Annotated in this window: 42 protein-coding genes, 1 tRNA gene, 1 rRNA gene and 2 pseudogenes; 13 read left to right on the top strand and 33 right to left on the bottom strand. The window is 34.9% G+C overall.

The features are described from left to right. From AZF04_RS21745 to AZF04_RS06665, 10 genes are all read right to left on the bottom strand, one after another. A partial coding sequence (locus AZF04_RS21745; RefSeq protein WP_459543466.1) for a collagen-like domain-containing protein occupies window positions 1–987 on the bottom strand: 987 nt, incomplete at its 3' end. A gap of 198 nt (window positions 988–1185) precedes the next feature. Continuing rightward, the gene (locus tag AZF04_RS06705) at window positions 1186–3618 is read right to left on the bottom strand and encodes a glycosyl hydrolase (protein WP_061948077.1); all 2433 of its coding nucleotides are present in this window, start codon (window positions 3616–3618) and stop codon (window positions 1186–1188) included. 49 nt (window positions 3619–3667) lie between these two features. Further along, window positions 3668–5851, bottom strand: coding sequence for a glycoside hydrolase family 88/105 protein (locus AZF04_RS06700; RefSeq protein ID WP_061948076.1), 2184 nt, complete (start codon window positions 5849–5851; stop codon window positions 3668–3670). 199 nt (window positions 5852–6050) lie between these two features. Further along, window positions 6051–6920, bottom strand: coding sequence for a carbohydrate ABC transporter permease (locus AZF04_RS06695; protein WP_045488214.1), 870 nt, complete (start codon window positions 6918–6920; stop codon window positions 6051–6053). 27 nt (window positions 6921–6947) lie between these two features. Next, the gene (locus AZF04_RS06690) at window positions 6948–7904 is read right to left on the bottom strand and encodes an ABC transporter permease (RefSeq protein ID WP_045488211.1); all 957 of its coding nucleotides are present in this window, start codon (window positions 7902–7904) and stop codon (window positions 6948–6950) included. Between the two features lie 63 nt (window positions 7905–7967). Beyond that, complete coding sequence (locus tag AZF04_RS06685; RefSeq protein ID WP_052340214.1) at window positions 7968–9509, bottom strand: extracellular solute-binding protein; 1542 nt, start codon at window positions 9507–9509, stop codon at window positions 7968–7970. Between the two features lie 287 nt (window positions 9510–9796). Beyond that, window positions 9797–10465 carry a YesL family protein gene (locus AZF04_RS06680; RefSeq protein WP_045488208.1) on the bottom strand — a complete coding sequence of 223 codons (669 nt, stop codon included), beginning with the start codon at window positions 10463–10465 and terminating at the stop codon, window positions 9797–9799. Window positions 10466–10572: 107 nt separating this feature from the next. Further along, entirely contained in the window at window positions 10573–12921 is a 2349-nt protein-coding gene (locus tag AZF04_RS06675) for an AraC family transcriptional regulator (RefSeq protein WP_045488205.1), read from the bottom strand. A gap of 726 nt (window positions 12922–13647) precedes the next feature. Next, window positions 13648–16167 (bottom strand): ABC transporter permease, encoded by a 2520-nt coding sequence (locus AZF04_RS06670; RefSeq protein WP_061948075.1) that lies wholly within the window; start codon window positions 16165–16167, stop codon window positions 13648–13650. Further along, window positions 16148–17047, bottom strand: coding sequence for an ABC transporter ATP-binding protein (locus AZF04_RS06665; protein ID WP_064504078.1), 900 nt, complete (start codon window positions 17045–17047; stop codon window positions 16148–16150). The genes AZF04_RS06670 and AZF04_RS06665 overlap by 20 nt, the downstream gene beginning before the upstream one ends. A 1106-nt stretch (window positions 17048–18153) precedes the next feature. Between AZF04_RS06665 and ytvA the strand changes: the two genes are divergently transcribed. Continuing rightward, window positions 18154–18927, top strand: coding sequence for a YtvA family blue-light photoreceptor (gene ytvA / locus AZF04_RS06660; protein ID WP_061948074.1), 774 nt, complete (start codon window positions 18154–18156; stop codon window positions 18925–18927). Window positions 18928–19174: 247 nt separating this feature from the next. On the opposite strand, the gene AZF04_RS06655 is transcribed toward ytvA, so the two are convergent. The 4 genes and pseudogenes from AZF04_RS06655 to AZF04_RS06645 all read right to left on the bottom strand — a co-directional run bounded on the left by AZF04_RS06655 (window position 19175) and on the right by AZF04_RS06645 (window position 21899). Further along, the gene (locus AZF04_RS06655; RefSeq protein ID WP_052340213.1) at window positions 19175–19516 is read right to left on the bottom strand and encodes a hypothetical protein; all 342 of its coding nucleotides are present in this window, start codon (window positions 19514–19516) and stop codon (window positions 19175–19177) included. Between the two features lie 679 nt (window positions 19517–20195). After that, window positions 20196–20969, bottom strand: coding sequence for an SHOCT domain-containing protein (locus tag AZF04_RS06650; protein ID WP_061948073.1), 774 nt, complete (start codon window positions 20967–20969; stop codon window positions 20196–20198). A 478-nt stretch (window positions 20970–21447) separates the two neighbouring features. Further along, window positions 21448–21564: pseudogene (locus tag AZF04_RS22145) on the bottom strand (DUF7667 family protein); the annotation flags it as partial. 155 nt (window positions 21565–21719) lie between these two features. Further along, on the bottom strand, window positions 21720–21899 hold the full coding sequence (locus tag AZF04_RS06645) for a helix-turn-helix transcriptional regulator (protein WP_061948072.1): 180 nt from the start codon (window positions 21897–21899) through the stop codon (window positions 21720–21722). A 102-nt stretch (window positions 21900–22001) separates the two neighbouring features. On the opposite strand from AZF04_RS06645, the gene AZF04_RS21905 reads away from it, so the two are divergent. The 3 genes from AZF04_RS21905 (at window position 22002) to AZF04_RS06630 (ending at window position 23226) form a co-directional block, all read left to right on the top strand. Continuing rightward, on the top strand, window positions 22002–22187 hold the full coding sequence (locus tag AZF04_RS21905; protein WP_061948071.1) for a YolD-like family protein: 186 nt from the start codon (window positions 22002–22004) through the stop codon (window positions 22185–22187). Between the two features lie 8 nt (window positions 22188–22195). Beyond that, window positions 22196–22342 (top strand): YolD-like family protein, encoded by a 147-nt coding sequence (locus AZF04_RS21900; RefSeq protein WP_082795343.1) that lies wholly within the window; start codon window positions 22196–22198, stop codon window positions 22340–22342. A gap of 269 nt (window positions 22343–22611) precedes the next feature. Further along, window positions 22612–23226: a hypothetical protein gene (locus AZF04_RS06630; RefSeq protein WP_061948069.1), complete on the top strand. Its 615-nt coding sequence runs from the start codon at window positions 22612–22614 to the stop codon at window positions 23224–23226. Between the two features lie 47 nt (window positions 23227–23273). Here AZF04_RS06630 and AZF04_RS22020 read toward each other — a convergent pair. After that, window positions 23274–23336 (bottom strand): annotated as a pseudogene (locus AZF04_RS22020) (peptidoglycan-binding domain-containing protein); the annotation flags it as partial. 405 nt (window positions 23337–23741) lie between these two features. Here AZF04_RS22020 and AZF04_RS21520 point away from each other — a divergent pair. The 3 genes from AZF04_RS21520 to AZF04_RS21510 all read left to right on the top strand — a co-directional run bounded on the left by AZF04_RS21520 (window position 23742) and on the right by AZF04_RS21510 (window position 24770). Continuing rightward, window positions 23742–23918, top strand: coding sequence for a hypothetical protein (locus AZF04_RS21520; protein ID WP_235599937.1), 177 nt, complete (start codon window positions 23742–23744; stop codon window positions 23916–23918). Continuing rightward, entirely contained in the window at window positions 23919–24176 is a 258-nt protein-coding gene (locus AZF04_RS21515; RefSeq protein ID WP_061948068.1) for a hypothetical protein, read from the top strand. Between the two features lie 168 nt (window positions 24177–24344). Continuing rightward, window positions 24345–24770, top strand: coding sequence for a tyrosine-type recombinase/integrase (locus AZF04_RS21510; protein WP_061948067.1), 426 nt, complete (start codon window positions 24345–24347; stop codon window positions 24768–24770). Window positions 24771–24858: 88 nt separating this feature from the next. Here AZF04_RS21510 and groL read toward each other — a convergent pair whose 3' ends face one another. After that, on the bottom strand, window positions 24859–26487 hold the full coding sequence (gene groL / locus AZF04_RS06615; RefSeq protein WP_045488194.1) for a chaperonin GroEL: 1629 nt from the start codon (window positions 26485–26487) through the stop codon (window positions 24859–24861). Between the two features lie 50 nt (window positions 26488–26537). Next, entirely contained in the window at window positions 26538–26822 is a 285-nt protein-coding gene (groES, locus tag AZF04_RS06610) for a co-chaperone GroES (protein WP_045488192.1), read from the bottom strand. A gap of 355 nt (window positions 26823–27177) precedes the next feature. Here groES and AZF04_RS06605 point away from each other — a divergent pair, with 355 nt between their 5' ends. Both AZF04_RS06605 and AZF04_RS06600 read left to right on the top strand, forming a co-directional pair. Then, complete coding sequence (locus tag AZF04_RS06605; RefSeq protein WP_045488189.1) at window positions 27178–27903, top strand: CPBP family intramembrane glutamic endopeptidase; 726 nt, start codon at window positions 27178–27180, stop codon at window positions 27901–27903. Continuing rightward, the gene (locus tag AZF04_RS06600; RefSeq protein WP_045488187.1) at window positions 27900–28118 is read left to right on the top strand and encodes a YdiK family protein; all 219 of its coding nucleotides are present in this window, start codon (window positions 27900–27902) and stop codon (window positions 28116–28118) included. The genes AZF04_RS06605 and AZF04_RS06600 overlap by 4 nt, the downstream gene beginning before the upstream one ends. Window positions 28119–28181: 63 nt before the next feature. Here AZF04_RS06600 and AZF04_RS06595 read toward each other — a convergent pair whose 3' ends face one another. From AZF04_RS06595 to AZF04_RS06565, 7 genes are all read right to left on the bottom strand, one after another. Then, window positions 28182–28646 (bottom strand): hypothetical protein, encoded by a 465-nt coding sequence (locus tag AZF04_RS06595; RefSeq protein WP_061948066.1) that lies wholly within the window; start codon window positions 28644–28646, stop codon window positions 28182–28184. A 267-nt stretch (window positions 28647–28913) separates the two neighbouring features. Further along, window positions 28914–30329, bottom strand: coding sequence for an MDR family MFS transporter (locus AZF04_RS06590; protein ID WP_061948065.1), 1416 nt, complete (start codon window positions 30327–30329; stop codon window positions 28914–28916). A gap of 148 nt (window positions 30330–30477) precedes the next feature. After that, a complete protein-coding gene (locus tag AZF04_RS06585; protein WP_061948064.1) occupies window positions 30478–31761 on the bottom strand; it encodes a histidine--tRNA ligase in 1284 nt (427 codons plus the stop codon). Between the two features lie 370 nt (window positions 31762–32131). Continuing rightward, window positions 32132–32671: a DoxX family protein gene (locus tag AZF04_RS06580; RefSeq protein WP_061948063.1), complete on the bottom strand. Its 540-nt coding sequence runs from the start codon at window positions 32669–32671 to the stop codon at window positions 32132–32134. 297 nt (window positions 32672–32968) lie between these two features. Then, window positions 32969–33745 carry a twin-arginine translocase subunit TatC gene (gene tatC, locus AZF04_RS06575; RefSeq protein ID WP_045488170.1) on the bottom strand — a complete coding sequence of 259 codons (777 nt, stop codon included), beginning with the start codon at window positions 33743–33745 and terminating at the stop codon, window positions 32969–32971. Between the two features lie 19 nt (window positions 33746–33764). Next, complete coding sequence (locus tag AZF04_RS06570; protein WP_061948062.1) at window positions 33765–33959, bottom strand: twin-arginine translocase TatA/TatE family subunit; 195 nt, start codon at window positions 33957–33959, stop codon at window positions 33765–33767. A 52-nt stretch (window positions 33960–34011) separates the two neighbouring features. After that, on the bottom strand, window positions 34012–34647 hold the full coding sequence (locus AZF04_RS06565) for a redox-sensing transcriptional repressor Rex (protein WP_061948061.1): 636 nt from the start codon (window positions 34645–34647) through the stop codon (window positions 34012–34014). A gap of 222 nt (window positions 34648–34869) precedes the next feature. On the opposite strand from AZF04_RS06565, the gene AZF04_RS06560 reads away from it, so the two are divergent. Further along, the gene (locus AZF04_RS06560) at window positions 34870–36795 is read left to right on the top strand and encodes an ABC-F family ATP-binding cassette domain-containing protein (protein ID WP_061948060.1); all 1926 of its coding nucleotides are present in this window, start codon (window positions 34870–34872) and stop codon (window positions 36793–36795) included. 59 nt (window positions 36796–36854) lie between these two features. Here the strand turns inward: AZF04_RS06560 and AZF04_RS06555 are convergent, their stop codons facing one another. From AZF04_RS06555 to rrf, 8 genes are all read right to left on the bottom strand, one after another. Next, window positions 36855–39056 (bottom strand): hypothetical protein, encoded by a 2202-nt coding sequence (locus AZF04_RS06555; protein WP_061948059.1) that lies wholly within the window; start codon window positions 39054–39056, stop codon window positions 36855–36857. A gap of 685 nt (window positions 39057–39741) precedes the next feature. Next, window positions 39742–40785: a tRNA (adenosine(37)-N6)-threonylcarbamoyltransferase complex transferase subunit TsaD gene (gene tsaD, locus AZF04_RS06550; RefSeq protein WP_174522661.1), complete on the bottom strand. Its 1044-nt coding sequence runs from the start codon at window positions 40783–40785 to the stop codon at window positions 39742–39744. Beyond that, complete coding sequence (gene rimI, locus AZF04_RS06545; RefSeq protein WP_061948057.1) at window positions 40782–41237, bottom strand: ribosomal protein S18-alanine N-acetyltransferase; 456 nt, start codon at window positions 41235–41237, stop codon at window positions 40782–40784. Before rimI ends, tsaD begins: the two co-directional genes overlap by 4 nt. Beyond that, on the bottom strand, window positions 41230–41940 hold the full coding sequence (tsaB, locus tag AZF04_RS06540; RefSeq protein ID WP_061948056.1) for a tRNA (adenosine(37)-N6)-threonylcarbamoyltransferase complex dimerization subunit type 1 TsaB: 711 nt from the start codon (window positions 41938–41940) through the stop codon (window positions 41230–41232). The genes rimI and tsaB overlap by 8 nt, the downstream gene beginning before the upstream one ends. Next, window positions 41933–42391 carry a tRNA (adenosine(37)-N6)-threonylcarbamoyltransferase complex ATPase subunit type 1 TsaE gene (tsaE, locus tag AZF04_RS06535; RefSeq protein ID WP_153017227.1) on the bottom strand — a complete coding sequence of 153 codons (459 nt, stop codon included), beginning with the start codon at window positions 42389–42391 and terminating at the stop codon, window positions 41933–41935. The genes tsaB and tsaE overlap by 8 nt, the downstream gene beginning before the upstream one ends. Window positions 42392–42400: 9 nt before the next feature. Next, entirely contained in the window at window positions 42401–43387 is a 987-nt protein-coding gene (gene thiL / locus AZF04_RS06530) for a thiamine-phosphate kinase (protein WP_061948092.1), read from the bottom strand. A gap of 148 nt (window positions 43388–43535) precedes the next feature. Beyond that, window positions 43536–43609 (bottom strand) — tRNA-Met (locus tag AZF04_RS06525). Window positions 43610–43778: 169 nt separating this feature from the next. Then, window positions 43779–43894 (bottom strand): 5S ribosomal RNA (rrf, locus tag AZF04_RS06520). 185 nt (window positions 43895–44079) lie between these two features. On the opposite strand from rrf, the gene AZF04_RS06515 reads away from it, so the two are divergent. Continuing rightward, entirely contained in the window at window positions 44080–44826 is a 747-nt protein-coding gene (locus AZF04_RS06515) for an MgtC/SapB family protein (protein ID WP_061948055.1), read from the top strand. A 95-nt stretch (window positions 44827–44921) separates the two neighbouring features. Here AZF04_RS06515 and AZF04_RS21135 read toward each other — a convergent pair whose 3' ends face one another. Continuing rightward, window positions 44922–45095 carry a hypothetical protein gene (locus tag AZF04_RS21135; RefSeq protein ID WP_156479532.1) on the bottom strand — a complete coding sequence of 58 codons (174 nt, stop codon included), beginning with the start codon at window positions 45093–45095 and terminating at the stop codon, window positions 44922–44924. Window positions 45096–45249: 154 nt separating this feature from the next. Between AZF04_RS21135 and AZF04_RS06510 the strand changes: the two genes are divergently transcribed. Together AZF04_RS06510 and AZF04_RS06505 are read left to right on the top strand one after the other, a co-directional pair. Continuing rightward, entirely contained in the window at window positions 45250–45558 is a 309-nt protein-coding gene (locus AZF04_RS06510; protein WP_052340211.1) for a helix-turn-helix domain-containing protein, read from the top strand. Window positions 45559–45981: 423 nt separating this feature from the next. Continuing rightward, window positions 45982–46545, top strand: a complete 564-nt coding sequence (locus AZF04_RS06505) for a VanZ family protein (RefSeq protein ID WP_061948054.1) — start codon at window positions 45982–45984, stop codon at window positions 46543–46545. Window positions 46546–46840 lie beyond the last annotated feature (295 nt).

The following is a 46840-nucleotide window of genomic DNA, read 5'->3' as shown; positions in this document are numbered from 1 at the left end:
TGTCGCTCCAGCGGCTGCTAACAATGTGTAATCTGGCGACGTTCCCGGTGTTCCCGTTGGTGGTGCACTATTGACCACATAGGTGCTTCCTTCAAACGTGACGACTTGACCAACTGAATAGCCAGGCGCAGCTACTGGATCAAAGATGACCACTCCTCCTAATCCTACTCCGGTTGCTCCCGTTATCCCTTGGATTCCGGTCACTCCTGTTACCCCAGTGGCACCTGTCGGGCCGGTGACACCTACTCCTGTTACTCCTGCTGGGCCCGTAACTCCCATCGCTCCAGAAGCAGCTAACAATGTATAATCTCCTGAGGTTCCTGGCGTTCCCGTTGGTGGCGCACTATTCACCACATACGTGCTTCCTTCAAAGGTCACCACTTGACCGACTGGATAGCCTGGGGCCGCTACTGGATCAAACGCTATCACTCCATCTAATCCTACTCCGGTTGCTCCCGTTACACCTTGAATTCCGGTCGCTCCTGTAATCCCAGTGACTCCTGTTGGTCCTTGGATTCCGGTCACTCCTATTGCCCCAGTAGCACCTGTCGGGCCGGTGCCGCCTACTCCTGTCGCTCCTGTTACTCCCGCTGGGCCAGTAACTCCAGTCGCACCAGCGCGAGCTAACAATGTATAATCTCCTGAGGTTCCCGGTGTTCCTGTTGGCGGTGCACTATTCACCACATAGGTGCTTCCTTCAAACGTCACCACTTGACTGATTGCATAGCTTGATGCCGCTGTTGGATCAAATGCTACGATTCCTACTAGCCCTACCCCTGTTGCTCCGGTTGGACCGGGTATGCCTGTCGCTCCCGTTACTCCTGCTGGGCCGGTAACTCCAGTTGCTCCGGTTGGGCCTATAGGTCCTCTTGGACCAGTAACTCCTCTTCCCGATCCATTATCAAAAGGATTCTTCCTTCCATTATTTATTAAATTTGATTGATTATTATATCGCCTACAGTTTCTATCATTCGAAAACCTAGTCATTTACATACTCCTCTCAAGCTACTTCTATTAAAATATGTAAAAATCACTAGAAGAAACACGGCTCTTTTACTATAAAATTTCATTCTAATTCATTAAATAAAAGTACTAATCGACCTCATTTAACCAACATAATAATAAAAAAACGTCCCATAGAGTTTATAAACTCTAAAGGACGTTCTTCTTATTTAGAATTTTAAATTACCATTCTATCGTAACAGGTCCTAATAATCCTGACGGTAATGCTATTTGATCCATTTCGTTCGCTTTACTATTTGTAACTTCCACTAATAAGGTGTTTTCTCCTTTTTCAATATAGGAAGAAGGAACTTCGAATGTATAAGGTGCCCACATTTTGGTAGAAAGGTGCTTCCCATTAATAATAACGTTAGCAATTTCATATACTTCGCCTAAATGTAGAGTCACTGATTGACATTCCTCCATATGAAAGTTTGTCTCATAATGAACTGTCCCCGAGAAGTACTTCATATTTTCCCAACCCGTCCAAGATTGTAAGCTTTTTTGTTTAAAACCTTTGATGTCCCACGTCGTTAGAGCTCTCTGCTGCTTCTCATGTATTTCTTTCTCTTCAAGATTTCGTTGGGATGACTCTAAGCTATTATTTACAGAAAAAATGATTGACTCTCTTCTTTCTAAAAGAAACGGAACTTCGTTTGATGCCTCACCTTGATTAACGCCTACTTCTAAAATCTCACCCTTCCAAGCGTTCCATTGCTCGACCTTACCTGTTTCGTTTAAATACAAAGAACCTTCTATTCTTTCCTCCCCTTCATTTACTAATACAAAAAAAGAGGTTTCATGTTTACGTACATGACTTACACGAAGATCTTTGTGAGTCGGAAATACATGAAAAGGCTGATGCCTACCTTTTGTTAGTACAGTAAGTAAGTCGTCAATATTAGAAAGAGTACAATAATTAGCTCCTTGTATCTTCATGTCATGATCTATTAAGACAACTTTCCCACCCTCGTTTATAAAATCTTCTAGCTTTTTAATCAATCTATCTTGTAACGAATATTCTTTTTCTATTAATAAAATAGAATAAGTCTGTTTTTGAATATGAATTTTGCCATTACTCCATTTTACTTCATCCATTAGAAGTGCTTCTTCTAAGTAATTAAATTCTAACTGATTTTCATATAATGGCTTAGCTGACATCCAAGGAAGATGATCTTCTCTACATAAAATCGCGATATCTGCGCTGTTTACACTATCGGTCATCATCCAGCTCATTCTTTTTATATATTGAGCAAATTCCTTATAAAATGGCCACCAACTATTATTTCTCCCTACATCCGGCGGTCTTTCGTGACTTCTACTTCTCTCATTAACGGAATAGTAAAAAGCATGAGGGGAAATAAGATTAACGCCACGAATAAAAAGCCAGTCAAAATACCATTTCATATCTCCCGCACTTAAATTCCAACTATTGTCTTTTCCACAAACACCTAATACTTCATTTAAATTACGCCTTCTACCGTGGTGTCTAGCTGCATCAGCTGAACATTTCCCTGCAGTCGAGTGAGGACCTGTTATAGCTAACTCATCCTCTGGTGCTACCCACCTCCAGACAACATCCTGACCTGGAATTTGAAAATATTTCAAAAGACCAATATCATCACTGGCAGCTGGATGTCCAGTCAGGGCTATTCCATGGGTATGACACCATTCACTTATTGGCTTATAGTACGTTTCTGTTAATCGTTTATTAACGGTTTTTCTATAGCTTTCTCTTATTTCACTCGTTTGAGAACCTACTTCCAACCATAATGCTGGTAAGTATTCTTCTCGATTGCCTGACTCCAGATAGTAGGAAAGAAATTGTTCACTCCATGGTTTCAGGCCAGGTAGTGAATTTCTCCCAAGCATATCTGGCTCATCGGTAAACATTGCAATGATCGTATTACCAAAATGTGATTCCAAATTAGAATAATATACCTCATGAGTAAGTCGTATATAGGCTTCTACCGCTTCTGGTTTTAACAAATCTGCCGATGCAGGAGCGAACTTTTCACCGTCATCCTGTCCATAATGTATTCCTCTGATAGTTCCTTTTGAGAAAATTTGTTTAAATACTAAGACAGACCATTGAGAATCATTTGGTGGAGTAAAGTGAACTTTTTCTTGATTTGGGCTCAAAACCTTAGAATGTTCCATATTAATATTTCCTGTACTATCTTTTTCAACCGCTTGTACAGATACGATTTCTTCACCTTTATCTATGCTAAGGGAAATTTGATTTTCTCCGGCTTTACAAGCATATTCCTGCATTTGAAGACCCTTGCTTGCATATAGTGGATTTTCTTGTACAACCTGACCATTAGCAGAGCCAGATGGATACATGCCTTCATCGTATAAAATGACCGTCATATTTAAACGAGCTGCCTCATTTATTGCAGTAGATACTAATTCCATAAATCTCTCGGATAAATAACCAATTTCTTTCGGAATACCAATTCTAGGATGAAGAACAAATCCTGTAACGCCTTTTTCATAAAAATCTTGAAGTTGTGAAAGGATTTCATCACTTTCTAAATAATCGTTCCAAAACCAAAAAGGAATAGGAGTAAATTCTTCCGATGGGTTAATAAACGATTTCTTTAAATGCTCCAAAATGACACCCACTTTCAATCTTTTATAGTATTAATTCGTCAAAAATAAGTCAGAGCTCTGAAAGTATTCCTTCCCTTCTGTCTAATAGCCAACTTCGTAATTGAACCGTTTCAATACCCGCTAATAATACAATTCCCGTTCCGTGTGTATCATTGAGTATCCATGTTAAATCATGCTTATAATAGTCACCTGTAAAAGAATAGCCTGAACCTTGGCAGACTCCGTAAACATTACCTAGTTTATCAATTGAAATCTGCTCCATCGCTTTCCAGCTTTTAAAGACGGATTGTACATAAGGGGTCGGCTGTTCATACCATCCTTGTTGAATTCCTTTTGAAAAAGCATAAATGAACATAGAGGTGCACGAAGTTTCTTCATAAGATTCAAAATCGGTTAGTACCTGGTGCCACATACCACTCTCACCCTGCAAGGATAAAAACCCTTCCGAAAGTTCACGGAAAAAGCTTAAAAGCTCTGGACGTTTTTTATGATTTTCAGGTAAAACTAATAATAGCTCGGCCAACGAAAAAATAACCCAACCATTCCCTCTACCCCATGGTATATTAGTGGTTGTATTAAATTTATAATCATATACATGCGACATAATCTTCAAATCTGACATATACATATATTTTTTATAACTAATAAATTGATGAATGGCATCCTCTAGATAGACTGGGTCGTTTGTTTTCTTATAATATTGACTTAAAAAGAACGTTCCCATATAAAGGTCATCACACCAAAGTGTATCCTTCATAAAATCAACGCTTCCAAAACGGCGATAAAGTGTCCCGTCTTCTAATCGGTCTTGAATATGTGTAATATGATTGGCAACATCCTTTGCTATCAAGGAACTGTCAGTGATCTCTGCATCTTCACTAGAAATAAGCATAGTAGCACCAAAAGAACCACAATCATCTAAGCTATCGATCGCCGATAATTGATTATTAACTCCTGCTGCTCCATATTGAGTTTTATCCCATAAGGAGTAGCGGTATAAAGAAGTGGAAGTTTCAATGTGCTTAATCACATAATCGATAATATCCTGTCTTTTTATTACTCTTCCTGTTTGAAGTAGCCCATACAAAGTGACACCTAAAGGATAATCCCATTTTCCAAACAAAGAATTCTCTAAATAAGGTCGGACAACTAGTCGATTTTGATTAAGCTTATAATAGACTGGCCCATCAATTCCTTCCTTTAACGCTTCTTTAGTCTTTATACTATTTAAATCGAGTGCTTTTTCTCTTTTAAAAGGTCCTGTCAGCACCCAAGAATCTATTGCTCCTTTAATAGGAAACGGACTTATGATAGACAATTCTTCTGGAAGTTGCAGACTAAAATTCCAATCGTCTTCTAAAGCATAGCTTTGGACGAAAAGCTCATAATCCCCATAAGATAAAGATATTTGAAATTCAAAATGACCCACTTCTTTTATAGAACATACCTTCTCATGATTAATAAAAACAGAAAGGGCTCCTTTTGATTGACCCTTGATCGTGAATAGCTTTTCATCTACCTCTTGAACCGAAAGCTTTGTCCAAGCAATTGCATATCCATCATTGATTCCTGGATAACAATCTCCTAAATGTACCATTTGATCCTGGCCATGATGGTTTAACTTAGGTAACCATTTTTCTTTTGCCAGACTTACGGATTCTTCAGTAGGAAGTATTTCTAAAGGTTGATCAAGAGGTTCAGTAAAGACCCAGCCCTCTTGTCCTTCTCTTTCTTTCGTTGGGGATAAAAAGTGCATAGGATGACGTTTAAATGAACCGGTTCCAAAAATGCCACCAATTCCTGAAGTAGTCTTTCTAAAACGAAGAAGAAAAAAGTTCCAGCCTTTTATTAGTGTTAATCGAAGTCCTATTCTTTTTTTAGGATCAAGCTCTTCCACTATTGATGAACGATAAACCTGCTCTCCATTAAGATATAGAACAGCAGGTCCATAGCAATTTATTGCGAACATTAAGGGGGCGTCCGTGTCCTGCCATAATTTGGCCCAAGCATACACATATTGTCCATCTTCACATTCTGGGAATTTTTGTTGTAATGCGAAATCATATCGATAATCTTTTAATCGCTTAAACCCTTCCGTATGAAAAGCACGGTAAGTAATAGGATGTGCAGGGTTACTTCCCATATATCGGTTTGAAATGGTTGCTAAAGTCGCTTCCACATTATTTTCTAATTTAGAATAAATACTTTCATTAATAGGAAAATAAGGTTCCATCTACTCACTCCAAATGGTTTTTTAATCATTCCTAGATAAGAAAAAAGCATAAAATATATACTAAAGTTTTTTTACTATTCCGTAGGCATTAGAGAGCACCTCAAAATCATGGGCGCTCTTTCCTCAAATCCCACAGAAGTCGATTCTATTTTGCTATAAAATGATTTTTCACAGCACACTCTATCGGTTATAGCAAAGATTAACCTTTTACAGAACCTAACAACATTCCTTTGGCAAAATGCTTTTGCAAGAAAGGATACACACACATAATTGGAACAGTCGCTACAACAATAACGGCTAACTTTAATGATTCATCCGGCTGCTCAACAAGAGAATCTACCTCACCGAAGGTCATATCTGCCATTGTCATAATGTTTTGTAATAACAGCATGACTGGATATTTCGCATTATCTGATATATAGAGGAGGGCATTAAAATAATCTCCCCAATATTGAACGGCATAGAAAAGAGTAAACGTTGCAATAATCGGTTTGGAAAGTGGTAGGGCTATCTTCCAAAACACGCCAATATCTGTACACCCATCAATCCTTGCCGCTTCCTCTAGTTCATTTGGAAGAGTACGGAAAAAGGAAATAACAAGTATGAGCCACATTGGATTCATCGCAATAGGTAAAATAAGTGCCCATAAAGAGTTAAGTAGTCCTAAATCACGAACTAAAATATATGTCGGAATCATTCCACCTTGGAAAATGATCGTGAAAATAATTAAATAAATAAAAATAGAATGTCCCAAAATTCTTGCTTTTGACAGAGCATATCCCATAGTCAGAGTTAAACTTAAACTAACAATGGTTCCTGCTACCGTTACTAATATTGAAACACCAATACTTCGAACAAAAGTGGGAGTAGAGAAAATATACTCATACGCACTTAAAGTAAACGTTTCTGGAATTATATAAAAGGCTCTTCTTGCTAATTCAGCCTCTGTTGATAGTGAACCAGCAAATACATATAGAAAAGGAACAATCATGGTCAAGGCAATAATTGCTAAAATGATATGATTGAAAACATCAAAGACTCTACCAGCTGGTGTATTATGTGATTTCATACCCTTTTTACCTCCATTCTCAAATTCTTAAAACAGCGTATTTTGATCTAATTTCTTAGCAATGTATCGAGTTAACAAAATTAAAACGATCCCTACTACTCCTTTAAATAGACCAACTGCTGTACTATGACTGAACGCACCTTGTGTAATACCGGTAAAATAAATATAAACATCAAATACATCGGCAACTGATCGGTTTAAGGCGTTCGTCATTAAGTAAATTTGCTGAAATCCTTGATCAAGGAAATTCCCCATTCTTAAAATCAACATAATAACAACCACATGGCGAATGGCAGGTAGTGTTACATGCCACATTCTTCTAAAGCGTCCGGCTCCATCCACAATAGCTGCCTCATATTGTTCTTTACTCACACTCGTTAAGGCTGCTAAGAAAATAATGGTACCGAAACCTGCATCTTTCCAGATTTGCTGTCCAATAATCATCGTACGGAACCAATCTGGATCTCCTAGAATATTAACTGAAACCCCAAATATGCTTTGAATTAATGTAAAAACGACTCCACCACTTGTTGTAAAAAATACATAAGTTAAAGAAGCAACAATTACCCACGAAAGGAAGTTCGGGATATAGATAAGCGTCTGAATTGTTCTTTTATATGGATTAAATCGAATTTCATTTAATAATAATGCCAAGATAATTGGTGCTGGAAACACGAAAACAAGTTCATAAAGTCCTAACATCAATGTATTTCTTAGAACCCGATAAAAATCAGGATTTTCAAACAACCTTGTAAAATGATCAAAGCCAACCCATTCACTACCCCAGAATCCTAGAAAGGGTGAGTAGTTTTGAAAGGCAATAAGAGATCCCCACATTGGTACATATTTAAAAAGAATAAACCATACGAGACCAGGTAATAGAAGGAAATATAACCACCTATCTCTTTTGATCATTTGCCATTTTGATATTTTCTTGATTTTTATGACGTCCTGAGAGCTTGGATTTACTTCAGAATTTGCCATTTCATATCTCCTTTCTGTGATGAAAAGCAGGGGGGATTAGCCACCTGCTTCATCAGAATTACCTCAATTTTGAGCATCTTGAGCAACTTGATACGCTTCATTAATTTCTGCAATATATTGCTCTCCGCCGTCTCTAAACCATCTTTCTACTTCTTGATCAAATCCAGCTTCGTCAAGTTGACCAACGATAAATTTGATTCGAGCATCTGAAATGATGTTGTCTAATTGCGTTCCTCTTTCAGTGTAAGTAGGAGAGATTAATGGTTCTGCTGGGTTAGGAACAACAATATCCATGTTTTCTTCAATAACTTCTGTCGCACGGTCTTGAAGTGCTGTTTTAGTTGGCATTAAGAAGTTCTCTTCTGGAATCGCCATTTGGAATTGATTCAAGTCACGAACTTCTCTATCAAATAAATCGCCACCATCTTCTTGAGAAGTAATTACAAGCTCTCCATCAACAATCTCATGGTGAACTCCTTCTACTCCGTTATAAGCAAGGTTTTGTGGTACTTCATCATTTAAATCATTTAAGAATTTTAATACTCGTCTTAATTCATCTTCTGTTTTAACAGCCGTAGTCGAAATAGCAAGCATTCCACTATAACCAGCTGTTGGTTTATTTCTTAAAACACCATCAGAACCTGATACAGCTCCGATAACATCTAAAATTTGATCTTCTTCTGTGTAGTTTTCAGTAATACGGTTTTGTAGACGGTTTGCTTGGTCAGCTACATCGACTACTACACCAGCTGATTGATTGACGATAGGGTCAAACCATTGACCAGAATCCATAATAGCAAAGTCTTGGTTAACTAAACCTTCATCATATAACTTTTTAAAGAACTCTAAAGACTCTTTGTACTCATCAAATAAGAAATCAGGTTTTAATTCATCGTTTTCATCAAAGCCCCACTCATTAGGAACTCCCATCCATACTTGGATAACATCCCATGGCCCTTCCCATTCAGAAACAACCATTCCGTAAGTATCATCTTCTCCATTACCATCTGGGTCATCATAAGTAAAAGCTCTTAATACTTCATAGAAATCATCAATTGTTTCAGGATAATCTAATCCTAAATTATCTAACCACTCTGTATTGATAGTCATTGCATTTCTTCCTAGAGGTCTTGCACGATAAACTCCATAAATTCGGCCGTCAATCGTTGTATTATTTAAAACAATATCATTAGCTTGACTTAAGTGCTCATAGTCATCTAAATAATCCGTTAAATCCCAAAATGCTCCATCCCTTGCTGCATTAATAAAGCTTGGTTCTTTGTTTGCAACAATAATGTGAGGCAAATCGTTAGAAGCTAATGTTACATTAAAACGATCTTCATAGTTTGCATTCGCAACTAACTGTAAGTTAATGTCCATATTTGTATAATCTTCAATGGCTTCTAATGCTGGACTTCCACTTTCAATTGGTGTTGGTGAGAATGATGGTGCCATAATGGTTACAGACATTCTCTCTTCTTCGCCTTCTGAATCACCATTATTACCTGTTTCAGAACTAGAATCATCGCTACATGCTGCTAATGCGACAACTAAAGCTAAAACCAAAAATGGTCCTCCCAAGTATCGTGATAAATTTGCTTTCACTTTGCAATTCCCCCTTATATAATCATTTATTCTCCAGTGAAGATAACCAAATCATGTTTGGTCGCTATCACTGACTCTAATATAAAACGCTTACATTTTTCCGGCAATATTCATTTTTTGTCCTTAATATTAAAAAAGAAAAAATAGCTGAATGTATTGAGATAACGCTGTTTCCACACGGTTTTTAACACTTTTTCATTCTTTAACACTTTTTTGCAAAGCAATGATTTCTTATAAAAAGCAACAAAAAGGACCATCTTTCTTATAAGAAGTTGGTCCTAGCTTCTTTATTGTACATTCGTTTGAGATTCTTGTTCTAATTCTAAAATAGCCTGTTGTTTTTTCTCTACCTGTAAAAAAGTGTAGTACGTCGTCCACATAATGACAAGTGCGAATAAACTAATACCAAAGAAAGGAATAAAGATTGGGAAAATATATAGTATTTGTGAAACCACCACACATGCAATAACCGTAAAAATCGTCCGAATTGGTTTATACACAACCATAAACATTGCATTCTGTATGTGCCGCAATAGCTTTGTTTCATATTGAACCATTAAAGGGAACACATACAATGTCATGAGACCTACTAAAACCATAATTGCAATCATTGCATATCGAACAAATACAAAGATAAAGGCTGACTCTACTGAAAAAAAGCGAATATTAACAAATAGCATATACGCAGCAATTAACAGAAGAATACCGAACCCATTGGCTTTTAAAAACTCTTGTTTATATGTTTGCCAAAACTTAGAGAACACTTTAGGATCTCTGTCCATCAGCTTCTCTCTTAGTACTCCTAAAACAGCTACCGTACTCGGAGCCCAACCAAAGACAACCCCACCTAATAATGTAAAGCAAATCCACAAAAAGTTAAGATAGAGAAGTAATACAAAGTATTCCCCGAATTTGTAAAAGGCTATAATAAACCCACTTATTAAACCTTGATTCATGATGATCCTCTCCTCATGTAAACTTTAACCTATAAATAAAATCTAATGTTCAAACGATTTTCTAACTAGCTCATTAGCCATATTTTCTTATGAAGCGTCACTTACAGCTATTTCACTTGGGTAGAATCATTTCTTCTTTTTCTAAATTGACTTGGAGGTACACCAATGTGCTTTTTAAATATACGATTAAAATAGCTGTGACGATAACCTACCTGTTCAGCTATATCATTAATTTTTAAATCCGTATTAAGAAGAAGCTCTTTTGCTTTATCTAATCTCAACGTTGTTAGATATTCAATAAAATTAACACCAATCACCTTTTTGAAGGCTTTACTTAGTGTATAAGGGTTTGTATGAACATCTTCCGCACAACTTTCTAAAGAAATGTCCTCCATATATTTTGCTTGAATGATAGAACAAACCTGAACAACGATTTGCTTCATTTCAATATTAACTCTACCTTCTAAAGTTTCAATAAATGGCGTGATTACCTCATCTGTTAACCATCGAATCATTTGTTTAGGTTCGCCGATTAAAGCCACCTCTTCAAACATATTCTTACCATCAAATATCTCATCAGGATGAATACCTGCATGAATAATCTCGTGCTGAATGCTACTATAAAGCTGAGTAATACCAGGCTTTATATTAATGTCCTTGACACCTAGTTCTGTAACTTCTTCAATAAACATTTCAATTAACTTCTCTGTTTCATTTATTTGCCCCATTCGAATCGCTTGCAGAATCTCTTTCTCAATTTCAAAAGGATAATGAATTGGACTAATTTCCGTAATGGACTCCATAATTTGCAAATCTATGATTTGATTTTGATTTTCAAAGTTACGATATCTTTTTCCTTTTCTTACATCCTCAAATAAATAAGGAATCCTTTTTACGTTTTCTTCCGTTTTACTTATCGTAATGGTCACTTGCATTTCTAATACTCTATTTAGTACATCCATGATTTCTTTAGAGAACAATTGTAGTTCATCTCTTAATTTCTCTTGACGAGGATGAACCACCAATAATACGGCCGATAAGTCATATAAATTTAAAACATTACATTGTTTAAAGTGTTGCTCAGAAGCCTCTTCCGCAATATTTGTTAAGGCAAATGCTACTAAACTTTCACCCTGCTTTAATGCTTCTTTCTCTGAATCCTTCACACCTGAAACTTGAATATCAATAATCACGAAGCAGTGATCTTTTAACTCCCAGCCATACTGCTGCATTCGTTCTCGTAGCTCTTCCTCTTTGTAGTGGTATAAATAGCCTTGTATGAGCTGAGTTAAAAAGCTATTTTTTAATTGAGGAAGCTGGGTTGTTAACCGATTTTGTAAAGACAGGCTTTCATTTGAAAGCTCTTTAAACTGCTTTTCTATTAAAGTAAATTCATCTTCTAGCTTTCCTTCGTTCCAATTTCTTTCGGTATCCAACACTTTGACTAGCTTAGCAAGTGGACTATATATTCGCTTAGAAGCAACCCACGTTAGTATTAAAGCAACGAGTAAACCTGCACTACTAATGACAATAATAATCTGCGAAATTAAAACAAGTGGTGATGTAATTAATGACATAGGTGCAGCAGAAACGTAAGTCCACTCTGAATTTATTCGACGCATCGTTCCATAAGAAACAGAATACGACTCATCTTCATGCTGAAAAACAAATGAACCCTGTGATCCATTTACCTCTTCTTGAAAACGCTCTCGCAAATGACCAACAAAACCCGTTTCGCCTGTGCTATTATCAGATACTAACAATCTATTCTCACTATTAATTAAGAAAGTCGCTCCTTGATTATAAGGCGTTAAAGTTTTAATAAGTTCTGCCGTTTTATTGCGATTAAGTGTAACAATAATAGAGCCTATTGGATTACTACTGTTGCCTGGAAGAGTATGTGTTAAAACTAACGGCATAGAATCTGCAAAATCAGTTTCCTCTGGTATCTCATAAAGGCGATTCCAATCAATATTTTTGTGAGAGGATAAAAACGTTCTGTAAAAATCATATTCTTCACCAGCTATCACATTATAGCTAGGTTGAAAAAGCACAGGCGGGTTAGAATCAACAAACAGTTCAACATGATCAATCAATGGATGACTTCCTTGTAACACAAGTAGGGACCCTATGATGTCCCGAGTCTCCTGAAATTCAGTCACGAAATCGATATCTGCCAACGCCGCACTAAAACGCGGTTCAAATGCCCAGTTAGATAGCGAAATCTCTAAATAATCAAGCTGATCATTAATATTCTCAGCTCGCTGATATATTTGTTCTTCATGTAAATTTACTAACGATTTTTCAACCTCATGAACTCCAAACCAATAAATTCCTACACCGCTAATTAATCCAGGAATAAAAGTAACGACGAGTATTAAAATAAAATTATTACGAAAATACCTGCTCTTAAAACGCTCTTGTTTTTTTTGAGCTTTATTAAAAAAATTTAACACTCGTACTCACACCTTTTTTGAGTCCATCATCTGATGTAATCATTCAATTCTGATTTATAAAATAGATAAATGAAATGCCAATTCCATATAATTGAATCAATTTCATAATACATATCTTATAATGAAAACCGAACGATTTGGTTTTTCTTTAGGTAGATGCTTTCCCAAGGGCTTGTCTTCAGCTAACTCTGACTACGCAGAGCTTCGTCAGAGTGGATCTTCAGACTGCGCTCATCCTTTGGGAGTCACTACCTACCGTTTCAATCAAGAAATAAATTAAAAACGTTTAAAACATATTTTATAAAAAACGTTCGGTTTTATTCGTTTATAAAGCAATTATGAAATTCACTCAATTATTTATATTTTACACCTATATCCATTTATAGTACTAGTCATTTTTCTGATAATTCGACAAATATCTCTATAAAGCGCTTTCAACAAGTTTTAAATAAAACGCTAGCTTCATTCTTTTACAGTATAACAAATAAATAAATAGGATGAAATATGAATATCTGAAGAGATTAATAGGAATATATGGATTTCTTCATCATCATTTTGTCATTTATATTACTTCTCACTATAAAATTATAAATATATGAAAAAGAATTTTTGCGGTTTTTCACTCTATTTTAACAAAAAGGAGAACACCCTTTAACAAAAAAAGCTCGAGATACACTCGAACTTTTTTTATTTAATATTTATGTTTTGAACAAGCTTTAAAACATATTATTTTGATTTTATGAAGAAATACATGATGCTATTCATTAAAATAATGGTTACCACTATACTGATAGAGGCATTAAGTATATTAATTCGCTGATTATCTAATAAATAGGCTAACTCACCATTTATCACCTTGGGTATATCCAAATATGTAAACGGTACTAGATGTGCAATGGAATGAAGTGATTCTACTGAAGTAATAACAAACAATCCACCTATAGAAGTTAAGCCTGTTAGAAGCATAATCAAAATATGTTTACGCACAAAAATTGAATAATAAATAGATATTGTTAGGATGAATACCAGTAGAAGGATATACAGCAAACTACCTTCTAAAATATACTGCCCCATTGCGATAAAATGAAAAGGAAGCTCTTCACTATAAATGGTTGAGCTATTCAATCGATCGACACCATATTTCAAAACAGGGAAATACATATCTCCGAAACGATTTCCAATTAAACCAATAATAAGGATGGCCAGAATACTTCCTATCCCAATACATAGACTGAAGATAAGAGCACTGATATATTTGCTATAAAATATGGTCGCAAATGGAATAGGTTGAGTTTTCATAAAAGAAAGAGTATTCTTTTTACCAATCTCGTCGCTAAGTCCACCTCCAAATATGACAACTAAAATGAATATAATCAAAAAGTAAAACGCTGTATCATAAAGAAGATAGATTGAAAATATCGCAGTTGTATCTATTTTCCTCGTGTTTTCTCGCCAGCTTCTTTCATCCCATAAATTCTGATGCTGTTCATGAATCGTATAGACTAAATTAGAAGGTAAGACAGGTTCTAAATGATGTTGCTTTAACCACTTTTTCTCTTCGATACTTGCATCCAATGTAAAAGTCGTATAATCATAGTGATACTCAACAAAAGGAATTTCAATTTCACCCTTCCAAAGCCTATTTTCATGAATCCAGTAATCATAGTAGTCAGTCCAATTATCTTGATGATAGGAACTTCTAAGCGTTTTAATTCTTTTTAATTCTTCATATCGATTGTCATTTATTTGATATTGCTCTTCTAGATAAATTTGGAGCATTGCTAATTGAGCTTCCTCTTCTTCCGTTAAAGATTCTTTTGCTGCTAATGCCGCTACATTTTCTTCTCCCATTTGTATATCCATTTCAATATATGGAATGCTCTGTTCCTCTAAAGTCGTTATATCTCGATTAACCCATTCATTAAAAAATAATTCATTTTCGCTTTTTTGATAATTTAAATAGCCATAACAAGAAATGAGTGAAATAATTACGATAATAAGCGATAATTTCCATTTACCCAAACGGGTTCCTTTTCTTATTTCAAATAAAAAAGTAGCAATAAAAGGATGTTTTCTTGCGAGCTCTTCCCCTCGTTTAAAAGGCTTTAAAAAGTTACTTTGTTTATTAAAGACGAAATTGAATTTTAACAGAAAGAGAGAAAGGTAAAATAGAACAACAGAACTAATCACAAGAACCATAATCGGGATAAAAAACCCATATTCATTAGGATGTTCGATAATCATAGCTGGATTAACATATAGAAATGGATTACCACTGAACTGTAGCCATTCTATGTTATGAGTTAAAAAATATCCCATAACAAGTAAGAAAAACATACTTATAAGTGTTGTAAGTTTGGTTTGAAAAAGAACACTCAATACTAGTAATTTACTAACATAAAACATATAGATAGCGACAGACAAAAGTAATAATTTTAGCGAATATTCCCATGTTGAGATGTGAAAATCGCTCCCACTACCTTCAATAGGCTGAGGATAAACAAAGCTACCGAAATCTTGATGATAAAAAAAGGATACTAACATAGAAAGACTAATAATAGAAATTAACCAAATAATAGTGATAAAGAGAAAATTGATATATTTTGAAAGGAAAATTTTCTTGATAGAAACGGGCTGTGTAGATAAGGTTTTAATTGTATCATTTTCAAATTCATCACTAATGTAATCGCTAAAGAAAAAGGTTAAAATCAACAACCCCATGATTCCGCTAAACAAAAGTAAAATCATCTTCATAAAAGAAGTGGAAGTCACTGGATAATCACTAGATTCGATAGGTAATTGGTTTGCCACTAGTATTTTATTTTTCTCAATCCATTGATTTAACTCTTGCTCTGATAAGGCCGAATAACTTCCACCTAACTCCATATCTATCTGAACCTTTTCCAAAAAAGTTAATTCAAGCTGAGCTAATGCTTTCCAATCTTCTATTCTTATAATCTCTTGAATATCAAATATGACTTCGTTCATTTCTAAACTATTAAAATGTAATTCTCTATTACGCTCAGAAACAGTTTCACTACTTATCCCTTGCTCGTATTCAGCCATTATCGTAAAAACGTCCTGCTGATAATTTATCCAATTATCAAATTGATTCGTCGAAAATTCCTCTTGTAGTAAAACATTACGTAAGAATAAACTAACAATTATAATAAAAGAGACAGCAATTAAAAGTAGTAATTTATGGTTTCTCCAGCTTTTTTTCCATTCAAATAATAGGTTTGGCATGGTTTTGCTCCTTATTAAATAGTTCATTATAACGAGCTTCCGAACCAACCGATTGTCTACTAATATCTGTTATTTCAATCTCGCTTTCATAAAATTGCTTGAGTATAAAGTTAAGTTGTTCTTTTTTCGTTATCTCAACCTTTATACTAGTATCTACTACAGAAAATCCCACTTTTGTATTATTTAAAATATTTATGGCCTTATCTAAAGGTTGTACATTCATCATATAAAATGCAGTTTGATTATTTTTTAAATTTTCACTGATCAACTTTCCATCCTTAAGAAATAAAATATCAGAGGTCACTTGGTCAACTTCTGCTAGGTTATGTGAAGAAAGGAGAACTGTTGTTCCTTCATTTTTTAATTGTAATAACAGTTCACGGACACGGATTGAACTAGTAGGGTCAAGACCATTTAATGGTTCATCTAAAATTAAGAGTTTCGGTTTGTTAATAAGTGCCATTGTTAGGAGTAGATGCTGTTTCATTCCTAATGAATATTGCTTCACTTTTTTATGTATATATGAATCGATTCCTATGTAAGTGATTAATTCTAATAGCTGTTTTTTGGGTACAGAGTGCACCTCGGCTATAAATTGTAAATGATCATAGCCTGTTAAATGGTTATACAAAACAGAATTATCCTGCATATAGGATATATGTTTAAAAATAACGGGGTCTGTATTTTTCATTCCCATTATTTCTACGCTACCTTTATCAAATTTCTCTAAATTAGTGATAATGTTCATTAATGTCGACTTACCAGAGCCATTAGGAGCTACAAGAGCTGTGATTGTAGGAAAAGTAATCTCGAAAGACACTCCATTCAAAATAGGCTCTCTCCCATACTTTTTGTGAATATTCTCAACTTTTATAATCATAATTTCCCCCATTGTTTCATTCCTAAAAAACATTAATTATGTAAAAAATAACTATATACTAATTTTAACAATAAATAAATTTTTTTGTAAAATTAATTTAAGAATGTTCAATGTTTATATATTCTCTAAGTATGAAATGAGTAAGAGAAGACTTGATGTTAAAAAAAGCTTTTTAGAGGGAGAGGCTCGATCCATTCAGTCAATAGTTCGATTTTAATTGAAATTAGTATCGAGTAAATACTGTGGATGTTGATGGTAAATTAAGCACGCGTTCTTAACAGCGGGCAAGAATCAATTGTATTTGAATAGATTAAATATAATTTTTTTGTTTGACAATTCCTCACCTTCTATTATATAATTAAAAATTGTAGTATAAACCTATAAATAAATATTAATAATGGTTATGAAATAGATTGTTTCATAATAAGCTTAGGCAACAGACTGACGTGTCTATTATTTTATTTAATAGCACTGGATAAAAAGAACCATTTATATATGATGATATCATTTAGAAGTTACCCTCTCACACTTCTACTCTTAACAAGAGTATCTCTTATGCTTTTTTTTACCCTTCATTTTCACCTCATGAATTTATCCTGCTTATTTATTTTACACCCACTTTAATTTTGTAAAATACCCGTTCACAATCTATTTTTAGTTGCAGTCATACTAGACGTATCACTTAGCCTTCTTTACTTTAATTCACACTGGCGCGACCGAGGAGTCGTAAGGATGAAAGAGAGGTAGGGCTTTCATTGTTTTAGGTAATATCTAAGTTTTTTAACGCTAGAAGAATATCCAAATGAAGTTTTCACTGCATGAATAAAGCTTTCAAAGCTCTTGATAACCATTTGTGAATTCTATATTATAAAGAACTATAGGTTTATACCATTTTTTCTGCAGAATGATGGTGATTTTTCTTTTAATACTTCCATATTAAAGGAACCCACCTTCACTACATAAATCAATCTGTCTTCATTTTACTGTCATGAACTGGACCACTTTGAATAAGGAATCAAAGTAATGTTCATTCTAAGATAAAATTGGTAAACTATAAATAATACTAAAGTTGAATAACACCTTTTATGTACAGTTTGGGAGGATGTATGAAGCAGATGCTATCGAATCATAAGGTTATAATAGAAGCTCTTAATTATACACGAGCTGGAGTCTTAATTACGGATCCAAGTTTAAAGGATAATCCGATCGTTTACGCCAATCAAGGCTTTTTAGATATGACTGGCTATTCAATGGAAGAAATAATAGGAAAGAACTGTCGCTTTTTGCAAGGTGCAGAAACGCAAGAATCTGATATAGATAAAATCAGAGAAGGCGTTCAAAAGATGGAATCCGTTTTTGTAGAGTTAGTCAATTACAAAAAGGATGGAACTAAATTTTGGAATAGCCTATCTATAGATGCGCTTTATATAGCAGAAGAAGAGCGTTATTATTTTATAGGAGTACAAAAGGATGTAACCGACCGTAAAAAAGTAGAAGAAAAATATATCAAATCAGTAGAAGAGGTTAAGTCTTTAGCCTGTCCTATTGTGCCACTCATTAACGATATAGCTGTCATCCCATTAATTGGTGCAATGAGCGAGAAGCGCTTTAATACCGTTTTTCATTCAACATCCGATTATATTGTAAAAAACAAAACAAAAACACTTATTCTTGACGTTTCCGGTTTAACATCATTAACTGATTTTGACCTAGATGGAATCATAAAACTCAGATCAGTCCTCTCTTTACTAGGTGCAGAGATGCTACTGAGTGGGTTATCTAGCCATATAGCCATGCAGGCTATACAATTACAAGAGCACTTCCCACAAGATATGAAGACAGCTCCTTCAGTCAAAGCACTGTTAGAGCAATTAATTTAATATTGGAGAGCGCAGGGCCACCGAAAAACTGAGATGTTTTTCAGTGGTCTTAACTGTCTGTGCGCACCTGATGATGTTGGAGTGGCAGTTTTCCATGAAGGAGGCTGTAATCGTCGCTCCCTACGGAATCGGAAGTTAACTCCTGCAAAAGGTCAACTCAACCTCTTCCTATCATTCACCTTTTCAAGTCTTTTTTTAATAATCATAGTATGTTTTCAAAACTCAAGAGTTGTGCCACTGTTTAAATTTATTCGTTTTCTTTAATTGCTTTTATATATAAATCCTTTTCAAATTGGACTGCAATTGCCACATCCGTTGATACTGTTTTTATTTCAAATAAACTTGTACCAACTTTGTATTTATTTGAAAAGTTAATGTAATCACTTCTTGTATAATCATTTTCATCATCAGAATACCTTTCTACTTTAGCAATTTCTCCACCAATATCTTCTGATTGAATTACTTCTTCTGTTATAACATATATCTCTCCATCTAATTCTATAAAATCATACGCCCAGCTATGAGTAGAACACGCTGACAAAATGAAGAAGAAGGATAATAGAAAGCTTTTCATTAAAGAATTTTTCATTCAATCACTCCCTTAAAAAGTTTTATATCTCACATTAAACACCCTTTACAAAATAAGAAAAACCGTTAACTCTCTAATAAGAAACGTTTCAATTAGACAGTTAGTCTCATATATGTGTGAATGTGGCTGAAATGACTAATAAAAATTGAAGCTCTCCGTACTCTGGCTGATCGTGGCCTTCCTTTTGACGTTTTCAACAAAACCCTATTTAATTAAGGTTTCTTCGACTTAACTTACATCATACCCGGCATGATAGAGACAATTTCGCTTAGTTTCATAGATGTTTTTTTGGCTTTAGTATTACCCTATACCAAGGGAACCGCGCTCTCCACTCTTTTCTAAACCGCAAGCTCTTTATCAAGATTAGCTACTCCTTTAGCTACCTGCCCGTCTTCAAGCATGACGTCTATGACGATTTTTCCATCTGCCATTTACCTAACACCCCTATACAAAAGAATTGATTGTAAAGGGGATCGTTGGCTCTCTAACGGTTATCTACAGTATTAACCGTTGCACATTTAGGACATTTGATTTCTGCCTTTCCCTTAAGCTTCCTAATAACTTATTAAATTTCTTGCATCTCATTTCTCGCATCGCATCTCTTTTCTTTCATTCTTTCAGCGCCTTAATAGGCATAAAAAATAGCCACTCTAAAGAGTGACTAATTTATTTATAAAAGTTAAGATAATAACTGTTTTTTCTTCTCGTTAAATTCTTCCTCAGATATGATTCCTTCATCTAATAGGCTTTTGAATTTCTTAATCTCATCAGCTGCCGATAGTGGTGCTCCACTTTGATTTACTGCTGCACTCTTCTTTTGTTTGTCACAAATCAATTGAAACATCGAAAGACATTCTTCTGCATATTTAATATGTTGCTGATAAACGATACCATTCTTTTTTGTATTGGTATTAAGAAGATTAATATAAACAGTAGGATTATGAACATCATCGACCGTAACTTTCACTTTCAGACTAGTACAAACACCCTTACTTGTCTTGTTGCCTGTTACTCCACCGACTACAGCACCAACACCACCAAATAAAGCGCCTCCTACTAAAGCTCTACCTAAACCACCGCTAGCAATTGACTCTCCATCTTCTAACAATTCAAAATGGATAATATCTTCGAACTTATATATTGTGGATTTATCTCTCTTACCAAGGAAAGATGATAAAACTAACCATTTTTCATTATCCGTATCAAACTCAACGTACGAACCTATTTTTTTAGTTGGATTGAAATTGGCTATTTCATTTTTACTTTCTGACTTTCTTCCTATAGCTGATTTAACTTGTGCAGAAGTCATACTAATAATATCTTCTCTCTTTAGTCCTGCTAACTTCATACATTTAGCGCAAACTATTTCCTTATTTGCTATCGCAACTCGATTTATGAATGGTACTTCATTACTACAAGTTGCACAAACTGCCTTAAAACTAAACATCCCCATACAAACCACCTCCAATAGTCTATACGTCCTAGTATAGAGAAAGTTTCACTTTATTGGAAGATTATTCTTCATGTAATTAGATCAAATCAAAAGGACGCTTCCGATAAAATGCAAGCACTTTACGGAAACATCCTTGAACAGCTAAATTAGCACGTTTTTAAAAGCTTTGTGTGTTTTTATCAAAAATCACCACTTCAAAACGATGAAAACTCTATTAAATTAAGGTTTCTTCGAGTTAACTTACATCATACCCGGCATACTATTTCCTAATACGTGTAGTTTTATAAGATTTTACGTAGATTCGTAATATTGACTCTTATAGTTAAATAGAGAAGATTTATTCCGTTCAAATTCATCCTTTATATTTTATTTGTTACCTTTTGTTACCTTTTTAGAATTTAGTGACCTCTTTCATTAGGGGTCACACAATTCCTTCCCCTTCTATTAATATGTCGATCCTCTCACAGATTTCCAACTGTCACCCTACATCCTCAGTAGCGCTTGCTAAATAACTCAACTCATATAGATTGACTATCTTTCGGACAAAGTGCATATTGGCTTTTAAACAGATTTCTGAGTCGTCATATTCCTGCTCATTTAATTCCCCGACTGCTCGATATAACTTAACTCTGCTAACCTCTTATGAAATGGCATCACTACAAACATATTATCATCTCCCTTACTACACTATATGAGATGATTCAACAAAAATGCATGTACAGTTAAATAAATTATTCTATTCTATAATTTTCATATATCCTCTACTCTCATATCAAGCTCCTTAGCAATTTTTAAGGCTGTGCTAAGTTTAGGGTCATTACCATTTACAATCTTGTTTATAGCAGCTGTAGTGAGTCCTACTCTTGATGCTAATATCTTTTGGTTGATGTCATCTCTTCGGGCCAGTATTACTTTTAATTCCGTTTCCATATAATCACCTCGCTAATTAATTCAACGAGAGTTATATATTTTCCTTTTTAGGATTGATTCAAAGAACGTATGTTTCTATAATGATTGAAAGGAGATGATTGTATGAGTGAAGCTATCCATTTGAGACGAGGGAATAAACTATGGCAGACATCTTTCATGTTGCCTGAGCACGTGGAAGAGCTACATAAATTAAAATATGAAGAAAGCAAAGTACCTCAACCAATGCTTGACGAGCAGGAATTATATGAGCTTGGATTAGTCGCTCATGACAGCCTAAGCACACATTAGGTGTAAAAGTGAGATATTGGGAAGATGGTTTTTATAAGGATGTTGTGGGGATAGTTGGACATATTGACCATCAAAGAGACCGCTTCAAATTAAGTGTAGAAGAAGATTTCATCTGGATTGATATTGATAAACTAAGTCACATCGAAAGGATTTGATTTTTTGGATATGGTCATGGAACAGAAAATATTGAGGATTGTCACTAATAGGTCGAGAGAACGGAAAGAGACTAAAATACAAACCTTATCCAGGTTAAGTGGTGTAGAAGAGGAAAGGTTAAAAAGAATGATATTGAAATTGGAGAAGGAAAATAAATTAAGGGTAACTAATGGTCTGATTCAATAGTATTATTTTTTCCCTTTTATTCTAAATTCAACTCTAGTATAATTGTCAGAGTATAATTTTGTATATATAGGGGGAAATTACTATGAAAAAGTATTTATTAGGGTCAGCCTTACTAGCGGTGTCTATTACATTAGGCGCGTGTGGAGATTCTGACGACTCCAGCAACTCATCAGAAGAAACTACTAACCAAACAGAAGAAGCGGCAGAAACATCATCCGATAATTCAGAAGTGGATATTTACACTGCCGAAGCAGGAGATACAGTTGTGGATGAGTATGTAGGTGAATATCACTTTACTGATGTAATCAACGTTAACGAAAATTTTACTTCTGGTCCTATCGAAGGTGTATTTGAATCAGTTAAAGTCGGAACTTTCACACCAGAAGATGAAGGAGATACGTTGAATATCGTTACAGTCGTTGCGACCACAGAGAACACATCGGATGATCAAGCTACCTTTAGCCTTTTCGGTGCAATTTTAACCACTGATACCGGACAACAAATAGATGCTGAGATGGGGCTTAATGACGGAGAATCTACACACATAGGTAAAGTCAATCATGAACAATACGTTACTTATAATCTAGGAAACGAAACAATCGAGGATATTAATGAATTAAATTTTCACATCAGAAGTACATCAGTAGATAATACATCAGTGGGCGAAGACTTCACAATTACAGTAGAAACAAATTAATTAAGAAGCCCTCTTTTATGAGGGCTCTTTTTTTAGAACATATGAGACTAAGTTTGTTGACCGACAATCCCATCAACTAACAATCCACGCTTACGTTGGTACTCTCTGACTGCACGCTATAAGTGGAAGAATGTTCACGAAAGTAAATGCAAGGTTAAGACAAATATCGACAAATTATCCTATGATTCTACCATATTCTGATAAAATCAATCTTTTTATGGTAGTTCTTTTGGTACATTTAAACAGAGCTATAAACTTAAATCCGTTACAAACTTCGGTCATTTCTATTATTCTGACATAGGTACAATTTGTTCTTAACACGTTTCTAAAGTAATAAACCGCTATGTTGAAAAGTTCTAAAGGAGCCATACAGACTATAATAATTGACTGACAATTAAATTTCCTTAGTAATTGATGGTTTCACTTACACGCTATTCTATTTTTATTAAAAGATAGGAGAAAATTATGTTTTTTCAAGAAATCAAAACAAGCAAAGGGAATAAAGATGGATTTGTATGGCAGATGGTCCTAGAGATCCAGTTACAGGAAAAAGAAACCTCATTAAACGAAGAGGGAAATCGAAAAAAGAAGCTAAGAAACGAATTGAAGATGCTATTAGAGCTTTAGAGGAAAATGGTTTGAGCGAAAGAGAACATAAGAAAATTATATTCTCGCAGGTAGCTAATGAATGAATGGACACCTACATTAAAACAGGAGTAAAAAAAAGCACCGTTAGAATAAGAGAGAAAGAACTTAATGTTCTGAGTAAATACCTTGCAGCTGCTCCTATTGCATCTATCAATTATTCTATCTATCAAAAATTAATCAATAAATTAGATGATGATTATGCTAGGACAACCATTAAAGGTATACACTCTACCGCTAGAATAATTTTCAAATTTGCTATTAGTGTAAAGAAAATCCAACCGGTGATATTATTATTACGATAGCTCGCCAAACGGTTGAAGAAGTAAAAACAGATATAATCAGCGAAAAGTACCTGAACATAATGAATTAAGTATGTTCTTTGGGGCTTTAGAAAAACATGGTTTGGAATATGACAAGGAACGTTTTTATGCATTAGCCTTTTTTGGTATGAGACCTGGGGAACTTTGTGCTTGCAAAAATCTGATTTAGATTTTACTAACAATACTATTTCTATCACTAAAACCATTTACAATGAAAATAACAAGAAAAAATTAATCTTAAGAAACTCAATGGACGACTATCGTGACAAAGATTTTTTATTCGCTCGTACAAATGGATATCCCTTCATCACAAAAAATGTAGCTGAGAGAATAAAACGTATAATCGGGTTTACTGATATTAAGAAAAAAGCAACTCCTCATTTTTTTAGACACACTCATATTAGTATGTTGACAGAAGCGAAAGTAGATATTGCTACCATTATGAAACGTGTCGGTCATGAGGATATGAACACGACTATGCAAATCTACACTCACGTTACTAATAAAATGAAAAAAGATGCCCCGTTACAAGTTAACAACTTATATCGAGACATCTTAAAAAACGTAAATTTATAAAAATGTTACCTTTTTGTTACCTTTTCAGTAAATTAGAGCTTTTTATTCAGCTTAAACCCTTGGTATATAAGGATTCATACGGTCAAACTTACATCATACCCGGCATTCCGCCGCCCATGCCGCCCATATCAGGCATTGCTGGAGCTTCTTCTGGAATGTCTGCTACAACTGCTTCTGTTGTTAAGAACATAGCAGAAACAGAAGCTGCATGTTGAAGGGCTGAACGAGTTACTTTAGTTGGGTCAACGATACCAGCGTCAACCATGTTTACCCATTCACCAGTCGCAGCGTTGAATCCAAATCCAGGCTCTTGACCTTTGATTTTTTCAACAATTACAGAGCCTTCAAGACCTGCATTGTGTGCGATTTGACGTAACGGCTCTTCTAAAGCACGTAATACGATGCTTACACCTGTAGCTTCGTCGCCCTTTGCGTCAACAGCTTTAACGGCTGCTGATACACTTACAAGAGCAGTACCACCACCAGCAACTATACCTTCTTCAACAGCTGCACGAGTTGAGTTTAGTGCATCCTCAATACGGAGTTTACGCTCTTTTAGCTCAGTCTCTGTTGCCGCTCCAACTTTAAGCACAGCAACTCCACCAGCTAATTTTGCTAAACGCTCTTGTAATTTTTCTTTATCAAAATCAGAAGTGGTTTCTTCCACTTGTGCTTTCAATTGATTCACACGAGCTGAGATTTGAGATGGTTCTCCCGCACCTTCAACAATTGTTGTGTTTTCTTTTGTCACAACAACCTTGCTCGCACGACCTAATTGCTCGATTCCAGCTGATTTTAGGTCAAGACCTAAATCTTCCGTAATCACTTCACCACCAGTTAAGATAGCAATATCTTCTAGCATTGATTTACGGCGGTCACCGAACCCTGGTGCTTTTACCGCTACTGCGTTAAATGTACCACGTAATTTATTCACAACTAAAGTTGCTTGAGCTTCACCTTCAACATCTTCTGCCACAATTAAGATAGGCTTACCTTGTTGAACCACTTGCTCAAGAACTGGAAGGATTTCTTGAATGTTAGAAATCTTTTTATCTGTAATTAGGATATAAGGATTATCTAAAACAGCTTCCATTTTATCAGAATCTGTAACCATATAAGGAGAAACAAATCCACGATCAAATTGCATACCTTCTACCACTTCTAGTTCTGTAGAGAAGCCTTTTGATTCTTCAATTGTGATAACACCATCGTTACCTACACGCTCCATTGCTTCAGCGATAATTTGTCCAACCTCTTCATCAGCAGATGAAATAGCCGCAACTTGCGCAATTGATGCTTTACCTTCGATTGGTTTCGCAATAGATTGTAGCTCTTTTACTGCTGCAGTCGTTGCTTTTTCAATCCCTTTACGAATGCCCATTGGGTTAGCCCCTGATGTAACATTTTTAAGACCTTCACGAATCATTGCTTGAGCTAATACAGTTGCTGTAGTCGTACCATCACCAGCAATGTCATTTGTTTTACTTGCTACTTCTGCAACAAGCTTCGCTCCCATATTTTCGAAAGCATCCTCTAATTCGATTTCTTTTGCAATCGTTACACCATCATTCGTAATTAAAGGGGAACCGAATTTTTTTTCAAGAACAACATTACGTCCCTTTGGTCCTAATGTTACTTTTACGGCATTTGCAAGTGTATCTACTCCACGAAGCATTGCGCGACGCGCATCTTCACTGAATTTAATTTCTTTAGCCATTTTCTCTACCTCCTAGATATATTCATAATAAAGAGTATTTTCGAGATATATTAACCGATTACGGCAAGAATATCACTTTCACGAAGGATTAAATATTCTTTTCCATCGTACTTTAATTCTGTTCCAGCATATTTAGAGAAAATAATGCTATCGCCTTCTTTTACCTCTAATGCAATACGCTCACCATTATCTGTAACGCGACCTGCACCTACAGCAACCACTTTTCCTTCCTGTGGCTTTTCTTTAGCTGAGTCTGGTAAAACAATCCCACTCGCTGTTTTTTCCTCAGTTTCTACTTGCTCAATAACAATACGATCACCTAATGGCTTTAACAAGGAAAACAACCTCCTTCAAGTGCTTAATATGTAATAGTATTATTAGCACTCGTTAGTATAGAGTGCTAACACAATTATTATAATAATCATTCCATGATTTTTTTGCAAGTATTTCAACGCAATTTTTTCTATTTTTTTCTCGACATTTATATATGAAATCTTGCAAGAAAGAGCGTTCTCATTTCTTTCGATTTAGAATCGCTTTATAGGTTTATACTAGTAAAGGATAACGTTTCATATACATCTTAAGAAGAAAGCTAGAAATGAAGCAAAGAAATTTGATAAGCGTCTCTTTCTGCTTATTTGGTTAGGCTATGATAAAATAAATAACAATGACTAGTAAAGGAGCTACATCATGAATAAAAGATACTGGCTTGTAATACTTACATACATATTAGTAGCACAAATAGCAACATTACCTATATTTAGAATACTACTATTATTTGATATTGAACGTGTGATCCTACCTGGTTTAGCAACTATGATTGCGTTTATTTTTGCCTTTATCATTATTTTGTTTTTACTTCGTCCTGATATGAAAAATCGGCACGACGTAGCTGGACGCTCGACACGTATTGAAGCCTCTGTTTGGGCAGTCCTTGGTATTTTTATGGCTTACGGCTCTCAGGTTGTTGCCAATATTATTGAACAGACTGTTTTAGGTATTGACCCCGGATCTGAGAATACAGCAGGTATTATCTCGATGATATTAGACTTTCCGTTAATGGCTTTAGTTGTCACGATTATCGGTCCTATACTTGAAGAAATTGTTTTTCGTATGATTATATTTGGAGCTCTTTATAAAAGGTTTAACTTTTTTATTGCCGCTTTTGTTAGCTCACTCATTTTCGCAGCGGTTCATACTGATTTTTCCCATTTATTGATTTATACTGCAATGGGATTTGTATTTGCTTATTTATATGTAAAAACGAAACGTATCTTAGTTCCTATTATTGCTCATGTGGCTATTAATACGATGGCAGTACTCATCAATATTCTTTTTCCTGATTTAATTGAAGATATATTAGAACAATCTGAACAGATACAGCAAGTTACACAGTTTATTGGAGGCTTTTTATGAGATTTTCACCTATAACCATTGCACTAGTATATTGTGCAATGGGTGTTATTTTTGTCTTTTTTGCCATTGATGTTGTTGGGAGGTCCGGTTGGAATGTATGGGCTTTTCTCTTAATCGCATTCGCTGCTTTTGACTTCTTAGTAGCCATTCGATATTTTCAATTGCGTCATGCGATTAAAAAAATGCGCGATCAAAATAAAAAACACGACGACTAAACTAATAACCACCTACGAATGGGTAGGTGGTTTTTTTAAAATTATATAAAATCTTTTTGTGAATTATCCACCTTTCATACCTTTATATCCTCTTTTTAGTAAGATATCTTCATTCACTTCATCTTGATTTTGGTATAAGATGACTCCTTCACTTGTTTCTAACCATTTCAAAAAATCTTCTTTTGTTACAATCGGTTTTTCTAATGCCTTTTTGTCTACGTTAAAAGATAGTGTATTGGTATGATCCAATACTATATTTTCATTATATTGATTTTCTACTTTTAAAAAATCTTCCCAAAACTTTTTATATTGAGGAGAACTGGTTTCAATCAGTCGAGATGTTTGCGACTGGTTCCCCCATTTAACGGTCATCGTTGACCCATTATACTCTACATGAAAGTCAAGCTCTTGATTGACTCTTGGTACATCATGACGTTCCATCACTTTTGCATCCATAGTTAAAGCTCCGTAACTAATCAAACAGGCCAGAAATAAAACAACAGCCGAGCTAATAATTTGCTTTTTCATTATGAAGCCCTCCATATTAGTTAATTTAGCATTTATTTTCATCAGAATAATTGTTGTAAATTATGTAATTCTAAAAAACAGCTCTATATATGCAATAGTTCCTTTATAATCGCTATGTTTACACTTCTCTTCAATACCCAGAACTTGATTTTTTAAAACATTTATTCAAATTTATTTAATATTTTTTCATAATTACCCTCAATTGAACTCGTTCATTTTAACCAAATAAAAAAGGACAACAAAAGCTGTCGCCCTTTTTTAATCCACTTAATTACTCACTTGCTCAAGGTTTTCCTCTTTTGATTTCTTTTCTAACAAATAAGCAATTGGTAATAATAATAAAGTTAAAATCCCAACAACGATAAATGCTTCATTAATCGCTTGAATACTGGCTTGCTGTAATGAATCAACATTTGGGAATATGTGTCCTCTTCTTACCTCATAAAAAATTGAAATAAAAACGACTGAAAATGCAGAGCTCATCTGTCTAGCGACATTATTAAGCGCAGATCCTCTTGAAATCAACCGGTCTGGTATGGCGTTCATACCTGTCGTCGTAGAGGGCATAGAGCTTAGTCCATTACCGATTCCACGAATAGCCATCCAAAATATGATAAAAAACAAGGTCGTTTCTAATGACATAAAACCCATCGCCAATGTTCCCACACCTGTTATTAATAAACCTGAGGTAATAACTCCTCTAGCTCCCTTAACATCTAGGATTCGCCCTCCTACCGTCATAAAAATACCAGTAAACAGAGCAGAAGGCAAAAAGACTAATCCAGTCATAACAGCACTCAAACCATAAACCTGTTGAATCAATAAAGGTATTAAAAATATTCCTGAAAATAAACCAACTGAAGAAATAGTTGTCAATAAGATGCTATACGTATAAACAGGTATTTTAAATAAGCTTAAATCTAACAGTGGCTGCTTTGCCGAGCTCTCGACTTTAACAAAAATAATTAAGCTTAAAACTCCGATTAATAGTAAAGCTATATTTTCAAAAGTAAGCAAATTCGCTATTTCAGACATTCTACCGAGCGCGAATAAAATGCTCCCTACTCCAATCGTAACAAATACAAATCCTTTTAAATCAAAAGCAACATTTTTGTTCGCGTTACTTTGAGGTAAGTACTTCCAAGCAAACCACAATCCTAATAAACCAAATGGAGCATTGGTAATAAACAAGTAATGCCAACTCGTTGTTTCTAATAAAATCCCTCCAATGGTTGGTCCAATCGTTGGTGCCATCATGGATGCAATTCCCCATACACCGGTCGCAAGTCCACGTTCTTTTTTAGGAAAGGCTTCAAAAATTAATGCCATGGAGAGAGGCATCATAATTCCGCCTCCAATTCCCTGTAGACCCCTAAAGAGAATTAAGGAGCTTAAATTCCATGCAAAGGCACCTATAATAGAACCACAGACAAAAATAGCTAACCCAATGAGATAAATTCTTTTTTTGCCAAATCGATCTCCCAAATATCCTGTAACTGGAACTGTCATACCCATCGTAACCATAAATATGGTTATAATCCAACCCGTTGCCACAACATTCGTATCAAAAACTTCCATAAACTGTGGCACAGCAGGATTTAACATACTATTATTTAATATCATTGTAAAAGATCCTAATAATACAGCGACTACGACTAGCCATTTCTTTTGTTGTTGCTTCATCGTTACACACCATTTCGTCTCTCTAAATTTTTTCTCATTTATAGTATAGCATGTTTTAATTGTTTATATTTCTCATATGTTCTCCTTTATTAAAAGGCTATTATCTTCAGATAATTTGAGTCAGCACACTGATTTTAGAATGAAAATACTAGTTAAATGGGAAGAATTCTGTTTTCTCCTCTCCAGAAAACATATCCTTTACTTTGAATTGGTTATCTTTTACTTCGTTTTCGCCAATTATAATAACGTTACGAATTCTCTCTTTGTTTGCCTTTTCAAGAGCTTTTCCTAATTTTTTGTTACTCATTTCATACTCTACTTTATAGCCTTTATTTCTTAAATCATTGGCTAACAGTAAAGATTCTTTTGTTGTATTTAATGGAATAATATAATAATCAATATTCGAATTCTCTTTTAACTCGCCTTTTGATGAACCGATAGCTGTATAAATCACATCTAAGCCAAATGAAATTCCCACTGTTGAAAAATGTTCATTGGTTCCTATCAACCCACCAATCGCGTTATCATACCTTCCGCCACTCCCAATACTAGATTTAATAGAACGATCCGTTAAAAATATTTCATAAACAATACCTGTATAAATCTCTAATCCTCTTGCTAAAAATGGATTAAACTCGCACTTTGTTTCAACAGAAAGAAGTTTTAAATAAGATTCTAATTCTTTTAATTCTATTAAGCCTTTCCTTACCTCCTCACTTTGTTCAGCAAAAGATTCGAAATAACTCAAATTGACATTTCCATCATCCGTTAAAAACTGCTTAATTAATGTAATGGCAGAATTTGATAAGCCTTGGTTATTGAGCTCAGAAACAACTGCTTCTAATCCTACTTTTTCAATTTTATCTAGTATTAAAATGACATGATTGATTTTGTCGTACTCTGTACCAAATAGTACAAGCATTCCTGATAGTAACTTTCGGTTATTGTATTGTATCGTTACATTTACATCCAGTTTTCTAAATGCATCCAATGCCATAACCATCAATTCAGCTTCAGCTATTTGTGTATCAATACCTACAATATCGACATCACATTGTGTAAATTCTCGATATCTTCCTGTTTTAATCGGTCCATCTCTAAATACTTTTCCCATTTCATATCGCTTAAAAGGCATCTTTAGAGATGGGTTCATTGCTACAACCTTAGCAAAAGGTATCGTGAGGTCATAGCGTAAAGCTAATTCTCTTCCTCCCCTATCAGTTAATGTATACATCTCTTCTAAAATAGCGGCCCCACCACCATACTTAGAAGCTAGTAATTCGGTGTAATTTAATATAGGAGTTTCCAATGGTTTACAACCATATTGGATGAAGACATCTTCTAATGTTCTTCTAATATCCCTTCTTACTACTTCAGCATTTGGTAGGTAATCTTGAGTTCCTTTTACATTTTGATAATCCATTTTCTTCATTTTCTTTTCCTCCAATTTTTGAGTAAAATAAAAAACCGCACTTGATTTAAGTGTTGAGACTTAATCAAATACGGTTTAATAATAAATAGCCTTCCTATTTGCGATTTTTAAAATCGGATAGCGAGGCTATTAGATATGATGATGTAGTTGTGAGAACAAAATAAATGTCTTTTTAAATAAATTCATATACTCACCTCTAAATTCCATTAAATGTATCATAATATGAGGGTGTTTTCAATATAATCTTTTCTCCTAAAACAGCTGCTTTAGTCCATTTATCCTCTAGAACCCTCCTGTTTCTATGAACTAATATTGGTTTACCAAACCAAAAACCCACCTTCTTTATCAGAAAGTGGGCGCCCTATTCATGTTAGATTGCTTCTTTTATCGGCTTAGCGGTGTTAATTCCTAAATCATTATTTTTTTTGAATTTATTAGCAAAAAGAGATTTCAAGTATGGAAGTACCCAACGGTCTCCTCCGTATCTACCTGCATTTGCTCCAGCTGCCATAATGACGAATGCTACGATGACCATCCAAGGGTTAGAAGAAACAGTTCCTGCAAACAAGAATGCCATATTCATTACTGCTCCAAAGAATGCGGCGGCTGAAGTAAAGATTCCTACGATTAAACCTAATCCTACAAGAACTTCTCCCCAAGCTACTACGACACTAAATATATCTGCTCCTGGTACAGCTACGTTTTCTAAAAAGCTAACATATAATGGGTATTTCATAACTTCCCCATTCATTACTGGGTTTGCTACAGCGTTTTGCAAGTATCCTCCAGCATTAAATTCTCCCATCACCTTTCCCCATCCAGATGATAACCAAGTCCACCCTAGATAAACTCTTAATACAGTTAAAATAATTGCCATTACACGATTGTTTCTCAAAAATTGTCCCATCATGATAAATTCCTCCTTTTAATAGTTGTAATGTATGTGAAACCATTCACATAAAACTCCCCATTGAAAGACTTGTTATTAAAACAAATCGTAAACCTCGTCACTTTGTGAAATGTTTCACTATCTTTTACACTTTTATTATATACCGGTTTGAATGAATTGACTATACTTTTTATCATTATTCACAATTTGTTCAATACTTCACAATCTATTCACCCAGAGCTATACCTACGCGGTTTCTCAACTCTATTTTTGACATAAAAAAATCGAAGAGAAGGTTTCTTCTCTTCGATCTATTATTTATAAAGACTCATTATTTTCCTCTGCCCTTTTTAACGCTTCTTCCCTTTCTTTCTCTGCTTTTAGAACCTTACGATGTGTAATGCGTGATAGCGTAATACTAAATTCATACAAAAGTAAAAGCGGCACCGTAACCATGAGATGAGAAACTAAATCAGGTGGCGTAATAAATCCGGCAATAATCAATAACACAAAATAGGCATACTTTCTAACCTTGGAAAGAAAGCTCGGTGTTAGGATTCCCAGTCTCGTTAAAAATGAAACGACTACTGGTAATTGAAATAATAACCCCATAGGGATAGTAATTTGGAATAAAAATTGAAAATATTCGTTAATACCATATTGCTCAGTAATCCCTAAACGAGCTGATAAATTACCCATAAACTGGATGATAAAAGGAAATAAAATATAATAAGCAAATGCAACTCCACCAATAAATAAAATGAAAGCAAAAGGAATATAGCCTAAAGTTGCCTTTCGTTCATTTTCATGTAAACCAGGACTTACGAAGCTCCAAATCTGAAATAATATGACTGGAAAAATGATCACCAGAGCAATGACAGTCGCAAAATTCATAAAAACCCGAAATGGGTCTGTCATTTTAAAAGCATTCATCGGTAAATCCTGTGCCATTGGCGCAGCTTGTAAATATGTGATTAACGGTGTTGCTAAAAAAAAGCCGGCGATGAATGCAACGGCAAATGAAACGAATAGGATAATAATCCTTTTTCTCATTTCAACTATGTGATCCATAACCGACATTTCTTTGTTATCCATTTAACAAACCCTCTTTACATTAAGCATCTTCACGAGTTGTTGTTTTCTTTTTCGTATCTGTATCATCGTCATCAGCTAGTCCTCTTGTAGCTGCTTTAAATTCGCGTAATGTATTTCCTGCTGCTTTACCTAATTCAGGTAACTTCTTTGGTCCAAAAATAAGTAAAGCTACAATAGCGATTAATATAAGACTTCCGGCAGATAAAGGCATCATAATTGATGCACCTCCTTATAATGTGTGTAAGCTTTTAAAACCCTGTCTAACCCTAAATAGGATAGTGTTTCAAGAAATATACTAGTGCCTGTAGTTCAACAGATAAATCTATATGATGTACTCGAACAGTTTCTGGTACGGTCAACCTTGCTGGTGTAAAATTTAATATACCCTTGATTCCAGCTTCTATTAATTCATCCGCTATCCCTTGAGCGGCAGATGCTGGGACCGTTAATATAGCTACAGTAACATCGTCAGGTAATGTTTCCTTTAACGTTGCATACTCATGAATCGTCACGCCACCAACCTCTTGGCCGATTTTTTCTTCGACGACATCAAATGCCATAACAATTTGCGTATTGTTGTTTTTAGAGAAATTATAATGTAAAAATGCTGTACCTAAATTACCTACTCCGACTAAAACGACCTTCGTTAATTCATCTTGATCAAGAGTTTTTCGAAAAAAAGATAACAGGTAACTAACATTATATCCATATCCCTTCTTTCCTAATGCTCCAAAATATGAAAAATCTCTTCGAATCGTAGCTGAATCTACCTTTACCGCTTCACTTAATTCTGTTGAAGAAACTCTTTGCTTTCCAGAGGTCTGCAAATTCTCAAGGAACCGATAGTATAAAGGTAAGCGCTTTGCTGTCGCTTGAGGTATCTTTGTATGATCTGATTTCATAAGCAGTCCCCCTAAACTCATTATAGACTATCCAATATCTACTCTAAAACAAGATTATGGAAACATTCCTATTGTACCTCATTTTTTATAGAATGTAACCATAATCCAATAACTGTTCAATAAGTTGTTGAATACTAGTAAATAAGCTACACTGAATAGAGGAGAAAATCAATACTATTGTGGCTTTTCTTCTCTAAAGTTTTAATATTGGAAGTGATAACCATGATTATTTTACAATGCGTCAACCTATCAAAATCATTTGGTGTTGAACCAATTTTAACAAATATAAAGCTAGAAGTACAAACAGGAGAAAGAGTCGCACTAGTTGGTCGAAACGGAGCGGGAAAATCAACTCTTCTTAAAATCATTTCGGGACAGCTTTCACATGATTCAGGTGAGGTCATTAAACCTAAAGATATTGAATTTGGCTATTTAGCTCAAAACACCGGTCTAGAATCTTCCCTTACCATTTGGGAGGAAATGTTAGCCGTCTTTCATGACTTAATTCTAATGGAAAAGAAATTAAGGAAAATGGAAGAAGAAATGGCCAATCCGATCCTTCAAAATGACGAGATTAGCTACCAAAAGCTACTTCAAGAATATGATGAGCTCCAAATTACCTTTAAGGATCAAGGGGGCTATCAATACGAAGCTGATATTCGCAGCGTTCTTTCAGGATTAAAATTTTCGACCGATCGCTTCGAGACGCCGATTTCTACCTTGAGCGGTGGTCAAAAAACTAGATTAGCGCTAGGAAAGTTATTATTAACAAAACCTGATCTCTTAATTCTGGACGAACCAACCAACCATTTAGACATTGACACATTAACATGGCTAGAGCAATATTTATCGAATTATCCTGGGGCGATTTTAATCGTTTCTCATGACCGCTATTTCTTAGATAAAATTGTGAATCAGGTTGTAGAAATTTCTAGAACGAAGTCGACTAAATTCAAGGGTAATTATAGCGATTATTTAAATGAAAAAGCTAAAAGATATGAGTTAGAGCTTAAACAATTTGAAAAGCAGCAAGAACAAATTGCTAAGTTAGAAGATTTCGTTCAAAAGAATATCGCTCGAGCCTCGACGACGAAAAGAGCTCAGAGCAGGAGAAAGCAATTAGAACGAATGGATCGAATCGATCGTCCTGCTGGTATGGAAAAGTCAGCCCATTTTTCTTTTCAAATTGAGCGCCAAACTGGTAATGAAGTGCTACGTATTTCTGATTTAGATGTGCAATACACAAATTCTCCTTCTATATTTAAACAACTAAGCTTTGATGTAAATAAAGAGGAGAGTGTTGCGATAGTAGGTCCAAACGGCGCAGGTAAATCTACTCTATTAAAAGCAATGACCAAACAAATCCCTATTCAAAACGGCTCCATTCACTTTGGAAGCAATGTCAAGATTGGTTATTATGATCAAGAGCAAGCTAAATTACAATCGAATAAACAAGTATTACATGAATTATGGGATGACTTCTCTCTTTCACCAGAAAAAGATGTACGGACCGTATTAGGCAATTTTTTATTCAGTGGAGATGATGTATTAAAGCCTGTCTCTAGTCTTAGTGGTGGCGAAAAGGCAAGGCTTGCGTTAGCTAAATTAATGATGCAAAAAGCCAATGTTTTAATATTAGATGAACCTACCAACCATCTTGATTTAGATGCAAAGGAAGTATTAGAGGCTGCTTTAATTGATTACCCTGGAACGATTATTTTTGTTTCACATGACCGATATTTCTTGAATCGAATGGCAAGTAGGGTAGTAGAATTACACGACGGCAAACTAACCAATTACTTAGGGGATTACGATTATTATGTAGAGAAAAAAGCTGAGAATCTAGAGCGAATAAGAATGACACAGGAACAGTCTCAGCCTATTCAAACTAATAAAGATAAAACGAGCTTCAATCGTGATAAAGAAGCAAAAAAGTTAGAACGTCAGCGTACTAGAAGAATTGAAGAAATAGAAAACACCGTCAGTACTCTAGAAACTCAAATTGAAAATTACGAACAATCTTTATGCGATCCCGACATTTATAGTAATCATCAAGAGGCACTCGAGCTTCAAAATAAAATTGACCAAGCCAATGTTGAAATCGAACAACTATTAGAAGAATGGGAAGAATTATCACAATCTACGTAAGCTTCTATAAAAACTTGAGAAGGGAGATAACCAAGGACTGCTTAGTTATCTCCTCATTTTTAGTGTGCTTGTTGAGTCGATTTTTCCTTTTTTGTAATAGTAGGAGAAAATTGAGTTTCATGAGCCGTTAGTATCCAATAGCAATAGGTAATAACAATACAAAACATCGAGGTTGCGGCAGCGACGACTCCTGAATCATTCAATAATAATAATGCAACGGATGCAATAACACCGATTTGCAAATACAACCTTTTAGAAAATTCCATCATTCTATTTCTTTTTGTCCAAATTAAAAGCAAAACAACAAGATAACTTGATACAAATAATTGCGTCCAATTTGAATGGCGAAAGAGCTTATAATTCATTTCTAGCTTTCTGAAGATGATATTTTTTATATAAAGAAGATCTCCGCTAGTTAACCTTTCAAAAGCCAGGCCAATATGACTTTTTACTCCAATTAATTGTAGACCATACAATAAAATTAAACCCGTAAATAAACCAAAAGTACCTATGATCCAAAGCGTGGAAGTCTTCGTTTTAAATCCTAACAATAAAAGAATAGCAACAGTGTAGGCAATAGCTGCTGACAATGTTGCACCAGCATTTGTACCTAAAGATTGGGATGCAAGGATTACCATTTGAACAAGCAAAATAGAGGCTACAATAAACACCTTCCAATTCCTTTTATGAAAAAATGGAACGAGCATTGTTAATGCTGAACTTATATAAATTCCAGCATATTCATTCCCTATTCCATAATACCTCGCACCAATAATCGGATCATAGCCTAAATAAGACCTTTGTATGAGGCTTTCCCCAAGTGTAAGATCGATCGTTATCGCAATAAATAGGCAACTAGTAATAAAACTGACGGGCGAGTGTATAAATCGATAGCAAAGATATCCCGTAAGTAAAGAACAGAGTAACATAACCATTAAAAAAGAAATTTGATTTAATAAAGTATTAATCGGTGCTAGCAGTAGGAAAAATAAAGGAGAGCTTAAAGCAGTCAATAATGTCACTTTTAAGATTTTTATACCAAAATTGTTTTCTCGTAAAAAAAAGATCATTAAACCAGATGATAATAATAAAATAGCTAAGCATGAAATGTAGATAGATAATACGCTTGCTCTCGTCTTATAAATATGTACGATTTCATCGACCTCTTCAAACAAAGGCTGTTTATTCACATCTCCTGATTTTTCTACGATAATAGGATGTCCAATATATTCATCCGTTTTTTGCAAACCGAAACCATTCAGTATGGTTGGTACAACATCAACATTCGCGACTAAATAAGACTGTCTAGTTGTAAGGCTTGTTAGAGAGCCTCCATCCTGATCAAATGTAAAAATAGGGGCTAACTGTTGTTTATTTTTTAATGAATCTTGGTTCATGATAGGAGATATAAGCCACACAGGCTCGTCTTCTCCATTCAAGACTAGCTCGTTTATAAATGATTCTAAATGGAAAAGGGCTTCTTCTTTTATACTCTGATAAAAAACGGGCTCCATTTCTCCCTTCAACCGGTCTAATCGATATAAATCTCCCCATTCAACAGCGACAAAAGTAGAAGAATGCTGTCCAACAAACGTATTAATTTGATTTAATAAATAGTCGGAATCCATTTCGATACCATAAGGAACCCGAGGATTAGAACGTACTGTTTCCTTCAATTCTCCTAATGTCTGACCTTGTTTATCGATTGTTAGAAGCGAAGCAAAACGTACCCTCTCCTCACCAACATCACTATTACCCAAAACAAGTCTTTTAACTCCCGCATTCTTTAAGCTTTCACCTAAACTACCTATTTGGGCATCATGATAATTATTTGTATTTTCTTCCTTTAGTTTATGTAAAAAAGGATGAACAATAGGACTCTCGCTCGATAAGCCTGTTAATTGGTGCATATAATCGACACTGTTAACATCATCAATGATTTCTTCTTTTTCATATGCATTCCATTGAGGAATTCCACGTGATTTAGTTCCTGTGCTAATAGATAAAAGATTAGGTAAATATTGATAAGCTCCATCCGGCCTTACATTCATTGCTCCCAAAGCTGACTCTTCCCATAAAACGTCATAGCGACCATGTTCCACAAGCCATTTAGCATCATCAAAGGATAATCCAGGTGCAATAACAATTTTCATATGTTCTTTAGTGGAGGAGTCGATATTTTCCTCAGCAACTGCTAATTGTGAATAACATAGCACTAAAAAGACGATCAGACTTAAAACTTTTAGGATTTTTGTAAACATACGTTCTACCTTTCAATATTTTCTGACATATCCACAATATCCACAGGTTTATACACAGGTTAAATCCATTTATATCAATACTTTCACAGTTTTTTATTATTCCATACACATTTATCCACAGAAAAAAATAACCACAGGAAAATGTAGATAATGAAAGGGCTCATTATAGTTTATCCACAATATCCACAGAGATGTTAACAATATTTGTACACAGAAAGAATTCTTATATAGTATGGTTGTTTACAGAAAAACTTATGACTAAATTTCTCTACAAACTAAATTGTTTTGATCGTAAAACTCTTTTTACCCACTTTATTATAGAAGACATAGGTTAAATAAACGTTTAATTAATCACTTTCAACCCAAAAATTGGGGAAATACTCATGAATCAATGACTTATAACAAGAAAGATAACCGGCTGTTCGCTCCCCAAGACACTACACCTCCGTGTCTTGTGTCCGCTAGCTTACGTCTTTCATAGGGATTTATCCGTTCAAAAAACCCTCCTTTTTTCAAAAAAGGAGGGTTCCTAATTCATTATTGATGTTTGTTACCATTACACATTTTTTCCTATATTCTCTAATGTGATGTTTTAAATGAGGTTTTGTGCCAGCCCCATTTGTAAATAGTCTCAGCCATCAATGACATCATTTCAAATTTTTCTACAAGTTCTATCTAAAATCAACTACGATAACCTTTTATTTTTTATGGATTGTTCTTCTAAGTCTAAGCCTGGATTTCCATTTAGCGCAAAATCAGAGAACTGACCCTGCTGATATTTAATACTTGCCGCCGCTCCAATCATCGCAGCATTATCTGTGCATAAATGAAGTGGAGGAATAATGAGCTCGACCTTGCTATTTTTAAATTGCATTTCTAACGCACTCCGTAACCCTTTATTAGCCGCTACTCCTCCGGCTAATAAAAGCTGCTTTATAGGGTAAGCCTCTGTGGCTTTTCTTGTTTTTGTTACGAGAACATCAATGACACTTTCCTGAAAGCCTCTCGCAACGCTTTCGTGATTCACTTCATTTCCTTTTTGCTTTTCATTATGAACTACATTGATGACCGCTGATTTTAAACCGCTAAAGCTAAAATCAAACGAATTTTCCTCTAACCAAGCTCGAGGTAAATCGATCGATTCTGTTGCCATCGAAGCTAGCCGATCAATATGAGGGCCTCCTGGATAAGGTAATCCTAATGTTCTAGCTACTTTATCATAAGCCTCACCAACAGCATCATCTCTTGTTTCACCAATAATCTCAAATTGCCCCTGCGTTTCCATATATACAAGCTCAGTATGGCCACCTGAAACAACTAATGCAAGTAACGGGAATTTCAACTCAGTCACTAATTGATTGGCATAAATATGCCCGGCAATATGATGAACCCCGATTAAAGGAAGCTGATGAGCAAAAGCGATAGCCTTAGCAGCATGAACTCCTACTAAAAGAGCCCCAACTAGACCTGGGCCTTCCGTAACAGCGATTGCAGATAAATCTTTCCACCCTACCTTTGCTTCTTTAAGTGCTTCCTCTATAATTAAAGTCATTTGTTCTACATGATGTCTTGATGCAATTTCGGGAACAACTCCTCCAAATCGCTTATGACTTTCAATTTGAGAAGAAACAATGTTACTTAATATATGATTTCCATCTTGAATAACAGCCGCCGAAGTTTCGTCACAGCTTGTCTCTATAGCTAATATAATCTCTGATTTATTCTTCATAAATTCACCCACATTACTAAGGCATCCTCCAAATTATCTGAGTAATAATTTTTTCGAATCCCTCCATCTTGAAAGCCTAATTTTCGATATAAATTTTGGGCAACAGTATTGGACACTCTAACCTCCAATGAGATTTTTTTCGCACCCATTAATTTGGCAAAGTGAAGAGCATAAGTAAGCAGCTCTTCTCCTCTGTTTTGTCCTCTATAATTGGCATGTACAGCAATATTCGTAATTTGCGCTTCATCTGCAATGACCCAAAGTCCACAATAACCAATAATAGCCTGCTCTAACTCGTACACTAAATAGTGTGCAAAACGATTCACCTTTAATTCTTGTTCAAAAAGCTCAGGTTTCCATGGATTTGCAAAAGCACTTTTTTCAACTTTCATTACTTCCTCAAGGTCAGTTATTGTCATTAAACGCACATGAGATTTTCCTTGCTCAATCATTTCTTTTCTCCTCTTGAGCCTCTCTCCATTTTGCTTCTGCTTCAGCTAAACGCAAATATTGTGGAGTGACCTGATGAACATCATGAACAGGACTTTTAAGCATTCCCAAGTGAGCGAGCTCTGCCGGTCTCGGTAACCTCATAGTAGCAGGTGCGAATAGCGCCAATTCGCCTAGCTGATTTTTTATTTCATCTTGGTGAATCGTTAAATCCTTACCGGTAAATAAAACCGGTTCGTTTTTTTCTTTAAGATATTGGAGCCAATCTTGCAAAAGAGTTAGCTGGTCTTTCTCCTGTGACACTAACTCTTTTGAATCTCTTTTATATAAGCCTGTAAAAATTTGTCCTCTCCTTGCATCAATAATAGGACATATGAAGCCATTATAATAGTTTATGACCTGTGCCGTATTTTCCAAGGAAGAAACAGTAATAAGCGGAATTCCTAAAGACCAAGCTAAGGTTTTGGCAGTAGTCACACCAATTCGAACTCCTGTATAAGAACCAGGACCATTCGCTACGATGATGTGAGTTAACTCTTTCGGCTCCACCTTTAAATCTTCTAATAGAGCTGATATGGCTGGCATCAATCGAAGAGCGTGATTTTTTTTACTATTAGTAATGATTTCCCCTAGCACTTCATTTTCATCAATAAGAGCAACTCCAAGGACGAAGGATGATGTATCAATCGCTAATACTTTATGCATTATAAATCTCCTCACATATTTGTTCTAATTGTGATCCTATAGGAGAAAGGATAATATTTCGGGTTGTATCTCCCGTTCGAAAAATCTCAATGTCTAATCGTTCCTTTGGTAGCTGAGGTCTAATTTTACTTGCCCATTCTACAACAGTCACCCCTTGACCATAGAAATAATCCTCTAAGCCTATTTCTTCAAATTGGTCATCTAGACGATAAACATCCATATGGTACAAAGGAAGCCTACCTGAGTATTCTTTTATAATCGTAAAGGTTGGACTGTTTACAACTCTTTTAACACCTAGACCTTTGGCGATTCCTTTAGTAAAATGAGTTTTTCCTGCACCTAAATCACCTTCTAGGGTTAGAACAGCGCCCGGGAATAATTGTTTGGCTATTTTTTCTGCCCATTGCATCGTTTCTTCTGGAGAATGAGTTTCTATTGTTTTTGTTTTCAAATCGATCACCTATTTAAAGAAATGATTATATCCTCTTTTTTCAAGCTTTTCTCGTTTGCTATCACTAGTAAGCTCAACGCCTACCGGACCATCTTGTACGGTTCCTATTCTTGTTACATGAATATTTTCATTTTGAAAAAGCGGTTGTACCTTCTTAAATACTTGCTCTGAACAGCTTCCTATTAACTGAAAGTCTTCTCCACCAAATAAAGCCCACTTTAATGCTTGTGTTTTATCTACGGCTATTTTCAAAGAATCTAAAGGAATTTGACTTTCATCTAATAATATCGATACTTGACTCGCTTCCGCAAGCTCATTTGCTTCACTTGCAAGTCCATCACTTATATCGTTTAAAGCAAAGCGCTCTCCTAAATTTGCTAGAATTTGCCCGGCTTTTATTTGTGGCTCTGGTTCTTGATGAGCCAAAACCCAAACCTGTTCGTCTTTAGTAAATGGACCATTTATTCCTTTTTCGTTTAATACATGTAAACCAGCTGCAGAGTGGCCAACCTCTCCTGTTAGAAAAACAACATCACCGTGTTGAGCATGACTCCTTAATAGCTGTGTATCCGAGTAAACTTCTCCTATTGCTGTAACGGATATGACTAAAGATTCATTAGAAGAAACGGTATCTCCACCAATTAAATCCATATCGTATTTATCGGCTAAATCGTTCATACCTGCATAAATCTGTTCCAGCTCTTGTTCATTCCATTTATCTGATATAGCTATGGACACTAAAAAGAATTTTGGAGTGGCACCCATCGCTGCTAAGTCACTAATATTGATAGCTAATGCCTTTCTTCCTATCTGATAGGAAGTTAACGTATTCTTTCGAAAATGAATACCTTCTACCATTGTGTCCACACATACAACTTGGTTTTTTAGCACAGTAGGGGAATAGATAGCCGCATCATCGCCAATTCCTACTATTAGATTAGCTTGTCTTTTTATTTTTGGAGTAATTTTATCTATAAATTCAAATTCATCCTTCATTCTTTTTCCTCGTTTCCAAATTATAGAGTTCATTATTTCTGAGGGAGCTTGAATATACTTATCATACATTCTTTATGTGGAAATTCCTAATAAGCTAGAGATTATATAAAAAAACCGAAACAATAAGTCTGTTTCGGTTTCAATGGTATTGCGGGGGGCGGATTTGAACCACCGACCTTCGGGTTATGAGCCCGACGAGCTACCAGACTGCTCCACCCCGCGACGTTATAAAGTTACTGATGATGTTTTTTTCTATGAAGAGACATCTTCCTCTTCTCGGCTTGCTTCGTTGCTTGTGCGTCGATGTTACTCGGAGCTTAATCATGTTGATTTTGCTCGTTGCTCCACCCCGCGACGTTATAAATTTAAAAATATAAACCAAAGAATTTATGCCTGGCAACGTCCTACTCTCACAGGGGCAAGGCCCCAACTACCATCGGCGCAAAAGAGCTTAACGGCCGTGTTCGGCATGGGAACGGGTGTGACCTCTTCGCTATCGCCACCAGACTGTTTCTCTGACACAAGTAATATCATACCACGATAAATATCATTTGGCAAGTTTTTTTTCGAAAAATATCAACTTAATTTTTTCATAATAAAAAACTGTTTTTGCATATATTATTAAAGGTATAGAATATACAAATGTGGAACTTACTTTATTGTAAACATCTAAGTGAATGGGGTGTCAAAAAATGCTTCTACAAGAATTTGTTATTAAAATCAGTCTTTCTCTATTATTAGGATTAGCTATCGGCATCGACCGACAGATGAAGCATAAACCTCTTGGTTTAAAAACAAGTATGGTGATTTGTATTGCTAGCTGTCTTGTAACCATTGTCTCAATTGAATCCTTCTATAAATTTGCTCCAGACGGTATATCGACAAATATGGACCCTATGCGATTAGCTGCTCAAATTGTAAGTGGTGTTGGTTTTCTGGGTGCAGGGGTTATTTTACGCCGGAATAATGATGTAATATCAGGTCTTACTACAGCTGCTATGATATGGGCTGCTTCTGGTCTAGGAATAGCTATCGGTGCAGGTTTTTATCTTGAATCCTTTTATACTGTTCTTCTTATCTTAATTGCTATTAATTTCATCCCAGTACTATTAAAGGTAATTGGCCCTTCCACTTTAAAACAAGATGATGTCGCATTAAGAATTGTGATGGAGCCTAATTTAAATATGACTGAATTAATAGAGGCCATTGAGCTTAAAGGAGAATTAAAAGCAGATAGCGATAGCAAAGAGCTTTTGAAAAAGCGTAAGAAGAAAAAGAAAGAAATTGCTATTCGCTCGGTAAAAGTAAAAGATCTTGACGATGGTAATCAACTTATTGACTTAAAAATTTCAGTACCAAGTAAAATGTACATTACTGAGCTATACTATATTACTAAAAAAATAAACTATGTAAAATCCGTAAATGTAGAGAAGCTCTAATATTTACGCTCTGAGTGAAATCGGTTCGTAATAATGAAAATCAAACAATCATTCTCTAATAAGGATGATTGTTTGATGCAATTCTTTTTACCCTATCATCTATCTTTCATCGTTTTTTCAAATTCATTTAATTTCTCCACTACTTGAAAGAGCTTCTCCGTAACTTCCTCTTTCTTCTTACATTCCTTATCAGCTTCTAAGTTATAAGCAATCATTAGTAACTCATAACGAATCGTAGCAACCCCGATTTTAGTATATAACGAAAACATAAAGCATATTTTCCTCCTTTTCTAAATAAGAAATCTTATATTTCTATTTTAGCAATAATATGAGCGCACAACAATTTATTTTGCTTTTTTAGCAATAATTCATTTGCCTGATGGATATAATGCTAGGATGGTGCTATATAAGGAGGAGGTTTCCATGAACATAGGAGAGAGAGTAAAACATCTAAGAGAAGAGCGTGGATGGTCTCAAAAAGAGCTTGCTCAAAAAATGAAAATAAACAATAGTGTTTTAAATAGAATTGAAAACAACAAACGCGTACTTACCGATTCAGAAATTATTATACTAGCAAAATTATTTCAAATTTCTACCGATGACTTACTAGGATTAGAACCCAAACAAAGAATAAAAGAAGAAAACAAGCTTTATGATATTACTATTAATAAAGAAGAGCTTCATCTTCTAAAAGACTATTTAGACTTTATTAGGTATAAGAAGAAAAATTAATTAATGCTTAATCATTTCATTCGATTTGTCTTTCTTCTAATCCCCCTTTAGTTTATATTGATTTATATTCCTCATTATCAGTATTCTCACATAGTAACATCATTTCTTGCATTCTTTTCCCATATTCTAATTTTTGTTAATCCGTTACATATAAAACGGATTTATTTCTTCCCTATCTATTACTTTTCTCAATACTTACTAAAGCTTTTCCTAGTTATGAGAAATTTATATAATAATACTAGTGTTAACCCTTGTAAATAATATACATTTTTCTGCTAATTGAATATAATAAAAATAATAGTGAATTCTTTTTTATAGACCGATATTTGAAAAGGGGCGTGTTGAAGTATAAGTTATAGATAATTACATACCGTTTTATTAAGGTTTTTTAATTGACTAACATACAGGGGATGGAATGACTCAGTGTATTCAACTTATAATTTATTATTTATCGGATTAATTATTCTTCTCATATATATAATTGTAGATGTAATTAAAAATAAAACGGATAATTTGTTTAGAAGATTAATATTTTATAGTTTTATTTTTTACCTATTGTGTATAGCTCAGCTAACGACTGGTGGTATAGCATTCCCTCCACAAAATGATTATGGGCAAATCATACAATTAATACCCTTTTATTTTATTATCGATTGGTTAAGGATTTATGATTATAATGGTTTTGACTGGTTTTTCTGGAATTCAGTCAAATTATCATTTTATAATTTAATTATGCTAGCACCATTAGGCGTCTATTTATCTATTTTATTTCAACATACAAAAATATCTAAAGTGTTTTTGATTGTTTTTCTCATTAGTCTGACTATTGAAATATCCCAACTTATATTAGGATACTTTGGCTTTGTACTTGGACGTGGTACTAACGTGGATGATTTAATTTTAAATACTTTAGGTGGGGTAATTGGGTTTATACTCATGCAATTTTTAAAAAGACTGTACGATAATAAATTTAAAAATAATCACTAATACTTATAAACTGGCATTAAAACTGTGCATCAAAATGATAAAAAAGAAAGATTATTTTAAAAGAGTAGATGGTTTACTATTTTTGACCTCTACTCTTTTTAGTTTATAGACTAGTAATGTCCATTTACTGATTTACGTGTTCTCTAGAAAAGAATCTTCTCACGGTTGGTTTTGTTTTATTTATACCCGTCCTTGTTGAACCTTCGGTTCAACTATACAAAAAAGCACAACCTCTAAAGGTTGTGCTTTTATCGCCTGGCAACGTCCTACTCTTGCAGGGGGAAGCCCCCAACTA

The organism is Alkalihalobacillus trypoxylicola, from assembly GCF_001590785.1.
Lineage (GTDB): Bacteria > Bacillota > Bacilli > Bacillales > Bacillaceae_D > Alkalihalobacillus > Alkalihalobacillus trypoxylicola.
Note: the sequence above shows the minus strand (reverse complement) of the source record. Positions and strands in the feature narration are given on the sequence as shown.

Excerpts from the sequence above, each read along its gene's own strand:
- AZF04_RS06605 (WP_045488189.1), top strand. The coding sequence starts at position 27,178 with ATGAATAAAAGATACTGGCTTGTAATACTTACATACATATTAGTAGCA.
- AZF04_RS21905 (WP_061948071.1), top strand. The coding sequence starts at position 22,002 with ATGAGTGAAGCTATCCATTTGAGACGAGGGAATAAACTATGGCAGACA.
- AZF04_RS06695 (WP_045488214.1), bottom strand. The coding sequence starts at position 6,920 with ATGAAATCACATAATACACCAGCTGGTAGAGTCTTTGATGTTTTCAAT.
- AZF04_RS06585 (WP_061948064.1), bottom strand. The coding sequence starts at position 31,761 with ATGAAGAAAATGGATTATCAAAATGTAAAAGGAACTCAAGATTACCTA.
- AZF04_RS06655 (WP_052340213.1), bottom strand. The coding sequence starts at position 19,516 with ATGAAAAATTCTTTAATGAAAAGCTTTCTATTATCCTTCTTCTTCATT.
- AZF04_RS06600 (WP_045488187.1), top strand. The coding sequence starts at position 27,900 with ATGAGATTTTCACCTATAACCATTGCACTAGTATATTGTGCAATGGGT.
- AZF04_RS06560 (WP_061948060.1), top strand. The coding sequence starts at position 34,870 with ATGATTATTTTACAATGCGTCAACCTATCAAAATCATTTGGTGTTGAA.
- tsaD (WP_174522661.1), bottom strand. The coding sequence starts at position 40,785 with ATGAAGAATAAATCAGAGATTATATTAGCTATAGAGACAAGCTGTGAC.
- groL (WP_045488194.1), bottom strand. The coding sequence starts at position 26,487 with ATGGCTAAAGAAATTAAATTCAGTGAAGATGCGCGTCGCGCAATGCTT.
- AZF04_RS06570 (WP_061948062.1), bottom strand. The coding sequence starts at position 33,959 with ATGATGCCTTTATCTGCCGGAAGTCTTATATTAATCGCTATTGTAGCT.
- AZF04_RS06565 (WP_061948061.1), bottom strand. The coding sequence starts at position 34,647 with ATGAAATCAGATCATACAAAGATACCTCAAGCGACAGCAAAGCGCTTA.
- AZF04_RS06590 (WP_061948065.1), bottom strand. The coding sequence starts at position 30,329 with ATGAAGCAACAACAAAAGAAATGGCTAGTCGTAGTCGCTGTATTATTA.
- AZF04_RS06510 (WP_052340211.1), top strand. The coding sequence starts at position 45,250 with ATGAACATAGGAGAGAGAGTAAAACATCTAAGAGAAGAGCGTGGATGG.
- AZF04_RS06690 (WP_045488211.1), bottom strand. The coding sequence starts at position 7,904 with ATGGCAAATTCTGAAGTAAATCCAAGCTCTCAGGACGTCATAAAAATC.
- rimI (WP_061948057.1), bottom strand. The coding sequence starts at position 41,237 with ATGATTGAGCAAGGAAAATCTCATGTGCGTTTAATGACAATAACTGAC.
- AZF04_RS06670 (WP_061948075.1), bottom strand. The coding sequence starts at position 16,167 with ATGCCAAACCTATTATTTGAATGGAAAAAAAGCTGGAGAAACCATAAA.
- AZF04_RS06700 (WP_061948076.1), bottom strand. The coding sequence starts at position 5,851 with ATGGAACCTTATTTTCCTATTAATGAAAGTATTTATTCTAAATTAGAA.
- thiL (WP_061948092.1), bottom strand. The coding sequence starts at position 43,387 with ATGAAGGATGAATTTGAATTTATAGATAAAATTACTCCAAAAATAAAA.
- tsaB (WP_061948056.1), bottom strand. The coding sequence starts at position 41,940 with ATGCATAAAGTATTAGCGATTGATACATCATCCTTCGTCCTTGGAGTT.
- tatC (WP_045488170.1), bottom strand. The coding sequence starts at position 33,745 with ATGGATAACAAAGAAATGTCGGTTATGGATCACATAGTTGAAATGAGA.
- AZF04_RS21135 (WP_156479532.1), bottom strand. The coding sequence starts at position 45,095 with ATGTTTTCGTTATATACTAAAATCGGGGTTGCTACGATTCGTTATGAG.
- ytvA (WP_061948074.1), top strand. The coding sequence starts at position 18,154 with ATGAAGCAGATGCTATCGAATCATAAGGTTATAATAGAAGCTCTTAAT.
- AZF04_RS06515 (WP_061948055.1), top strand. The coding sequence starts at position 44,080 with ATGCTTCTACAAGAATTTGTTATTAAAATCAGTCTTTCTCTATTATTA.
- AZF04_RS06650 (WP_061948073.1), bottom strand. The coding sequence starts at position 20,969 with ATGGGGATGTTTAGTTTTAAGGCAGTTTGTGCAACTTGTAGTAATGAA.
- AZF04_RS06645 (WP_061948072.1), bottom strand. The coding sequence starts at position 21,899 with ATGGAAACGGAATTAAAAGTAATACTGGCCCGAAGAGATGACATCAAC.
- AZF04_RS21515 (WP_061948068.1), top strand. The coding sequence starts at position 23,919 with ATGGACACCTACATTAAAACAGGAGTAAAAAAAAGCACCGTTAGAATA.
- AZF04_RS06555 (WP_061948059.1), bottom strand. The coding sequence starts at position 39,056 with ATGTTTACAAAAATCCTAAAAGTTTTAAGTCTGATCGTCTTTTTAGTG.
- AZF04_RS06595 (WP_061948066.1), bottom strand. The coding sequence starts at position 28,646 with ATGAAAAAGCAAATTATTAGCTCGGCTGTTGTTTTATTTCTGGCCTGT.
- AZF04_RS21520 (WP_235599937.1), top strand. The coding sequence starts at position 23,742 with ATGGCAGATGGTCCTAGAGATCCAGTTACAGGAAAAAGAAACCTCATT.
- AZF04_RS06680 (WP_045488208.1), bottom strand. The coding sequence starts at position 10,465 with ATGAATCAAGGTTTAATAAGTGGGTTTATTATAGCCTTTTACAAATTC.
- AZF04_RS06665 (WP_064504078.1), bottom strand. The coding sequence starts at position 17,047 with ATGATTATAAAAGTTGAGAATATTCACAAAAAGTATGGGAGAGAGCCT.
- AZF04_RS06580 (WP_061948063.1), bottom strand. The coding sequence starts at position 32,671 with ATGATGGGACAATTTTTGAGAAACAATCGTGTAATGGCAATTATTTTA.
- AZF04_RS06630 (WP_061948069.1), top strand. The coding sequence starts at position 22,612 with ATGAAAAAGTATTTATTAGGGTCAGCCTTACTAGCGGTGTCTATTACA.